General features: G+C 68.9%; 36 protein-coding genes and 3 tRNA genes. 15 read left to right on the forward strand and 24 right to left on the reverse strand.

Going from position 1 to position 48,161, the window contains the following annotated elements; all coding sequences use genetic code 11:
• Positions 1-417: 417 nt before the first annotated feature.
• The 5 genes from G6O54_RS27850 to G6O54_RS27870 all read right to left on the reverse strand — a co-directional run bounded on the left by G6O54_RS27850 (position 418) and on the right by G6O54_RS27870 (position 7,171).
• Positions 418-1,155, reverse strand: coding sequence for a DUF6928 family protein (locus G6O54_RS27850; RefSeq protein ID WP_439650283.1), 738 nt, complete (start codon positions 1,153-1,155; stop codon positions 418-420).
• Positions 1,156-1,226: 71 nt separating this feature from the next.
• Positions 1,227-1,829, reverse strand: a complete 603-nt coding sequence (locus G6O54_RS27855) for a class I SAM-dependent methyltransferase (RefSeq protein ID WP_165230836.1) — start codon at positions 1,827-1,829, stop codon at positions 1,227-1,229.
• Between the two features lie 865 nt (positions 1,830-2,694).
• The gene (locus tag G6O54_RS27860) at positions 2,695-2,862 is read right to left on the reverse strand and encodes a hypothetical protein (RefSeq protein WP_165230839.1); all 168 of its coding nucleotides are present in this window, start codon (positions 2,860-2,862) and stop codon (positions 2,695-2,697) included.
• A gap of 1,198 nt (positions 2,863-4,060) precedes the next feature.
• Complete coding sequence (locus G6O54_RS27865) at positions 4,061-5,914, reverse strand: DUF11 domain-containing protein (RefSeq protein ID WP_165230842.1); 1,854 nt, start codon at positions 5,912-5,914, stop codon at positions 4,061-4,063.
• Positions 5,915-6,148: 234 nt separating this feature from the next.
• The gene (locus G6O54_RS27870) at positions 6,149-7,171 is read right to left on the reverse strand and encodes a hypothetical protein (RefSeq protein ID WP_165230845.1); all 1,023 of its coding nucleotides are present in this window, start codon (positions 7,169-7,171) and stop codon (positions 6,149-6,151) included.
• A 369-nt stretch (positions 7,172-7,540) separates the two neighbouring features.
• On the opposite strand from G6O54_RS27870, the gene G6O54_RS27875 reads away from it, so the two are divergent.
• The 5 genes from G6O54_RS27875 to G6O54_RS27895 all read left to right on the forward strand — a co-directional run bounded on the left by G6O54_RS27875 (position 7,541) and on the right by G6O54_RS27895 (position 12,954).
• A complete protein-coding gene (locus G6O54_RS27875; RefSeq protein ID WP_165230848.1) occupies positions 7,541-8,671 on the forward strand; it encodes a LolA family protein in 1,131 nt (376 codons plus the stop codon).
• Between the two features lie 22 nt (positions 8,672-8,693).
• Positions 8,694-10,481 (forward strand): NADPH-dependent assimilatory sulfite reductase hemoprotein subunit, encoded by a 1,788-nt coding sequence (locus tag G6O54_RS27880; protein WP_165230851.1) that lies wholly within the window; start codon positions 8,694-8,696, stop codon positions 10,479-10,481.
• Positions 10,478-10,915: a cytidine deaminase gene (locus tag G6O54_RS27885; RefSeq protein ID WP_205679066.1), complete on the forward strand. Its 438-nt coding sequence runs from the start codon at positions 10,478-10,480 to the stop codon at positions 10,913-10,915. Before G6O54_RS27880 ends, G6O54_RS27885 begins: the two co-directional genes overlap by 4 nt.
• Before the next feature lie 224 nt (positions 10,916-11,139).
• The gene (locus tag G6O54_RS27890) at positions 11,140-11,997 is read left to right on the forward strand and encodes a ParA family protein (RefSeq protein WP_165230854.1); all 858 of its coding nucleotides are present in this window, start codon (positions 11,140-11,142) and stop codon (positions 11,995-11,997) included.
• Between the two features lie 93 nt (positions 11,998-12,090).
• Positions 12,091-12,954, forward strand: a complete 864-nt coding sequence (locus G6O54_RS27895; protein ID WP_165230857.1) for a hypothetical protein — start codon at positions 12,091-12,093, stop codon at positions 12,952-12,954.
• Between the two features lie 26 nt (positions 12,955-12,980).
• On the opposite strand, the gene G6O54_RS27900 is transcribed toward G6O54_RS27895, so the two are convergent.
• Positions 12,981-14,342, reverse strand: a complete 1,362-nt coding sequence (locus G6O54_RS27900; protein WP_250847128.1) for a nicotinate phosphoribosyltransferase — start codon at positions 14,340-14,342, stop codon at positions 12,981-12,983.
• Positions 14,339-16,072, reverse strand: coding sequence for an ArnT family glycosyltransferase (locus tag G6O54_RS27905; RefSeq protein ID WP_165230860.1), 1,734 nt, complete (start codon positions 16,070-16,072; stop codon positions 14,339-14,341). The genes G6O54_RS27900 and G6O54_RS27905 overlap by 4 nt, the downstream gene beginning before the upstream one ends.
• A gap of 236 nt (positions 16,073-16,308) precedes the next feature.
• On the opposite strand from G6O54_RS27905, the gene G6O54_RS27910 reads away from it, so the two are divergent.
• Positions 16,309-17,259 carry a histone deacetylase family protein gene (locus G6O54_RS27910; RefSeq protein ID WP_165230863.1) on the forward strand — a complete coding sequence of 317 codons (951 nt, stop codon included), beginning with the start codon at positions 16,309-16,311 and terminating at the stop codon, positions 17,257-17,259.
• Positions 17,260-17,315: 56 nt separating this feature from the next.
• Here the strand turns inward: G6O54_RS27910 and G6O54_RS27915 are convergent.
• Positions 17,316-17,390 (reverse strand) — tRNA-Glu (locus G6O54_RS27915).
• A 205-nt stretch (positions 17,391-17,595) separates the two neighbouring features.
• Here G6O54_RS27915 and G6O54_RS27920 point away from each other — a divergent pair.
• Positions 17,596-18,156 carry a DJ-1/PfpI family protein gene (locus G6O54_RS27920; protein ID WP_165230866.1) on the forward strand — a complete coding sequence of 187 codons (561 nt, stop codon included), beginning with the start codon at positions 17,596-17,598 and terminating at the stop codon, positions 18,154-18,156.
• A gap of 88 nt (positions 18,157-18,244) precedes the next feature.
• Here G6O54_RS27920 and csrA read toward each other — a convergent pair whose 3' ends face one another.
• From csrA to G6O54_RS27940, 4 genes are all read right to left on the reverse strand, one after another.
• The gene (csrA, locus tag G6O54_RS27925) at positions 18,245-18,454 is read right to left on the reverse strand and encodes a carbon storage regulator CsrA (RefSeq protein ID WP_165230869.1); all 210 of its coding nucleotides are present in this window, start codon (positions 18,452-18,454) and stop codon (positions 18,245-18,247) included.
• A 227-nt stretch (positions 18,455-18,681) separates the two neighbouring features.
• Positions 18,682-19,392 (reverse strand): RNA polymerase sigma factor, encoded by a 711-nt coding sequence (locus G6O54_RS27930; protein ID WP_165230872.1) that lies wholly within the window; start codon positions 19,390-19,392, stop codon positions 18,682-18,684.
• A 254-nt stretch (positions 19,393-19,646) separates the two neighbouring features.
• Positions 19,647-19,720 (reverse strand) — tRNA-Arg (locus tag G6O54_RS27935).
• Between the two features lie 53 nt (positions 19,721-19,773).
• Positions 19,774-19,847: transfer RNA gene (locus tag G6O54_RS27940), tRNA-Arg, on the reverse strand.
• Positions 19,848-19,949: 102 nt separating this feature from the next.
• Between G6O54_RS27940 and G6O54_RS27945 the strand changes: the two genes are divergently transcribed.
• From G6O54_RS27945 to G6O54_RS27965, 5 genes are all read left to right on the forward strand, one after another.
• Positions 19,950-20,750 (forward strand): 3-ketoacyl-ACP reductase, encoded by an 801-nt coding sequence (locus G6O54_RS27945; protein WP_165230875.1) that lies wholly within the window; start codon positions 19,950-19,952, stop codon positions 20,748-20,750.
• A 258-nt stretch (positions 20,751-21,008) separates the two neighbouring features.
• A complete protein-coding gene (locus G6O54_RS27950) occupies positions 21,009-24,947 on the forward strand; it encodes a serine/threonine-protein kinase (RefSeq protein ID WP_165230878.1) in 3,939 nt (1,312 codons plus the stop codon).
• A gap of 86 nt (positions 24,948-25,033) precedes the next feature.
• Positions 25,034-25,903, forward strand: a complete 870-nt coding sequence (locus G6O54_RS27955; RefSeq protein ID WP_205679067.1) for a tetratricopeptide repeat protein — start codon at positions 25,034-25,036, stop codon at positions 25,901-25,903.
• A 4-nt stretch (positions 25,904-25,907) separates the two neighbouring features.
• Positions 25,908-26,849 carry a nitrilase-related carbon-nitrogen hydrolase gene (locus G6O54_RS27960; protein ID WP_165230881.1) on the forward strand — a complete coding sequence of 314 codons (942 nt, stop codon included), beginning with the start codon at positions 25,908-25,910 and terminating at the stop codon, positions 26,847-26,849.
• 86 nt (positions 26,850-26,935) lie between these two features.
• Positions 26,936-30,733, forward strand: coding sequence for a CRTAC1 family protein (locus G6O54_RS27965; protein WP_165230884.1), 3,798 nt, complete (start codon positions 26,936-26,938; stop codon positions 30,731-30,733).
• A 5-nt stretch (positions 30,734-30,738) separates the two neighbouring features.
• Here the strand turns inward: G6O54_RS27965 and G6O54_RS27970 are convergent, their stop codons facing one another.
• From G6O54_RS27970 to G6O54_RS28010, 9 genes are all read right to left on the reverse strand, one after another.
• Positions 30,739-33,201 carry an O-antigen ligase family protein gene (locus tag G6O54_RS27970; RefSeq protein ID WP_165230887.1) on the reverse strand — a complete coding sequence of 821 codons (2,463 nt, stop codon included), beginning with the start codon at positions 33,199-33,201 and terminating at the stop codon, positions 30,739-30,741.
• A gap of 16 nt (positions 33,202-33,217) precedes the next feature.
• Positions 33,218-34,321 (reverse strand): MraY family glycosyltransferase, encoded by a 1,104-nt coding sequence (locus G6O54_RS27975; RefSeq protein WP_165230890.1) that lies wholly within the window; start codon positions 34,319-34,321, stop codon positions 33,218-33,220.
• An 81-nt stretch (positions 34,322-34,402) separates the two neighbouring features.
• Positions 34,403-34,666: a hypothetical protein gene (locus G6O54_RS27980; RefSeq protein WP_165230893.1), complete on the reverse strand. Its 264-nt coding sequence runs from the start codon at positions 34,664-34,666 to the stop codon at positions 34,403-34,405.
• A complete protein-coding gene (locus G6O54_RS27985) occupies positions 34,663-36,435 on the reverse strand; it encodes a proline--tRNA ligase (protein ID WP_165230895.1) in 1,773 nt (590 codons plus the stop codon). The genes G6O54_RS27980 and G6O54_RS27985 overlap by 4 nt, the downstream gene beginning before the upstream one ends.
• A gap of 169 nt (positions 36,436-36,604) precedes the next feature.
• Positions 36,605-37,084 carry a HugZ family pyridoxamine 5'-phosphate oxidase gene (locus G6O54_RS27990; RefSeq protein ID WP_165230898.1) on the reverse strand — a complete coding sequence of 160 codons (480 nt, stop codon included), beginning with the start codon at positions 37,082-37,084 and terminating at the stop codon, positions 36,605-36,607.
• 80 nt (positions 37,085-37,164) lie between these two features.
• Complete coding sequence (locus tag G6O54_RS27995) at positions 37,165-38,643, reverse strand: PDZ domain-containing protein (RefSeq protein WP_165230901.1); 1,479 nt, start codon at positions 38,641-38,643, stop codon at positions 37,165-37,167.
• Positions 38,644-38,779: 136 nt separating this feature from the next.
• Complete coding sequence (locus G6O54_RS28000; protein ID WP_250847129.1) at positions 38,780-40,528, reverse strand: putative ABC transporter permease subunit; 1,749 nt, start codon at positions 40,526-40,528, stop codon at positions 38,780-38,782.
• A 1-nt stretch (position 40,529) separates the two neighbouring features.
• Positions 40,530-41,297 (reverse strand): ABC transporter ATP-binding protein, encoded by a 768-nt coding sequence (locus tag G6O54_RS28005; RefSeq protein ID WP_165230904.1) that lies wholly within the window; start codon positions 41,295-41,297, stop codon positions 40,530-40,532.
• Positions 41,294-42,151, reverse strand: a complete 858-nt coding sequence (locus G6O54_RS28010; protein ID WP_165230907.1) for a hypothetical protein — start codon at positions 42,149-42,151, stop codon at positions 41,294-41,296. The genes G6O54_RS28005 and G6O54_RS28010 overlap by 4 nt, the downstream gene beginning before the upstream one ends.
• Before the next feature lie 170 nt (positions 42,152-42,321).
• On the opposite strand from G6O54_RS28010, the gene glmS reads away from it, so the two are divergent.
• The gene (glmS, locus tag G6O54_RS28015; protein ID WP_165230910.1) at positions 42,322-44,163 is read left to right on the forward strand and encodes a glutamine--fructose-6-phosphate transaminase (isomerizing); all 1,842 of its coding nucleotides are present in this window, start codon (positions 42,322-42,324) and stop codon (positions 44,161-44,163) included.
• Positions 44,164-44,298: 135 nt separating this feature from the next.
• Complete coding sequence (locus tag G6O54_RS38945; RefSeq protein ID WP_369432160.1) at positions 44,299-44,586, forward strand: DUF4258 domain-containing protein; 288 nt, start codon at positions 44,299-44,301, stop codon at positions 44,584-44,586.
• Here G6O54_RS38945 and G6O54_RS28020 read toward each other — a convergent pair.
• From G6O54_RS28020 to G6O54_RS28030, 3 genes are all read right to left on the reverse strand, one after another.
• The gene (locus G6O54_RS28020; protein ID WP_165230913.1) at positions 44,530-45,159 is read right to left on the reverse strand and encodes a hypothetical protein; all 630 of its coding nucleotides are present in this window, start codon (positions 45,157-45,159) and stop codon (positions 44,530-44,532) included. The two genes, G6O54_RS38945 and G6O54_RS28020, sit on opposite strands and share 57 nt — an antisense overlap.
• Before the next feature lie 118 nt (positions 45,160-45,277).
• Positions 45,278-45,943 (reverse strand): hypothetical protein, encoded by a 666-nt coding sequence (locus G6O54_RS28025; protein ID WP_165230916.1) that lies wholly within the window; start codon positions 45,941-45,943, stop codon positions 45,278-45,280.
• Between the two features lie 198 nt (positions 45,944-46,141).
• Positions 46,142-46,744 (reverse strand): FHA domain-containing protein, encoded by a 603-nt coding sequence (locus G6O54_RS28030; RefSeq protein WP_165230919.1) that lies wholly within the window; start codon positions 46,742-46,744, stop codon positions 46,142-46,144.
• A gap of 217 nt (positions 46,745-46,961) precedes the next feature.
• On the opposite strand from G6O54_RS28030, the gene G6O54_RS28035 reads away from it, so the two are divergent.
• Positions 46,962-47,846 carry a sugar phosphate isomerase/epimerase family protein gene (locus G6O54_RS28035; RefSeq protein WP_165230922.1) on the forward strand — a complete coding sequence of 295 codons (885 nt, stop codon included), beginning with the start codon at positions 46,962-46,964 and terminating at the stop codon, positions 47,844-47,846.
• Positions 47,847-48,161: the final 315 nt, after the last annotated feature.

Genomic DNA, 48,161 nt, shown 5'->3' on the forward strand with positions numbered 1-48,161 from the left:
TCTTCCGCCGGATGAACCTACGATATCCCAAAGACCGAGGGCAGCAGTGGGATACCTCGACGTTGTTTGTTTACACGAATCCGAAGAAGCGGAACCGAGCATCCATCGATAGGGCTATCTGAACAATCGTGCATTCGGGAAGAGCACCGCAACCTGGGAGGGGCCTGAAGGGGGCATTCTGGTCTGCGGGAGGGGCCTGACGGGGTCATCCTGGTCTGCGACCGGTGTCCTGGAATGATGGTGGCTTTTCTGTCGCGGGTGGTCGATGGTTACGGCAGTTGGGCGACGTCGTAATCCTGGGTCATCGACTCGTCCTCGGCATCCTCAATCGGTAGGTGACAGTGACCGGCTTCGGCTGCCAGCATCCCGCACGCTCGGGGTACTCGGCGTGCTGTACCGGCCTCGCTTCCTTCGTCCTCAGCCCGTTGTAAAGGGCCACCACCAACGCTTGACTGTTATCCTCTCGAACGACTCCATCGGCAACTCGATCGGGTCGATCTCATCGCTCGTCCGGTCAGGTCTGCAACCCAGCCACCGCCCCATGATCTCGAAGGTCAGTTCTTCACCGAACGCCGAGGTGTCGAACTCCTCCATCTGCCCGTCGATGTCGGCAAAGAAGAACCGCCGTCCGTCACGGACGACCGACCTCTCGAAGTGGGGCCTCTCCTCGTCCAACAGGTCGCCTTCATCCAGCACCACCCCGTCGTCGGCAGTGCCCCCGAAGGCTCGGACCAGATTCCCCCGCTCGAAGTAGGCGTAGCCCCAGAGGTTGACGACGCTATGCAGACCAACCCGCAACACCGCCGCTTGTGGGAATGCAGCCAAGATCCGTGCCGTCATCGGGTCGGCCCTGGGTTCCAGGCAGGCGTTCACGATGTCGGGGTGACCGATGATCGCAGCGCCCTCGTACGCACCGATGACCAGGGCGTCGGGGTAGACGCCCACGTCGAGGGTCGTCATCTCCCGGCTGCGGCATGGCCCGAGGCCCAGGACGGAGATCAGCCGCCGTGCCCGCTCCGGGTCGTGCGTCGGCATGGCGCTGAGATGGCGAGGGCTCCGCTCGCTGACCAAGATGCAAGACGCCTTCCAACCCATGTGTGAAACTCCCCCGTCCCTGGCTCCTTCAGTTGGCTTACAACCGGAGCCTCTGCCCATTGAGGTGGGCCACGTCCCCAAGTCGTGAAGTTGGTCCAAGACCGCCCATGTTGCGGGCCATCCCGGTCATCCTAGCTGGACCGAGCGAGCCAAACCGTGCGGTGCCCGCACGCCGGGTCTTCGATGACGTGGGATATCACGTCGAATCCGCTTCGGTTCAGCAGAAGTCGATAGTCCGCTTCGCCCAGGCTCCCGTGGTAGAGCGGCTCGCCCATGAACATCCCGATCGACTCACCGTGGGCGGGGCCGCTGGTGAACATCAGGGCTGCCTTCGGGGCGGCATGGCTGCGGAAGACCTCGAACATCCCACGCTGGTCTTCGGGGCCGAGGTGGAAGAAGCTGTCCCAGGCCAGCAGGCCGTCGAACTCGCGGTCCAGGGCCAGGGTCCGCATGTCCGACACGACCCAGGCATGGTCGGGAAACCGTTCCCGGCAGATGCCGATCAGGGCAGGCGACGAGTCGATGCCGGTCACGCCGTGGCCCGCCTCGATGAAGTATCGGTCGATCGGCTCACCGCCGCCGCATCCGATGTCGAGGACGGAAGCGTTCGGCGGGAGCAGGCCCAGGAACCGATCGAGCCACGTTTTCTCACGCAGATCCCGCCCCCGACCCTGGTCCCACTCCTTCGCATGGCGCTGATAGAGCGCTATATTTTCGTCTGCGGGGGATGCCATTCTCTTCTCGCACACGAAGGGAGCGCTGACGAGCTTGCATGAGCCACTGTGAAACCGGCCATCGTCGCTCGCCTCACCCAGGACGCCCGAAGTCCGGGTTCAGCTTGGCCTCCGACCAATCCTTGAGGTTGAGCCAAAGCTCGCCCCGATGGCGCGCCTTCAGGCCAAACGTCTTGCTGCCCTCGTCATCCGTGAGTACGAAGTTCCCGGCCTCCAACTCGTCAGCCACGTCCTTCAGGAAGTGTGCCCAACTCCTCGCCAGGACGTACTTCTGTTCCTGATCCCGACCGAAGTGGATGACCCGTGAGTACGCGCATCATGGCCACGAGTACGCGCATCTTGGCCACGCATCCAAGATAGAGAAGACAGGGGAGCGGGGGAAGGCACAGTCTGAACGGCTCGACGATTCCTCATCCACCTCTGGGTGCCTGGCCACCAACGTCCCCAATGTCCTCCGGGTCATCAATCCCCTCCCAAAATCCTTCAGACTTCCTCCTTTGAGTGCCTGGCCACCAAACCTCCCACCAACACGGCCACCCGCCCGCAGCTCCGTGCCAACTGCCAGGCTCGTCGGACCCTCGAGCTAGCCGTCTCGGGTCGGTGCCCCATCCTTCCACGATTTCCGATTTTGGTGAAACTGGCCGGTGCATTTTCTGGACTGTACTGAATAGGCGATCGCGCGATGCTGCGCGCTCCACTCAGTGCACCCAACGCGAAGGCGGCCGGCGATGAAGACCAGGGTCCGGGCTTCGAGGAAGAGTCGGAATGCGGTGGCGGCGCGGCCGAAGGGCCGGGGCGCCGATCCCCGGGGCATGGAGCGGAGGACGGCGGACTACCTCAGGGACGCCGGCCTCGGCACCAGCGATCACGAGCGATCGCTGCTGGCAAAAGCCGCCGAGCTCTCCTGGAAGATCGAGCAGGCCGAGAAGGCGGAATCCGCCTTCCTGGCGAAAGTTACGGCGAAAGCGAAGGAGCCGAGGAAGCCGACGCCCGCGACGATCGAAGCCAATCGCGATCGGGTCGAGGTCCTCACCAAAAAGCTCCTGGCGTGGACCGGCTGGGTGGACGATCCCCGGGAGCGGGCCGGGGCGATCATCGCCGAGCTTCAGACGACCGAGGCGGGCCGGCTGACGCTCCGCGGCCACTGGCGGACGCTCCGCGACTGGATCCGGCTGGGGGGCGAGATCGGACTCCCCGAGCGGCATCAGTTCGTGCGATTCCTCGGCGGTGACTCCTGGGATGTGACGATCGACCCGCTGATCAATGCCGTCTTCCGGGCCTGCAATGCACTCGATCCCAATGGCATGGCGGGCTGCGAGGCGTACTTCGCCGCCGCGCGTGCGAATGCGAGAAGGGGCGAAGGGCGAGGGGCGAGGGGCGAGGAGGAGCAGACGGAGGGACGGGGAGAGATCATCGGTTGCCAGGCTCGGGACGGAAGCGCGGTGATTGACGGCACGGGCCGATGTCAGCCATTCCCCCCTTCCTCCTCGTCCCTCGCCCCTCGCCCCTCGCCCCTTTCCGAAGCCCCTCGCAGAAGCCCCTTGACAGGATGCCCGGACTTCCTGATCGAGTCGCTCTCCTGGCGCGAGCTGGGGCCGCCGCCGAAGTCGGTGGATGCGGCCCGGACGTTCCTGCTGCGGGTCATCGATGACGAGCTCGGGCGGATCGAGGCCCTGGACGGTCGTGCGGAAGAATCCGGTGGTGACGAGGCCGCGGCGTTCCTCGCCGAAGCCGAGCTCGAGGGGCCGCGGCGGGAAATCGCGGCGATGAGCCGGGAGTTGATGGAGGTCCTCGACGAGCTCTGCCGGCTCCGCAAGGGGAAGGAGGCCGCTTCGGTTGGAGCCGGCTCCGTCCGGCGACCGCTTGAGCCGGAGTCGTCGATCGTCGCCACCGAAAATGGGGAAAACACGACGGTGAACCTCCCGGCTGATTCGGCGAAAGATGCTTGTCGCGAAGGAGATCCGACACGCATTCGGGATACGCCATGCGACGAACGGAGCCAATTCGAGGGCGAGGGCGGCTCGCCGGCGTTGTGTCCGGAGCCGAGGATCTTCCGAGAAGGCCAGGGCGATCGAGGCCCCTCACCCCAACCCTCTCCCGCCGAGCGGGAGAGGGAGAGAGTCTTGCCGGACCGCCGGGGAGGGGATGAGGAGGACCGGCCAGTATCGGCGGCCGGTGTGGCGGAGCGGTTCTTGCTGGGCGGCCGTCCCAAAGCGGCGGCCTGGGTCGGGCTAGCGAACGACGGCCTGGAACGAGACCTCGCCGGAGGCCCCGGGGGCGATCACGCCGGGGAGATCCCACTTGAGCTCGGTCGAGCCGACCTTGTTGTCGCCCGAGGAGAAGCTCGTCCCCTTCGGCCCGCGGGCGGTCCCCTTCACGTACTCGAGACGCGGGAGGAGGCTGTCGACGATCGAGGCCGATCGGATGGGCGTGTTGCCCATGTTCCGATAGGTGATGGTGAAGGTGATGGTGTCGCCGGGCTCGGCCTCGGTGGCGCTGACGCGCTTGATGATGGCCATGCCGGGGCGGGGCGGTGGCGTCTCGATGCCGGTCATGGAATGGGCCTGCCAGGTCATGACGTCCTGCATGGCGCCGACGACCAGGCCCTTCATCACGGCCGACTCCGCGGTCTTGATGCCGTCGAGCCTGAGCCGCTCCTTCATCATTGCGGGCTGGACCCTTGCCAGGGCCTGCGAGGCGGGCTGGTTCTGGGAGCCGACCGTGGCATGCTGGACGTTCAGGTAGCCGTCGAGGGCACGCATCTCGGAGCTCTCGCCGACGTGATTCTTCGCCTCCAGGTCCTGGGCCCGGCGGCGTTCGCGGGCGAGCTCCGCGGCCTGCTTCTGGACCAGGCGGTTGGCGTGCGATCGGCTGTCGGCCTGCTCGAACTTCTCGACCTTGCGGTTGACGTTGGCGCTGTGGATCTCGATGGCCTGGTTGGCGCCGGTGGCCACCTGGATCTCCGCGAATCGCGGGGCGTAGACGCAGACGCGATTGGTGGGGAGGACGCGGTGCTTGGAGCGATCGCCGAGCCCGATGTCGAACTTCATGACGGCGTCGCGGGGATCGATCCCCTGGAGGTTGCCGTCGCCGCCCACGCCCGCCGGGGCACCGCCGTCGCCGCCGTCGCAGAGGTATTCATCGCGGGGAAGCCACGGGCGGCCGGGGGGCGGCGGCGTGCCGCAGACCGGGCCGCAGGGCAACTGGCAGGGATCGCCTGCCGGGGACGAGAACGGGCAGCGGGTCGACCCGACCGCGGCGATGGCATCGAGCCCCGCGTCGCCGGTCGCGCCGGCCTGGATCTCCTCGACCGAGGGCCTCCGGCCGCCGATCCGGACGATCGCCATGACGCGGCCGAGGGCCTGGGCGACCTTGATCGGGTTCTCGGTGGGATTGAGCGTGACGACCGGGATCCGGTCCTTCGGGAGCTTGATCGGGATGGCCTGTTCCGGCTCTTCCAGGTAGATCACCTTGGTCAGGAGCCGGCCGCCGTCGATGACCCCCCAGAGCTCTTCATCCGTGAAGACGACGCGGATCGGGTACCTGGCCGGGTCGATCTCGCGGGGACGATGCAGGTGCCCGACGACCTCGATGACCGGGAAGAGCTCCGCCCCGGGCCGCTCGGTGATGTTGGAGATGCGGAGGCGGTAGCCGGTCCCTCGCTCGAGGCCGACGGTCGCGATCCCCGCGCCGTCGCCGATGGGGACCGGCGTGGCCGTCGGCGCGAGCACCTCGACGGCGAGCCCGGCGGGACCGTCGAAGCGGACGACCTGGGTCGTCGGGCTGAGGGCCTGGGATGCCTCCTCGGGGCCGTGGCCTTCGGGGGTGACGAGCGCGGTGCCCGGAGGATTCGTCGCGGCCGCCGGTGCCGGCGCGAGCGGCACGCCGGGCGTGATGTTCGGGGCGGCCGGTGCCGAGGTCACGACCGGGGCCTGCGGTGGCGTGGGCGTGGGGGGCGTGACGGCGGGATCCTGGGCCGCGGCCCGGTTCGGGCAGAGGGCGGCGACGAGGGAGAGACCCAGGAAGGCGGCCGGGGCGATGCGTCGTCCCGCCTCGGCGCCGCGATATCGACCGTGTCGGCTCATCGTCACTGGTCCTGCTCTCGAACGGGGGGAGGCCGCGCATCCATGCTCGGCCGGGGGGATCGTCGCGAAGGGGACGCGGGCGCGAGACGGCCCGCGGCGAGTGAGGGTCCGCGAAGAAACCCGGCGGAACACGTCACGGACGCGGTCCCGTCGGGTTGCCGGGATGCCGGAGCAAGCTGCTCCGGCATCCGATCGCCTGGTGCCGCGGCGATCAGCCGCGGGGATCACCGTACATCACTTGGGCGCCAGCGCCGGGGCGGGGCTGGGCACTCCGACGGCCGGCGGGGCGGGGGTCGCCGGGGCGGCCGGCGGGGCCAGGCCGGGGGCGGGCGCGGTCGGAGGGGTCACGCCCGGGGCCGGAGCCGCCGGGGTGGCGTGGTCCACCGGGACCGACTCGACGGCGGCCGGCGGGGTCGGCGAGACGCCCGGAGGCAGGCTGCCCGGGGGCACCTCGGTGACCGGCGCGGTGACCGGTCCGGGAGCCGGCTCGCCGACGACGGGGCCGGAGACCGGCACGCCCGAGACCGGACCGTTGACGACCCCGGCCGCGGCCGTGGGCATCTCCAGGTCGATCGCACCGAGCCGGACGATCAGGAGGATGGTCCCGCGCTTGTCGGCCTCGAGGATCGGGTCGACGCCCGGCTCCAGCCGGGTGGAGACCAGGGTCTCCGCGCTCGAGACGGCCAGCTCCTGATACTTGGGATCGGGCAGGTAGATGACCTTGGTGACGAAGTTCCCGCCGTCGACGACCTGGTCGAAGTCCTCGGGCGTGAACTGCACCGGGATGGCGTTGTGGGCGAGGTAGGCGTCGGTCAGCGGCGTGGTCGGCGCGACCTCGACCGTGGGATAGAGGGTCACCCCCTGGCGTCCCGGGATGTTCGAGAGCTTGAGGCGGTAGATGTAGCCCTGGTTGAAGTTGTAGCGGGCCGGGACGACGAGCTGGCTACCCATGTAGGTCCGCTCGCCGCCGGGGCCGGTGCCGTTCTGCCAGCCGATGTTCATCCCGTCGGGGTCGATGAAGTAGACCTGGCTGCGGGTGTTGACGAACCGCCGCCCGTTGGCGCCCATGTCCGCGCCGCCCGGTCCGCCCCCGCCCATGGTCGCGGCGGTGAACGGCGGGGGGCCCGGCGGGCCGGCGTGATCCCCCTGGACGACGTGGGGGCGCAGCCACTTCTTGAGACCGACGCCCGGCTTGGTATATCCGAATCCGTCGCCAGCGGTGGCTGCCGCCAGCAGCAGCACTCCGATCGTTTGCATGGAAATCCTCCCACTCCCTCGACCGAAGCCGGCCGGCCCGGGGCCGATCGCATCCGATCCGCCGATCGGGGAGAACGCGTGTCTTCCTGACATTCACAGCGACCGACTCGGCAACGGTCGAGTCGAGGACCCGCCCGCGGTCGGGCCGCCACGGGCCCGGAGCCGCCCGATCGAGTCGGGATCCGTCATCCGGGACCGGGGCACGGTCCGCAACCCGGTCCGCCATGCTCCGCATGGTTTTTCGGGCCGCGAGCGGCCTCGGAGAGGCACCGCCTGGGGACCGCCTGCCGGACTTGCGTCTTTCGACGCCTGGCGATTATGATCGGGCATTCTCCCTACTTCCTTGAGAAATTGCCGTATATCCAAACCATGCAGCATAAACGGACCGGATTCCGCGTCGCGGCGGCGATCTCCGCGGGTCTCCTCTTCGGCCTCTCGACGCAATGGACGGCCGTCCGGGCCCAGGCTCCGCTGCCCGCGGGGCCAACGCCCGCGGCCCCACCCGGCGCGGCCCCACCCGCGGCCACGGCTGCCATCCCCGGCAAGCCCGCCGAGCCGGCGTCGGAGCCGCCGACGGACGCCGAGCGCGTCATCGACTCCGCCATCAAGCGGCTGGCGGGGATCAAGTCGGTGACGGCGACGATGGTCCAGAACGTCGACATGCTCAAGCAGAAGTTCGCCGTCAAGGGAGAGTATCGCAAGGCGCCCTCCTCGCGCATCTACCTCCGGCTCACCATCGACGGCCTGGCCGACTCGACCGGCACCCAGCTCCAGGTCTGCGACGGGGAGACCCTCTGGGAGTATCAGCAGATCCTCGACGCCCAGTTGTACCGCAAGCGGAGCATCAAGCCGATCCTCGAGCGGCTGAACTCCCCGGACATGGACGCGAAGACCCGCGATCAGGTCATGACCCAGCTCGGCTTCGCCGGCCCCGAGACCCTGCTGCTGGGGCTGCGGAAGGCGGTCAAGTTCAGTCAGAAGGAAGAAGGGACGCTCGACGGCAGGCCCGTGTACATCCTCCGGGGGACGTGGCGGAGTCGCGCCGGGCTCACCGGCCCGGACTCTCGGCCCATCCCCGCGACCGGCCCCCTGCCCCCCATCATCCCCAGCCAGGCCATCCTTTACCTGGGCAAGGACGACGGCTGGCCCTACAAGATCAACCTGGTTGGCACCGTGCCGACGCTCCTCCAGCGGCCGCGTTTCGGTCCCGACGGCCGCCCCTTGCCGAAGAACCTGACCGAGAACATCGAGCCCAGCAAGATGGACCTGGTCTACTCGGACGTCAAGCTCGATGCCTCGATCCCCGCCAGCATGTTCGCCTGGCAGGCCCCGCCCAACGCCAGCGTCGAGGACGATACCGACACCATCCTCAACGTGCTCGACCGCACGATCCAGGCCCAGGCGATGGTGAAGCGAGCCCAGGCGGTCCAGCAGGACGGTCCGGTGCTCAACCAGTCTCTCGAGATTCCCACGCCTCCCTCGGAGCCGACCCCCCGCTAGTCACGAAAGCAGGTTCAGGACGATGAGCACGGACTCCCCCGCGCCCGGCGGCCCTCCCAAGCCGAGCAAGGCGGAAGCTCTGAAGGTCGCCAGCGACTATCTCAGGTCGTTCGTGGCCGACGAGATCCACAACGGTTCCAGCCATCTCTCCGAAGATGCCGGATTGATCCTCAAGTTCCACGGCTCGTATCAGCAGGACGACCGCGACCTCCGCAAGCAGCTCGCCAGGGAGAAGAAGGAGAAGGCCTTCCAGTTCATGGTCCGGGTGCGGGTCGTCGGCGGCGTGATGACCGCCGGCCAGTATCTCGCCTGCCACGAGCTGGCCTCCACGGTCGGGGCCGGGAACCTTCGGATCACCACCCGCCAGGAGCTCCAGCTCCACGGCGTGCTCAAGCAGGATCTCCCGTCCACGATCCGCACGATCAACGAGGTCCTGCTCTCGACCCTGGCCGCCTGCGGCGACGTCGAGCGGAACGTCCTCTGCTGCCCGGCGCCGGTGAAGGATCAGCTCCGCGATCAGCTCCAGGACGATGCCCACCGATGGGCCTCGCATGCCGCCCCCCGGAGCTCCACCTACTGGGACATCTGGCTCGACGGCGAGAAGATCGAGACCCTGCCCCCCGCGGGCCCGTCGCTCGTCCCCACCGCGGGCGACGACCCGGTGGAGCCGATCCTGGGCAAGGCTTACCTGCCGAGGAAGTTCAAGACCGCCTTCGCGTTCCCCGAGGACAACTGCACCGACCTCCTCGCCAACGACCTGGGCTATCTGGCGATCGTGGAGGGGGGCCGGATCGTCGGCTACAACGTCACGGTCGGAGGGGGACTGGGAACCACGCCGAGCGCCCAGAAGACGTTCCCGATGCTCGCCGTCCCGCTCTGCTACGTCCCGAGGGAGGGAGTCCTGGAGATCGGCGAGGCCGTGCTCAAGGTCTTTCGCGATTTCGGGAACCGGTCGGATCGCAAGCGGGCCCGGCTGAAATACGTGATCCACGACTGGGGATTGCCGGCCTTCCGGGCGAAGGTCGAGGAATACCTGGGCCGCCGGCTCGACGACCCGAAGCCCGTCACCGTGACGGACGTCGACGATCACCTGGGCTGGCGCGAGCAGGGAGACGGGAAGCTCTACCTCGGCATCCCGGTCGAGAACGGCCGGATCAAGGATGAGGGCAAGCTTCGACTGTTCAGCGGCCTGAAGGCGTTCTTCGAGAAGTACGGCACCCCGGCGCGGCTGACCTGTCAGCAATCGATCCTGCTGGCCGATATCGAGCCGGCCTGGAGGCCCGAGATCGAGCGCTGGCTCGAGGAGTACGGCATCGCCTCCGTGGATCGGATCTCGACGGTCCGTCGCTGGGCCATGGCCTGCGTCGCCCTGCCGACCTGCGGCCTGGCCGTCACCGAGTCCGAGCGGGCCCTCCCCTCGGTCCTGGACGGCCTGGAGCGCGAGCTCGACCGCCTGGGGCTCGGGGGCGAGCGTCTGACGGTTCGAATGACCGGCTGCCCGAACGGCTGTGCCCGGCCGTATAACGCGGACATCGGCCTGGTCGGTCGATCCGCCCAGGTCGGCCCGGACGGCCGGCCGGGCCCCGGCAAGTACACGGTCTTCCTGGGGGGGCGGACGATCGGCGATCGGCTCAACGTCCCGTTCAAGGACTACGTCCCCTACGACCGCCTCGTGCCAGAGCTGGTCGAGGTCTTCACTCGGTTCAAGGCCGAGAGGCAGCCCGGGGAGAGCTTCGGCGACTACTGCGGTCGGCTCGGGACGAAGGCCCTGGGCGGCGAGGACGCGAAGGAGGAGGCCGACGCTCCATGATCGCCAACGCCGACCGCGCGGCGATGCGCCTGGCCGCCCGTCAGGCCGCGGCCCGGGCGTATGCGCCGTATAGCAAGTTTCGGGTCGGCGCGGCGATCCTGACGGACCGGGGAGTCATCCACGCCGGCTGCAACGTGGAGAACGCGTCCTACGGCCTGACCATCTGCGCGGAGCGGAACGCGGTCTTCCACGCGGCCTGCCAGGCCGAGGGCCCCCTCAAGGTCCGCGCCGTGCTCGTGTACACCCCCACCGATACCCCCACGGCCCCGTGCGGGGCCTGCCGCCAGGTCCTCAACGAGTTCGGCCCGAACGCCCAGGTCTTCTGCGAGTGCGACGGTCCGGACGCGATCGAGACGACCCTGGACCAACTGCTCCCCTTCGCCTTCGGCCCGCACAACCTCGCCGCCGCGAAATCGACCGGGGAGCAGCCCTGATCCGGGTCGCGGCGCCGGGCCGGGCGAAATCCCGCGCCTTCGGAGACGGTTTTCCGCGGATCCCGCGCCGCGAGATCCGATATAGATCACATCATCCCGGGGAGTCTCCGTCGCGATCCTGCGCCAGGAAGGGCGGGGATCGCCTCGACAGCGCCGGACGACGGGCCTTGACGGCTCGTCGCGTCCCGGGCCCCGGTCGCGGACTTCCACGGAGGGAACCAACCATGCGGCGGATCGCGGTGCTGAATCAGAAGGGCGGAGTCGGCAAGACGACCACGACGGTCAACCTGGCCGCGGCGCTGGCGATGGAAGGCCGCAAGACCCTGGTCATCGACCTGGATCCCCAGGCCCATGCCACGCTCCACCTCGGACTCCTGCCGGGGCGGTCCGGCCCGTCGCTCTACGAGGTCCTGACCCAGTCGAAGAGCCTGGCGAGCGTCCGCCGCCAGGTCGCTCCGAATCTCTACGTCTGCGGCAGCCACATCGACCTGGCCGGCGCCGAGCTCGAGCTGCTGGGCACCGTCGGCCGCGAGGTCATCCTCCGCGACCTGCTGGAGGCCGACGTCGATCAGTTCGAGTACGTCCTGATGGATTGCCCGCCGTCGCTGAGCGTCCTGACGCTCAACGCCCTCTGCGCGGCGACCGAGGTGTTCATCCCGCTCCAGGCCCACTTCCTGGCCCTGCACGGTCTCTCGAAACTCCTGGAGACCGTGCACCTGGTCTCCAAGCGAGTGAATCGCGACCTGAAGGTCGGCGGCATCATCCTCTGCCTCTACGACGCGGGGACGCGGCATGGCGGCGAGATCATCGAGGACCTGGAGAGCTTCTTCGTGAACCGCCGCTCCAACGCGGCCCCGTGGGCGAATGCCAAGCTCTTCCACACCCGGATCCGGCGGAACATCCGCCTGGCCGAGTGCCCGAGCTTCGGCCAGTCGATCTTCCAGTATGCCCCGAGCAGCCGGGGAGCCGAGGATTACGCCTCGCTGGCCGCCGAGATCCAGGGCCGCGCCCCGGCCGCCATCTGGGTGGACGACGAGAAGGACCGGGCCGGCTCATCGGGGGCCGATGCCACCGCCGCCTGAGCTAACCCCGTGACGACGGGATCGACGCGGCTCCCGTCGAGAAGCCCCTCGCAGCCGAGGCGGCCCGATGCAAGAGTATGACAAGAGCAGCAAGTGGCTGATCCAGCATCACGGCGATTCGATCCTCCGAATCGCCGGCCTGAGAGGCATCGCACGCTGGCGTCCGCTCCAGGCCGAGCTCGTCCAGCCCAGGCGCTATCCCGACGGCCTGATCGAGGCCTGGCTCGAGGGCCGCCCCGATCCCTGCTCTTCATCCTCGAGCTCGCCACCTATCCCGAGCGGAGGATCTGCGAGCAGGCCGTCCGCGACGCCGCCCTCGTCTACCTCGACCGGGGCAGCCTGCCCGAGGTCCTCGTCCTGGTGCTCCGCCCGAGGGGCTCCCTCGCCGCCGCCGACGCCGCCGACTTGCGGAGCCCGGCCGGCTGGACCCGGTTCCAGGTCACGTGGCGGATCATCGAGCTGTGGAACGTCCCGGCGTCGAGCCTGCTTGAAGCCGGCGACGTGGGACTTCTCCCCTGGGTCCCGCTCAGTCAGTTCGACGGCCCGCCAGAGCCCCTCTTCCGCATCTGCCGCGACCGGATCGACCGCGAAGCCGACGACGCGGAACGAGCAAACCTGTTCGCCGTCTCGCAGGTCCTCGCCGGGCTACGCTATGATGATGAGAGCCTGATTCATCTTCTCGGCGGGAGAAAAGCCATGATCGAGTCGCCGGTGCTCCAGAAGCTGAAGAAGGAATGGACCGAGGAAGCCGCGAGCAAGGCCGCTCACGAGGCTCGTGTTCAGTACATCACCAGGATCTTGAACTCCCGGTTCGGGTCGTGTCCTCGTGCCATCCAATCCAAGCTCAACGCAACCCGAGATGGGAGCCTCCTGGATCGATTCCTGGATATGGCGGTCTCCTGCCCTACCCTGGAGCAATTCCGCGCATTCCTCCGCAAGCAGGGCGGACACGCCTGATCGTTCACGGTGCGTCCGCGGCCACCTCACCCCCCCTGCTCCATCAATCGGCGGGCGTCTTCTTCCAGTAGGTCGCTGTACGTGACAGGGTAATCGGCGGGGCCATCAAGCTGTGTCAGCCCAGGCGGCAAGCTCGCGAGCTGGTCCGCGCAGTGCGTGCGGATCGCTTCCATCCTGGGGAGCGGAGCGACGAGACGGCCGCCGAGGACGACGGGAGAGAGGAGCCGCTCCCCTTCCTGCAATTCGTCAGCCCGGGCGACGAGGTCTCCCGCGAATCGGCCGTCCCGATCGCGGCGGCGAAAGACCTGCTTGGCCATGGGATAGGTCTTCTTCCCCGCGCTCAGCTTGATCCGTCCCTGGCCGTCCGACTCCACGAGCTTGTAGACCATCGAAAGCGCAGGGGCGTCGCGCGAGGTGATCAGCTCGGTCCCCACTCCGAAGGCGTCGATCGGCGCCCCGGAGGCGATCAGGCGCTCGATCTGGTACTCGTCGAGATCCCCCGACGCGACGATCCGGATGTCGGGGCGGCCGGATTCGTCGAGGATCGCGCGGACCCCGCGAGAGAGGGCGTCCAGATCGCCGCTGTCCAGTCGGACGGCCCTGATGCGAGGCTCGATGAGCGCGGCTTTCCGGGCGGCCGCGAGCGTGTCGTACGTGTCGATGAGGAGCGTGGTCGACTCCGGGAAGACGCGAGCATAGGCTTCGAAGGCCGCTTCCTCGGTCGGGAAAGACTGGACCCACGAATGCGCCATGGTCCCGGAGGCCGGGATCTTGAGCCGCCTGGCCGCCTCCACGTGGCTCGTGCCGTGGAATCCGGCCAGGTAGGCCGCACGGGCCGCGAGGAAGCCGGTCTGCGGCCCGTGGCCGCGGCGGGCGCCGAACTCCAGGAGCGTCCGCCCGCGGGCGGCCGTGACGATGCGAGCGGCCTTGGAGGCGACCAGGGTCGTGTACGAGAGTGACGCCAGCAGGAACGTCTCCACCCATTGTGCCTGGGCCAGCGGCGCCGAGACGCGCAGCAGGGTCTCGCCGGGGAAGACCACCGTCCCCTCGCGCACCGACCAGACGTCGCCCTCGAATCGAAGCGAGGCGAGATGCTCGAAGAACTCCGGGGAGACCCCCGCGAAGGCCGGGAAGGCGCGGAGCCCGTCCACCTGATCGGGCGAGAAGCGCAGGTTGAGGAGATCCCCGACCGCCTGCTCCAGCCCGGCGAAGACGAGATACGAGCGCCCCGGGGGCAGCCGCCGGACGAAGACCTCGAAGCTCGCCCGGACGTCCGCCATCCCGAGCGCCCGGTAGCCCGCCATCATGGTGAGCTGATAGAGATCGGTGACCGGCCCCAACGCATGGGGATCGGGCCAGAGCGAGACCGGCGGAATCGGTTCCATCATGAGGATCCTGGACTTCGAGGGCGGAGCAGCCGGAGCGGCACGGAGATCATCGACTCGATTGACTCCCGTCGGGACGCGAGCGGATCACGGTCCAGCAGGGCCGGGAGGCTGAGGGAGCTCGGGAATTCGCGGACGAGCTCCCATCGCTCGAGGAGCGATGCCGCCGCCTTCTTGCGGTCCCCTTCCTGGTCCAACTGCGCCGCGTCCACCAGCGCCCACTCCCCCGTCCGATCGGCCTCGAGCAATCCGGCCAGGCCCGGCTCAACCCGGACGGGCACCTTGCCGGCCAGATAGTAGATGATCGCGGGCCGGGCGAGGACGCGGAGGCCGGGCACGCCCGAGGGGATGACTTCCAGCGATTTCCGGACCGCTCGCTTCAAGGAGTCCGTGGACTCCCATGGGCCCGGGCCGGCCGACCTCGCTGCCGTGATCGGACCACGGACCAGACACGGGGCCAGCAGGACCGTCAGCAGCAGCCAGTGCAATGCGACATCAAGTCGCATCCCCCGCGAGTATCGCGACAGGCTGGCGGCAAGCTCGGGCGCGTGCGACCTGGATCGCGAAAGGACCGCCGCCATCAGGCCCGAGACCTGCACCCAGATCAGGAGCTGCAACGGCAGCCAGAGCCTCGCATACGGATGATAGAACGGCGTCAGGAGCGACAGGATCAGCCAGGCGACTCCAAGAAGGCGTGACGACGGCCGGCCGCCCCATGCGGCCGGGAGCGAGACCGCGGACGCCGCCCACAGGAAACGAGGCAAGAGGACGGCCGGAGGAACAAGCAGGCCGATCCCGAGTGCTTTTCGGGCCTCCGCGCGGGATGACGGCGGCGAGACGAAACAGGCCGAAGCCACCGCCGCAAGGCAGCCCGCGAGCTGCCAGCCCCGGCCGCCGGAGAGGGCGTCGGCCTGCTCGAACTGGATCCCGAGATGGTCCAGCCACGTGCCCGGCCCACCTATGTATGACCGATGATGGGCCAGGAGCGCCCCGTAGCCGCCATGCGCGGCAACGAACCGGAACCAGGGCGCGTAGATCAGGGCCGCCACGACCGCGGCCGCAACTCCATAACCCCAGAGCCGCCCCGCTCGAAGGCGATTCGACCTCGATCGAGGGTCGACCAGCTCGCCGATCGCCACCGCGATCACGGCCGCTCCCAGCAGCCAGCCGTTGTACTTGATGAGCTGCGCGACCCCGACCGCCACCCCGAGCCCGATCGCGCTGATGATCCCGGGATCGTCCAGGAACCGGCCGGCAAGGCCCAGGCCCACGACCCACGCGAGCAGGAAGGACGCATCCGTCAACGCCATCCGGGAGAAAGCGATGTGGAAGCAGGAGAGGGCCACGATCCAGGCGGTCGCCCCCCCTGCCCCGAGGCCATACGTCCGGCGGGCGAGCCAGGCCGCCGCCGGGATCGTGAGCGTCCCCGCCGCAATCGAGACCAGGATCGCCGAGACGTCGCTGGGGCCCAGGGCCAGGTTGCTAGCGCCCACCAGGAATGGGAAGCCGATCGGGGCATACGGGATGACCGAGAGGTCGATCCCGGCCAGTCCAGCCGGTCGGAACGGCCAGAGGCCGGCGATTGCGTAGATCCCCTCGTCGAAGTGGACGAGCCCCAGCCGCGGCAGATTGTAGAGCCGCAGCAGCATGCCCAGGAGCGTTGCTCCCGCGATGACCAGGGCCTCTCGCCGGTTGCCGATCGCCGTCGCTGCGTCTAGGTCTCTTGGGCGCATGGCGATCGATTCTATGAGACGGCGTGACGGGGGCAAAGGGACGCGTGCGAGAGTCGCCGCCGAATCGACGTGCCGTTCCACGTGAAACCGCCCGCCTGGACGTGTCGCGCCTGGCGGACTCTGCTAGAGTGAGAGACGCACCTCGTCCGCGATCCAGAGCCAGTCCGACGAGGTCGGAGCGAAACCCGGACCCATTCCCCTGATCGGCTCCCGCCGAGTCGCGAATCGAGGTGACAATGGCCGTCACGTTGTACACCGATCGCAGGATGATCAACCACCGGGTCCCGTCGCACCATCCGGAACGGCCGGAACGACTCCAGGCGATCCTCCGGCACCTCGAGCGGAAGGGATTCACGGAGACTTGCCCTTCGGGGACCGTCCGGGAGGCCACGGTGGATGAGCTCCTTCGCGTCCACGGCGCGGCCTATCTTCGCGAGGTGGATGCCCTGGAATCTCGCGGCGGGGGCTCGCTCGATCCGGATACGTGGCTCTATGCGGGCACGCCTCTCGCAGCCAGGCTCGCGGCCGGGGCGGCGATCGAGGCCGTCGGCCACGTCATGAAGGACCCGGATCGCCGGGCCCTCTGCCTCGTCCGCCCGCCCGGGCACCACGCCCTGCCCGACGGCGGCATGGGCTTCTGCATCTTCTCCAACGTCGCCCTGGCCGCCATGGAAGCCACCACGACGTTCGACATCCGCAGGGTGCTGATCGTCGACTTCGACGTCCATCACGGCAACGGGACCCAGGACGTCTTCTACGCGTCGGAGCGCGTCGCCTTCCTCTCGATTCACCGATTCCCCTTCTACCCCGGCACCGGCACTCGCTCGGAGACGGGGACCGGACCGGGCCTGGGCCACACGGTCAACGTGCCGATCACCTACGGTACGTCTCGCCGCGATTACCTGTCCGCCTACCGCGCCGCGCTCCACGACCTGGCGGATCGGATCCGTCCGGAGCTCGTGCTCATCAGCGCCGGGTTCGACGCCCACGCCGAGGATCCCGTCGGCGACCTCGGCCTGGACTTCGAGGACTTCGAGATCATGACCGAGGACCTGGTCGAGGTGGCCGAGGCCCACGCCCAGGGGCGGATCGTCAGCGTCCTCGAGGGCGGCTACAACGTGCCGATCCTGGCGGGTTGCGTGGAGACCCACCTCAAGGCACTGGGGGCGGAACCGGGACATCCGTGATCGCGCTGGGAGGATCAGGACGGACGGGCCCCGGGATTGGAAATGCGGCCCGAAAGTGACCCCGACGGGATTCGAACCCGTGTTGCATGCGTGAAAGGCATGTGTCCTGGACCAGGCTAGACGACGGGGCCAACCGTCCCTTGCAAGGGCCACTTTAATCGCCACACGCGAGATGGGTCAAGACGGACGCCCCTGCCCCATGCTCGAAGGAAAGCCCGCGATGGCACGGTGGCCGATCGCCGCGGATTTCAGGAGGCCGTTGCAAGCCACCTGAAGGCTCGCTATCGTATCGCGGATTGGCTCCCAGTGCCCAGCGGACGCATTCGAGGTGAGGCCATGCTGAAGATCCTCCTCCTGACGGGCGATGCCGGCGAGGCGCAGGAGATCTATTACGCCAAGTACCGCCTCGAGGAAGAAGGCTGGAAGGTCGACATCGCCTCCCTGGAGAAGCGGACGTTCCTGTCGGTCGTCCATGACTTCGAACCCGGGTACGACACCTACGTGGAGAGGCCCGGGTATCTGGTCCAGGCCGATGTCGGCGTCAACGACGTGAAGCCCGACGACTACCAGGCGCTCGTCCTGCCCGGCGGCCGTGCGCCCGAATACCTGAGGAATCGGCCCGGGGCCGTGGCGATCGTCCGCCACTTCCTCGACACCGGGAAGCCGATCGCCGCGAACTGCCACGGTCCCCTGCTCCTCCTGACCGCGGGGTCGGTCAAGGGACGACGGATGACGAGCTACCCGGAGCTCGAGCCGGACCTGCGGGCGGCCGGGGCCGAGTTCGTGAATCGGGATGTCGTGGTTGACGGTCCGCTCGTCACCGTCCGCGGTTGGCCCGACAATGGGCCCTGGATGCGAGAATTCGTGAAGATCCTCCGCGCGATCGACTCGCGATGAAGGCTCCGCCCTGGCATACGCAGCGCGCAACCGGGGTCAGGACCGGGACAGCCCGGTCGATTTCAGGAAGGCATCGAGTCGTTGGAACTCAGAGCTCAGGCGTGGAGATCGGCCTTGCGGTATCGAGTGATCGAGCCTGATTCTGAATGGCCTCGTAGACCTCACGACGGTGAACGGCAACGTCCTTCGGCGCCTCGATACCCAGCCGGACCTTGTCGCCCCGAATCTCGATCACCGTCACCGTGATGTTGTCGTTGATGACTATGCACTCATTTTTCTTGCGGGAGAGAACCAGCATCACCGCTCCTCTCTGGTGATCAACAAGCTCAGTTCGTCCGTTGTACAACCTGGAGCTTCGCGGGCTTCCGCAAGGGCCCGAGGGCGTCCCGGACCATCCAGTCCGCGCACCTTGCCCTTATTCGTAACTGTATAGGACGGAATGGGTCGGTCAAGCCTCCGCGCATTTTTTTCACACCGACTTCGCAAAGTCGCTGGATTCCGCACCCCGCCGGGCCCGGAGACTTCCTACCGATCGCGTGGCGGCGTGTAGCGGTGATAGAGATAACCGAGGCCGAGGTCGAAGATCTCCGCCTCGACATCTTCGTTGCTGCTGGAGTGGATCGTGTCCTTGAGCTCCTGGATCAGGAGCTCGACGAACTTGGCGCGGGCACGCTGGAGGTTCTTGCGGAAGGCCTCCGGGGTCATCACAACGCCGGTCACCCTGGCGAGGTGGTCCGCGATCTCATCGATCGAGGCCGTCGGGTAATCGCGGCGGATCTGGAGGACGCTCGCGTAGCGGTTCTTGGGGGTGGACGCCTGGAACGTCTCGAGCCGCGACCAGACACGGCTGAGGACGGCGTCTCGCCAGACCCGATCGAAGTCCTCATCCGGCTGGGACGTATCGAGGAGCTCGCCGGGGGGCAGCGGCTGGAGCTTCCGGTTGCGAAAGTGATCGATGATCAGCCGGTGGAGGACCGTGCGAAGGTAGTCGCGAAACCGCCCCTTGGTGCGATCCGCGCCGGCGAGCTTCCCGGTGAGGAGCTTCGTCCAGAACTCCTGCAAGACCTCGTCGGCGAGATGATCGTCGCGGACCTTGAGGTGGATGTAGCGCGTCACCGCATCGTGGTAACGGCCGACCAGCTCGTTCATCGCCTTCTGACTCTCGGGACCGGGAGCGTGAGCGCTGCTGATGGTCGTCCAGTTGGTCGGAATCTGGGTCAGTCGCTCTTCGCTCATCGCACCCATCCACGGAAAGGTCGAGGACTTCCGGATGTCGCAAGAACGCGGGGCCGTTGCGTTCGAGGGTCGGCGCAGCGGTTCCACGTGAAACCTCCGCGGGTGACTGCTTCATCCTATCATCATAGAGCGCGGCCGACTCAATAGAGTCCAGGAAAGGAGTGGCAAGGCCACCACGAGCGAAGTCCGAAGTCGCGCCGGATACGCGGCCGGCACGCCGCGGGCTGCCCTCCCTCGAGGTGGACCTCATCGAATACGCCCGGCAGGACTCGAACCTGCGACCGACGGTTTAGAAAACCGTTGCTCTATCCGGCTGAGCTACGGGCGCTACACCGGTCGCGTCCACGACGAGGCGAGTTCTCGTCGATCCTGATACCGGGATGCGCTCGGCAGGACTCGAACCTGCGGCCTGCGGTTTAGGAAACCGCCGCTCTATCCGCCTGAGCTACGAGCGCGGGGGGGACGCTTTGCGATTCTCCTCCAACCGCCGGTATGCTGTCAACCGAGCGTCGGCCGGAGCGGATCGATCGAAGTCCAAGCGAGAGGGAGACCTGCTGATGTCGACGGCGGCTCCGCGAGATGACAGGTCCCGGGTGGCCGTGGTCACGGGTGGAGGACGCGGGATCGGTCGTGGGATCGTCGAGGAGCTTGCCGCCGCCCGCTTCTCGCTGGTCGTGAACTATCGGGACGATCTCGAGTCGGCGGCGGCGTGCTGCCGGCAGGCCGAATCGCTCGGCTCGCCGACGGCCATCCCGATCCGGGCGGACGTCTCGGACCTCGTCCAGGGGCGGCGCCTGATCGACGAGACGATCGGGCAGCTCGGGCGGATCGACCTGTGGGTGAACAACGCCGGCGTCGCCCCCCGGGTCCGAAGGGACCTGCTCGAGGTGACTCCCGAGAGCTGGGACCACGTCGTGGGGACCAATCTCCGAGGTCCCTTCTTCCTCACCCAGTCCGTGTCCGGGGCGCTGATCCGGCTCCAGGAGCAGGGCCTGGTCCGCGAGCCGCAGATCGTCTTCATCACGTCCATCTCGAGCACCCATGCCAGTATCAATCGGGCGGAATACTGCGTCGCCAAGGCCGGCCTGAGCATGGTCGCCCAGCTCTTCGCCGTCGCCCTGGCTCCCCGGGGCATCCGCGTCTACGAGGTCCGGCCCGGGATCATCGACACCGACATGACCCGCGCGGTTCATGAGCAGTACTCCGAACGGATCGCCGCCGGCCTCTCGCCGATCCGCCGATGGGGGACCCCCAGGGACGTGGGCCGGGCCGTCGCCGCCATCGCATCCGACTCCCTCCCCTTCTCCACGGGCGAGGTCATTCATGTCGACGGAGGACTTCACCTCCGAACGCTCTGAGGCCCTTCACCGACGCAGCCCCCGCGCCGGCGTCGTGGGAGAACGGCCTGCCACCCGCCGGGCGTCACATCCCCTCTCGTCCGAAGTAAAAGATCGGGGTTTCCCGCGAGCTTCGGGCCGGCCGGCCGCTCCTCCCCTCGGAGATTGGCCCGAAACTGGATTCGCCGCGTACAATTATTGCAGATGGTCCGCCTCAACGCGGCTCTTCCCCGATGCCGTCGACAACACGCCTGGCATCATTGATGGACGCGCGATGCGATGCCCGAAAGCGATCCTCCCAGTTCCGAGCTGACGCGTCACCAGTACGGGAGCTATCGCGTCCTCCATCCGCTGGGCTCGGGCGGGATGAGCTCGGTGTATCGCGCGGTGCACGAGGACACGGGGCACGTCGTGGCCCTGAAGGTCCTGCCTCCGGACCTGGCCCGGAACTCGATCGCCCTCCAGCGGTTCCTCCGAGAGGCCCGCAGCGCAGAGCGTCTTGAGCATCCCGCCATCGTCTCGATCTACGACCGAGGGTTGGATCGAGGCAGGAACTACATCGTCCTCGAATACATCGACGGGTCCGACCTGCACGCCTTCGTCCAGGTCCACGGGCCGCTCGCCGTGCGGGAGGCCGTGAGGACCCTCCGCGTCGTGGCGGAGGGCCTGCAATTCGCCGCGGTCCGGGGTCTCATCCATCGCGACATCAAGCCCTCGAACATCCTCCGCAGCGAGTCCGGCGAGATCAAGATCACGGACCTGGGGCTCGCGCTCCAGGCCGACAAGGAAGACGAGCGGGTGACCCGCGAGGGCACGACCGTCGGGACCGTCGACTACATGGCCCCGGAGCAGGCGCGAGACAGCCGCGCCGCCAGCGAGCGGAGCGACATGTATTCGCTGGGCTGCACCTGCTACTACCTGCTCGCGGGGATCCCCCCGTTCCCGGGGGGCGACATCACCGACAAGCTCACGCGTCACGCCCGGTCCGCGCCGCCGGACGTCCGGGACCTGCGCCCCGACGTGCCGGTCGAGTTCTCGAGATTGATCCAGAAGCTGATGGCCAAGCGTCCCGAGGATCGCTTCGCCACGTTCGAGGACCTGATCGAGGCGCTCGACGGCCTTCCGCTGCCGGCCGAGGACGGAGGCCCGGACGTCTCGCTGGTCCCCATCGGCGAGGACGCGGTAGCCTCGAACGGGGACGGACGTCCGCGGATACCCGTCGTCGCGCTCGGAGAGGCGGATCGGCCCCCCTCCTCGCTCCCCGAGATCTCGCTCGCGAGCCTGCCCGACGACGAGATCGCGAGTCTCGTCCGGCCGATCCGAGGGCTCCCCCTCGGCGGTGGCGGCGCCGGCGTGGCGGCCCTCCCCGCACCGCTGCCGCGATTGCCCGCCCCGATCGAGCCGGCGCCGCTCCCCGGCGAGGAGCGGCGCCCCCTCGCCCTCGGGGCCTGGATCGCACTCTTCACGTCGATCGGGGTGGCCTTCATCCTCGCCGTGATCCTCATCGATCGACTGGTCCGCGTCGCGCCGGAAAGCATCCCGAGCGCCGATCGTCGATTCAACCCGGATGAAGACGCGGCACTGGCGGCGCCGCCGCTCCCGAACCATCCCCTGCCCGGCCCCGAGTCGGTGGCGGCACGCCCCCCGGCGCCGGCACCGCGCGCGGACGTGCGCGCGCCCGTCCGTCCGTCGGTCACCCGCGACGCCTGGGCGGAGCCGGAGGACGTCGAGGTCAGCCCGAGGCGGGAACCGATCCCCGACGAGATCCTGCGCGCCTATCTCCCCGAGTGGGCGCTCTCGCCGGTCCCCAGCCGGCTCGAAGGCCCGGTCACCGTCGTCCGCCGCGTGCCCGGCTCTCGGGATCCGTCCGTCGTCGCCACGCTTCGTGCGGGACTCGAGAAGACCCGGGGGACGACCGAGATCGCCGACGAGGGCCCATTCCTGCTCGTCGCCCCCCTGTCGTCGAGTGAGCATCGGATGCTCCGGGCCCGGCCGGGATACCGGCCGGTAGTCCGCGTGGAGCAGTCCGTGCTGCCGGCCGCCCGTCAGCTCCCGGCACTCCTCTCCATCGAGTCCCGGGGATTGGTCCTCGACTCGCTGGACATCGTGGTCAACCTGCGGGACGCGCCACCGCCGCAGGTCGCCCTCTTCCGCTGCACCGATGCCAGCCTGACCATCCGCAATTGCACGATCACGCTGTTCAACCCCAGGAACGTCCCATTCACGCTCTTCGCGGCGGATGGCGACCCGTCGAAGGGGACTCGGATCCGGATCGAGGGCTCCCTGTTTCGGGGCCCTTATACATCCGCCTTCACGCTCGGCAAGGGCTCGATCGACGTCGCTGTCCGGGACTCGATGCTGATCGGCGCCCAGGGGCCGTTGATCCGCGATCTCGACCGCTCCGCGGGCCATCGCGTCTCGATCGTGGCGAGCGTCCTGGGAAGCCGCGGACCTTCCGCCGCGATCGAGGGGGAGCTGCCCGCGGGCGGCGGACGGCCCCTGTCGATCCGGGCCTACCGGACGGTGTTCGGGCGATTCCAGGGGGCCGGGATCGCCAGCGTGATCGCCGCCGGGAGCCCGATGGGTGCGACCCAGGCCGTCGCCTGGACGGGCGATCGCAACCTGTACGTCGGCTGGAAGGGCTTCTTCGCCCAGGGCGCCGAGGCCACGGTGATCGTGAACGGCCTCGAGGGAGTTCGTTCCACGTGGAACGGGGCCGGTCGCGAGAGCCGTGAGATCCTCGCCGCGTGGCCGGATCTGGAGTCGCCGACGTCGGCCGTCCCGTCGAACCTGAGCCCGTTCGTCCCGGGCTTCGAAACCCTGCTCGACGGTCCGGCGATCGCCCGCCCCTACCTGGAGGCCAAGACGCTCTCCACGTTCGCCGAGCCGCTGATCCCGATGCCGGCCGTGGTGGCCCGCGAGGTCGCCATCCCGCCCGGCGGGGCGCCCCGGCAGGGAAGCTCCGGCAAGCTTCCACTCCTTCAGCGCCAGCCCGATGCGGTCCAGGATCTGGCGGGCATCGGGGCCCCGGCCGGCGACGGGGACGACCTGCACCTCGACGCGGCCGACCCCCGCTGGCACGGGGACCTCGGCCTGTTCCTCCGGGAGTCGATCGGTCCGGAGCGGAAGCGGGCACGGGTCCGGGTCACCGGATCGGGCCTTGTCCGTTGCTCGCCCGTGGTCCTTCCCGACGGCGTCCGGCTCGAGATCAGGGTCGACGCGCCGGCCAGCCCCGACGCCCCCTGGCTCGCCTGGCAGCCCGACCCCGCGACCCACGGCAAGGCACTCATCGAGCTCAAAGGCGGGGCACTCGTCCTCAGCCAGCTCCGCTTCCAGACCGAGCCGGCGGCGTCGCTCGAGTCGATCATCCACGTCGAGGACGGGCACCTGATCCTCCATCGCTGCCAGGTCGTGACGCCGCCGAGGGCGGACGCCGGGGTGCGCCGGCTCGTCACCTTCCGAGCGGCGACGACGCGACCCGGGGTCGGCCCCTCCGCAACCGGCCTCTTCGTCCAGGAACCCGACCGCCCCACCTGCGTCATCGCCGACAGCACGCTGATCAGCGGCTCCTCGGCGATCCGGCTGGAGCTGGGCCGCGGACAGGTCGCCATCGCGGGGACGGCCATCGCGGCGGCCACCGACGCGATCGAGCTCAACCCGTCGCGAGTCGCCCGCGACCGATTCGCGGCCGACCTCGTCCTGGATCGCTGCACGATCAGCTCCGAGTCGAACATCGTCCGACTCGGTGCCTGGCCGGGGAGCAACCCCGGGCCGGATCGCCCATGGCTCATCACGTCCCATTTCAACGCCTTCCTGGGGAGCTACGACCGTCGCGTGTCGGACACATCCCTGCTCCGGGCGGACGAGGTCGCCATGGCCGGCGGGGCCCTCTTCTGGCAGGCCCGCGGCGACGCCCTCGACGTGGACTGCTTCACCGCGGCCGGCACGGAGACGCCGTCGCTCGGGATCCGGGACGTCGGATTCCAGTGGGTCTCGCTCTGGGGCGGCAACCACATCGCGCAGGTGACGGGCCCCAGGGCCGGATCGAACCGGCCGAGCTCGCGGCTCCTCGAGCGCCTCAAGCCGGGGCGAGTCGACCCCGCCGGCCTGATCCTGGACGCCAGCTACCACCCCGACCGGCTCCACTTCGACTTCGGGGCCGATCTCGGCCGCCAGGGGATCCATGCCAGGCCCGCCGGGACGGCCCGGCGTTACTGACGGCCCGGAACACTCATTTACGGGCGGCGATCGGGACGCGATAATTCAGCGGAGGATCAAGGGGCCGCGGAGAGGAGGATCCGGTCGTGAACGTACCCCGGCGGAAGCTCGGATCGGGTGCCTGTTTCGTCATCCTTGCCGCGATCGGGCCGATCCCGGCCCGGGCCGGCGAGGACGTGCCGCGGACGGTTGCCCCGGTCGAGGCGAAATCGAGCGGAGAGGCGAAGCCCGGCGGAGCCGCCGGCGTCGCGGCCGGCGGCTACCGAGGCTACTGGATCCCCTATTATGCCGTCGGCTGGCCCAATGGCGAGGTGAGCTACTACACGCCGCCGTTCGTGCTCTACACGCCGGCCGGGCCGATCGTGACGCCGAGCCCGATGCTGCACCCCATCCCGGTCTCCATCCGCCGCGGTCCGCTGACGTCGGCCCCGCCGGCACCCGCCCCGGCCGCGGACCCGATCCGGCCGCCGGCCCGTCCGAACCCGAGGAGAGATTCGGCCCGCGCGGCCCAGCTCGTGGTCCTGGGGGACCGGCACTTTCGCGCCGACAACCTCAAGCGCGCCGAGGAGCGGTACGCGCAGGCCGAGAAGCTCGACCCCAGCTCGGCCGCCATCCAGCTCCGAATGGCGCAGATCGCGCTCGTCCGACTGAGATACACGGAGGCGGCGCACCGGCTGCGCGATGCCGAGATCGCCCAGCCCGGCTGGATCCTCGCCGCTCCGGACATCCAGTCCCTCTACGGAGAGCCGGCGGATTTCGCCCGCCACCTGAATCGGCTCGAGTCGCACCTCCAGGCCCATCCCGACGACCAGGACGCGTGGCTCGTGCTCGGGGCGCAATGCTACCTCTCCGGTCGGACGGCCCGTGCGGCCGATGTCTTCGCCCGGCTCCATGACCCCCATCGCAAGCCGGACATCGCCCTCGCGGCGTTCCTCGAGGCCACGAACCAGCGCTGAGGCCATGCCCCGAATCGAACGCTACTACGCCGCCGCCTGCCAGACCGACCTGCCGTGCCCCCGCCATCGGGATGAAATCCCCGCGCGCGTCGGCCAGCTCCTGACGATGGTGGATCGCGCCGTCGTCGGCTATGAGCCCTTCTTCGACGTCCGGCTCGTGGTCTTCCCGGAGTTCGCCCACGCCGCCCCCATCTACGAGACGGTCGAGGAGCTCGCCGAGAAGCTCGCCGTGCCGATCCCGAACGAGCAGACCGACCGCTACGCCGCCAAGGCCCGCGAGCGCGGGGTCTACATCCAGACCGGGACCTTCCTGGAAGTCGACCGCAGGTGGCCCGGGGCCGTCTTCAACACGACCTGCCTGATCGGACCCGACGGGCTCCTGAGCCGCTACCGGAAGGTCAATCCGTGGATCCCCTGGGAGGTCCACACCAGTCCCCACGACCTGCCCGGCTACGAGGATCCCCTGTTCCCGGTGGTGGAGACCGAGATCGGACGCCTCGGTGCCGCGATCTGCTACGACTGGCTCTTCCCGGAGGCGATCCGGGCGCTCGCCCTGGCGGGGGCGGAGGTCCTGATCCGCGTCTCCGCCTACATGGATCCGTGGGGAGCGACGCCGCCCCTGGACTGGTGGACGCTCTTCAATCGGGCCCGGGCCGCGGAGAACTTCGCCTTCGTGGTCGCCGCCAACCAGGGGGCGAGCGCGTCCAACTATCCGCCCTTCTCCTGGCCCGGGGGGAGCATGATCGTGGACTACGACGGCCGGATCCTCTCCCAGGCGGACCCCGGCCCCGGCGAGAAGATCGTCGTCGGCCCGATCGACCTCGCGTCGCTGCGGGCCGAGCGAGCCAGGCGGCGCGGCCATCATCTGCTTTCCCATCTCCGGACCGAGTCCTATACTGGCCTCTACGCCCGGCCGATCCATCGATCGACTCGCCGTTTCCCGTGAAACCTCGCGGGCTCCGGTCCTGGGATCCGGCCGACCGAGGCTTCGCCTCATCGCCCTTCGATCATCGTCCCCGTGCGAGGCCCTTGATGCGCCCTCTCCCGCGACCGGTTCGTTGTTTCTGGCTCTCGATCGTCGGCTGCCTCTTCGCTTCGGGCCCGGGATGCCATTCCCGCACGGACTCTCAGCCGGGTGCTCCCCCCCCGGTCACGAAGAACGAAGAGCCCGCCGTCGCCCCCCTCAGGGATGAGATCCCGCCCGCGGAGCTTGATGCCGTCCTGGCGGCCAATTTCCTCGGCGCCGGACTCATGGAGCAGTACGAGTACGCCAAGGCCGCGAAGGCGTTTCGCGAGGTTCGACAGCGAGTCCCGGGCTGGATCCCCGGCTCGATCAACCTGGCCATCGCGCTCCTGAACATGTCGGGCGAGGAGGCTGAGGCCGCCAAGGCGCCGGGCGGTGGCTCGAAGGGGAATTTCGACGAGGCCCTGGAGCTGCTGAAGGAGGTCCTGGATCGGGTCCCCGATCACCCCCACGCGCACTTCTGCTCGGGGATCATCCTGCAGCAGGAGGGGAGCCTCCTCGAGGCCCACCGGCACTTCCTCAGGGTGACCGAGATCGACCCGCTGGATCCCGCGGCCTGGTACTGGGCCGCGAGCACGCTCACGGACCCGGCGAATCCCCAGGCGTCGGCGAGCCCGGCACTCGCGAAGGAGCAGGCGGTCTTCTACAAGAAGGCCCTGGAGCTCGATCCCTATCTCACCCCGGCCATCTACAAGCTCTCGGTCGTCTCGCGGCTTGCCGGCGAGCCGGGCCGGCAGAAGGCCCTGCTGGACCTGTGGGGCCAGATCAACCCGGACCGCTCTCAGCCGGTGCCGGGCCCGGGCAATTCGGCCGCCAAGGTCTACGGCGAGATGGGGAAGTACGCGACCGTGATCGGGCCGCCCCGGCCGGATCGCCGTGACCGGCCGACTCCCGTGCCGCCGAAATTCGACCCCGCCCGGCCGCTGGCCGTGAAGCTCGCGGAGGGCGACCGGTGGGCGAAGCCCGAGGACTTCCGCGGCAAGGACGCGGTGATCGGCCGGGCCCGGGCCCGGTTCGGGGCGGCGGTGGCGGCGCTCGACGCCGATGGTGACGGCAAGACCGATCTTTACCTGACGGCCGCCGTGGTCGGGCCGAAGGGCCTTCGAGACGTCCTCCTGCTGAACCGCGGTGAGGGGAACTTCGAGGATGCCACGGCCCGCTTCGGGCTCCCGATGGACCGGGCCAGCCTGGGCATCGCCGCGGCCGACTTCGATGCCGACCGCCGGGTCGACCTGTTCCTCACGGGGGTCGGCAAGAACCTCCTGTTGCGGAACCTTGACGGCAAGGCGTTCGAGGATCGGAGCGCCCTCCTGAAGCCCTCCGCGACGCCGGCGTTGGCCCTCCAGGCCCGCTGGCTCGACCTCGATCAGGACGGGGATCTCGACCTCTTCGTCGTGAATCACTGCGCGGCCGACCAGGCGGAGAAGGCCCTCGTGCCCGGGCAGAAGTCCCCGCCGGGGCTGGCCTGCCTCGCGTATCGAAATGACGGCACGCCGGAGTCCATCCCCGGCACCCCGCCGCCCGCTCACGCTCCGCTCGCGACCGCCTGGGACACGTCGCGGGTCAAGTCGGGGCTCAAGCTGGCGTTGTCGCCCTGGCCGGACGCGCCGGCGCTCGCCGCGGGTTCCGCGCCCCATACCGGCGTCGCCGCGCTGGACGTGGATGGGGACCGCGACCTGGATCTCATCATCGCGGCGGACGACGGCGGGACGGTCGCACTCCTGAACGATCGGCTCGGCAGGTTTCACCAGTCCCCGATCGATTGGCCCACGACGCACGAGCCGGGCTCGGGGCTGCTCGTGATCGACCTCGATCAGGATGGACGCTCGGACCTCGTTTCGATCTCCGCCGCCGGGCCGGTCCATGGCCTGAGGAATTCGACCGAGCGCAAGGCCCAGGGCGACGCCCTTGTCCGATTCGAGAAGTTCGCCGCCAACGCCCGGTCCTGGAACGCCGCGGCGACCGCCGATCTCGACCTCGACGGCCTTCCGGATGTGGTCGGGCTGTTTGTCGGCCCGGAGAAGCCAGGCCACGCGCCCTCGCCCGCCTGGGCGCGGAACGACGGGGACCGCCTCACGAACATGGAGTGGCCCGTCGCCCAGGAGACGCCCGGGGCCGCGGGCCTGCTGCTGGCGGACCTGGCCGGCGATCCGCTGCCCGACCTGATCCTCGCCCGCCACGGAGAGCCCCCCGCGGTCGCCGCCAACATGGGAAACGGACACCACTGGCTGGCCCTCGATCTGGCCGGCCACTGGCGGGTGAAGCCGGAGCTGATGCGGACCAACTCCCACGGGCTCGGCACGCGCATCCTCGTCGAGGGGCAGGGGGTCCACGTCGCCCATGAGCACACGACGCCGGACACCGGGCTCGCCCAGTCGATCGGCCCCGTCGTGCTCGGGATCGGCAAGCGGGATGCCGCCGAGCTGCTCCACCTCCGATGGCCCGACGGCGTGATGCAATGCGAGCTGAACGTCGCCGCCGACCAGAAGCGCGCGATCGGCGAGAACAATCGCAAGACCGGATCCTGCCCGGTCCTTTTCACGTGGAACGGCGAGCGGTTCGTCTGCCTCGGCGACTTCCTCGGCGGCGGCGGGCTCGGCTACCTCGTCGCTCCTGGAGTGTACGGCCAGCCGGATCGCGACGAGTCGGTGGCCATCGAGTCCTCGCAGCTTCAGGCGGAGCAGGGGAGCTTCCGACTCTCGATTACCGAGCCCATGGACGAGATCGCCTACGTCGATCACGTCCGCCTCGACGTCGTCGACCGGCCCCCCGGCGTCTCCACCGCACTCGACGAGCGATTCGCGCCGACCGGAAAACGTCCGTCCGGCGAGGTCATCGCCTGGCGGCGGTCGATCGAACCCGTCCTGGCGACGGACCTGGCCGGTCGGGATCTCACCGCGACCCTGAGCCACTTCGACCGCTCCACCGCGGATTCGTTCCGCAAGCTTGATGGCTGGGTCGGCTACGCCGAGGAGCACGGGATCATCCTCGAGTTCGGCGACCGGCTCGCCGGCTTCGGCCCCGCCGACTCACTGGTCCTCTGCCTGGCGGGCTGGGTCGAGTATCCCTACTCGCAGACCAACTACGCCGCGGCGACCGCCGGCGTGAGCCTGATGCCACCGACCGTCGAGAAGCGACGCGCCGACGGGACCTGGGAGACGATCGAGCCGGACGCCGGCTACCCGGCCGGCCTTCCGCGGATGACCACGCTCGACCTGAGGGGCAAGCTCTCGGGCCCCGACTGCGTGCTTCGGATCCGGACCAACATGGAATGCTACTACGATCAGGCCTTCATCGCCGTGCGGGATCGTGATGCCGAGAAGGCCCTGCGCGTCACGCCGCTGGAGGTTGCTCGCGCGGATCTCTCCCACCGGGGATACACCCGCGAGGTCTCTCCGCACGGCCGGTTGCCCCTGCTCTACGACTATCAGTATGTCGACCCCGCGCCCCTGGCGCGGCTCTCCGGCAAGCTGACGCGGCATGGTGACGTCGTGCCGCTGCTGCGGGCCGACGACGACCTGCTGTGCGTGATCGGCCCGGGGGATGAGGCCCGGCTCGAGTTCCCCGCCGACGGGTTGCCGCCGCTGCCCGCGGGCTGGTCGCGGTCGTACGTCCTGCGCACCTATGGCTACTGCAAGGACGCCGATCCGTTCACCGCGGGGAGCGATTCCGTCGAGCCGCTGCCGTGGAAGGGGATGCCCGCGTTTCCGTTCGCGGGCGATGTCAGGCGGTCTTCATCCCCGGCCTTCGAGAGCTATCTCCGCGACTATCAGACTCGGCCTGCGGGAGGAGACGCGGGGCGGTGAGGTATTCAGGGGGCGGAAGGTCCGGGCGTCGTTCCGATCGGAAGCTCCGCGGCCTTCTTCTCCCATTCCGCGAGCCTGGACTTCAGGTCGTTGCGGAGGGCCGCGGGGAGCTGCTTGCCGGGCTGGACCGTCAGGATCTCGTCGAGCCGCAGGGCCTCCTTCGCCTCGTCCGCCGCGTCCTGGAACATCTGGATCGTGGCGCTGGCCTGGGCGAGCTCCGCGTGGAGCACCGGGTTGGTCGGGTAGAGACGAGAGGCCGTTCGCAGGGCCTCGACGATGCTCCCCTCCAGGACGATGATCTCGCGCGGTGACAGGCTGCCGCCGACCATGCCGAGCAGATCCCTCGTCGTCCTGGCGCGCTCGTGGTGGAGGGACCAGTTCGCCGGGTTCCTCGGGGGCGTGGCCGCCTTGAGGAGCAGGGCCGGGACCTTCCGCCAGCGCTGATCCTCGGGCCGACCGCCTCGCGATTTCCAGATGAGGAACTGGAGATAGGCATCTCCCAGCCACGGGCGAGGGCTGTACATGTCCGCGAGCCTGGCGGACTCATACGCGGCCTCGGCCCGCTCGAGCTGCGGCGGCATGCGGGCGAGGGCGTCATCGGCCGCGGCGACGGCCGCCTCGGACCGCCAGTACGGGAGCACCGCGCCGGCGAAGATGCCGACGAGGGCCGACCAGCCGAGCGCCAGCGCCAGGCCCGGTATCCGGGTCTCGGCTTCCCTCAACCTGCCGCAGCCCAGGTCCTCGCGGAGGTTGAGCCCGAGTGCCAGGAAGAGCCAGAGCTGGAGCGAGACGCTCGCGAATCCGATCCCGCCGGCGGCCAGCAGGTTGACCACCATCCCCAGGACCGCCGCGCCGCACGCGAAGGCGGGCAGGGGGGTGCGACCCCAAAGCAGTCGGACCGACCAGGCGGCGAGGAGCCACGCGGCCAGGAGGACCAGCCATCGAGCCAGCATGTCGCTCAGGAAGAGGTTGAAATGGCCCACCAGGAAGACCGCGAGCAATCCCCCCGCGCCGGCCCATGCGATCCACGCCTGGGACGACGGCGATCCGCCTCGTCCTCCCGCGGCCATCGCCTTCGTCGTCGCGATCGCCGAATCGGCCGGGGTTTCCCGTGAAACGGGTCCGTCTTGGCGAGCCGGGCGGAGCAGATTCCAGAGGCCGAGGCCGAGCGCCACGACCAGCGCGAGCAGCGCCCATACGCCGGCCGTCGCCCAGGCTTCCAGGAACAGGTTGTGGGGATCCTGGATCTCTTCGCTGGACCACGGCAACTTGTGGAGGAGGTAGCTGTGCCCGAAGTTGGCCGGGCCGACGCCCGACCAGAACGTCGGAGCGGCCAGGGCCCGGCCGATCGACGACGCCCCCTCGGTGATCACGCCCCAGGTCCCGCGCCAGTACTCGGTCCGATAGCGCATCGAGAGGCTCGACTGCGTCAGGACCTGGATGTCGAGGCGCGCGGTCGCCAGCCCGAACGCGAAGAGGCCCGCCAGGACCAAGACACCGGCGACGCAGGCACCCACAAGTCGCCGGCCGGGCACGCGTCCGCGGATTCCCCAGGCCAGCACGGCGACCGCCGCGGCCGTGCCGATCCAGGCGCTGCGGCTCTTGGTGAGCATCAGGCAGATCAGCAGGCCCAGCACCGGGATCGCGGCCATCCCCAGGGCCGACCATCGCGAGCCGACTGACTTGCGATCGAGCAGGTTCGCCAGGACCATCGCCAGCGACAGGGCGACCGGCCCGATCAGGTAGCCGGCGAGCGAGTTCGCCAGTCCGAACGTCGAGAAGACCTCGTTCGAGCCGAGGAGGCGATTCTCGAAGGCCTCGACCGCCCGGGGATCGTTCTCGGAGACGTTCGCCTCACGAAGGTACGGCGCCCGGTCCTTCTGGTAGGCCCTGCGGAGTGCGGGCATCTCCACGGCCGTTTGGTAGAGCCCGTAGGCGGAGACCGCGACGGCCGAGACCACGAGCACGCCGAGGATCGCCCTCGTTTCTCCGGCGGACCGCGGCAGGTTGCGAGCGAGCAGATAGGCCATCGCCACGCCGCCCCATTCCCAGGCCATGTTGATCGCGGGCCGGTGATCGAGCCCGCGCGACGCGCTCAGCCCCACGAGCGCCGCGAGGGCCACCACCGCGGCATCGACGAGGGACCAGCGGTAGCGGAATCGCCCGCCGATGAGGGTCGCCGCGATCGCCAGCCCGACGGCCACGAGCATCGCCAGGACCCAGGCGAGACCGGCTCCGGCTCCTCGACTCAGGTCCGGCTCGCTCGGCCAGTAGGCCCGGCAGGAGGCGAGCGCGACGAACAGGCCGAGCGCCCCGCGGCGGAGCCGCTCGCCAAGGACCTCGGCCGATGTGGTGTCGTCGTGCGTGCCGGCGATCGGGCCCCGTCGAGTCGCCTCGCCGGATGGGCGCCCGCCGGAGGGCACGCTGGGCTGACGTGAGCCGGACGGATTCGGTCCGCGCCGAGGCATCTGGGTTCCTTTCGAATCAGCCAGGGTCCGTCCGGCCCTGGGCCACTTCCAGGATCGCCACGACGCCGAGCAGGCAGGCCGTCTGGGCGACGACCACGCACGCCCCCTGGCCGTCCAGGCGATGGAGCAGCAGGGCCCCGAGTCCGCAGGCCAGGGTGATCAGGTCAATGGTCCAGACCGCCTGCGGCCGCGTCAAGCCTCGGTCCACGAGGCGATGCGAGAGGTGCCTCTGGTCGCCCTCGAAGGGACTCCGACCCTCGTGGAGCCGGATCAGGATGACGGACGTCGTGTCGTAGAGCGGCACCGCCATCACCAGCAGGGGGGCGAGCACGCTGAACGGCGAGTCGAAGCCCGAGATGTGGTAGGTGCCGACGACGGTCATCGCCCCCAGCAGGAAGCCGAGGAAGTTGCTCCCGGCGTCCCCCATGTAGAGCCTCGCCGGGGCCAGATTGTGGACCAGGAAGCCTCCGAGCGCGCCGACCACGATCAGCAGCACGGCCGGGGCGAACAGGCTGCCGACCGCCGCCTGGGCCGCACCGAAGAGCAACGCGGCGATCAGCCCGACGCTGGCGGCCAGGCCGTCCATGTTGTCGAGCATGTTGAACGAGTTCGTCAGGCCGACGATCCAGAGGACGGTGACCGCGCCGCCGAGGATCGGATGGGTGAACGGCCAGAAGAGCGTCACGCGGATTCCGGAGGCGACCAGGAGCGTGGCGCAGAGGATCTGGATCCCGAGCCGAATCGGCCACTTCAGGTTCACCCGGTCGTCGATCAGGCCCATGATCATGATGACCGTCGCCAGCGCGAGGATCCGGAGCAGCTCCCACGACGTGGCCAGGGCCCCCCCGGCATGCCTCGCCAGGGCGGAGGGCAGGGCATCGCGGGCGGCGAATGTGCAGAGCCCGCACACGCCGAGGGTCAGCATGATCGAGAGCCAGATCGCCACGCCCCCGCCCAGCGGCACCGGAGCCTTGTGCCCCTTGTGCCCCCCCGGCCGGTCGAGGAAGCCGAGCCGCAGGGCGTATCGGCGGGCGAGATGCCCGAAGAGCCACGAGAGCACGAACGCCATGACGACAAGCCCAAGCCCGGCCGCCACCAGTGTCCCCGTTTGATTCGCCATCGGGTTCGCGGCCGGTCGGGCCGAGCCTCTCAGTCGCGTCGTCGCGGATGCCACTCGATCGAGGCCGAAGGATGCGTCCCGTCAGTCGCTCGGCCGTTCCGCCGGAATGTTCCCGGAGACCGGCCGATACCAGGCCCGGATGCTCACGCACGCGGTGAAGAAGGCCAGGAAGAGCGCGAGGACCGCCCCGATCACGACCCATTCCACGGGGCGATCCGGCGGCCAGTTCGCACTCTCCCCGCCTCGGACCGCCAGCAGGATGGCGAACGGGCCGGCGAACGAGACGACCGTCATCCCGATCAGGAGCAGGTACGGCAGCCAGGGGAGCGGCGCGGTCGTCTTCATGAGGGCTTCGCCCCGGCCCTGGCGGCGATCCGCTCCCGGCACGCAGCGTCGTGGCGGGACCGGGCGTCCTTCAGCTCGGCGAGGACGCCCTCCGCCGCATTGGCGAGCGGGATATTCCGCGAGGCCGACTCGCTCCGCCACTTGATCTCGATCGAACCTTCCTTCACCCCGCGGTCGCCGATCACCACCCGCAGCGGCACGCCGATCAGGTCCACGTCCTTGAACTTGACCCCCGGGCGGAGGTCGCGGTCGTCCACCAGGACGTCCACCCCGGCGGCCTCGAGCGCCCGCTCCAGCTCCGAGGTGGCCTGCATGACGGCCTCGCTGGTGACCTGGAGCGGGGCGATCACGACCGTGTACGGCGCGATCGCCGTCGGCCAGACGATGCCGTTGGCGTCGTGGCTCGCCTCGACGGCCGCCGCCATGATCCGGTTGATGCCGATGCCGTAGCAACCCATGATCAGCGGGACCTCGGCGCCCTTCTCGTCCAGGTAGGTCGCGCCCATGGCCTTGGAGTACTTCGTCCCGAGCTTGAAGACGTGGCCGATCTCGAGCCCGGCGCGGTTCTCCATGCCGGCCCCGCAGCGCGGGCACGGGTCGCCGGCGTCGGCGTTGCGGAGGTCGTGGACCTTCTGGAGCGGGAAATCCCGCCCGGGGACGACCCCCTTCAGGTGCACGTCGGCCTCGTTGCCGCCGACCACGACGGTCGGCATCGCGGCCACCGCCCGGTCGATGATCATCGGGATCTTGATGTTCACCGGGCCGAGGAACCCCATCGGGGCGCCGGTCGCCTTCTGGATGGTCTCGGCGTCGGCCGGCACGAGCGTGGAGACGCCGAACGCGCGGCGGACCTTGGGCTCGTTGGCCTCGTGGTCGCCGCGGATCAGGGCGGCCACGGGCTTGCCGTCGCCCAGGAAGACGAGCAGCTTGGCGGAGCCGGATTCCTCCACCTTGAGGAACTCGCAGACCTCGCGGATCGTCCGCTTGTTCGGCGTCTCCACCTTCTCGTAGGCGGGAGCCGAATGGTCCTGAGTCGCGGAGGCCTCCGCGGCGCCGATCTCGGCGCGTTCCTGGTTCGCGGCGTAGCCGCACTTCGGGCACTGGATCACGCGGTCCTCGCCGGTGGAGCAGGGGACCATGAACTCGTGGGACGCGTCGCCGCCGATCGGGCCGCTCTCGGCCTCGACGATGACGTAGGGCAGGCCGCAGCGGTCGAAGACCCGGCAATAGGCCTCGTACATGGCGTCGTAGCTCTTGTTGAGCTGGGCGACGTCGGCGTCGAAGCTGTAGGCATCCTTCATCAGGAACTCGCGGGTCCGGACGATGCCGAACCGCGGTCGGGGCTCGTCGCGGAACTTGGTCTGGATCTGGTAGAGCGTGATCGGCAACTGCTTGTAGGAGTTCAGCAGGTCGCGGACCAGGTCGGTGATGACCTCCTCGTGCGTCGGGCCCAGGCACATCGACTGCCCGCCGCTGATGGTCAGCTTCATCAGCAGGTCGCCGAACGTCTCGAACCGGCCGGACTCCTTCCAGAGCTCGATCGGCTGGAGCGCGGGCATCAAGAGCTCGATCGCCCCGGCGGCGTCCATCTCCTCGCGGACGATCTGCGCGGCCTTGTGGATGACCCGCAGGCCCAGGGGGAGATACGTGTACGTCCCCGCGCCAAGCTGGCGGATCATGCCCGCCCGGACCAGGAGGACATGGCTGGGAGCCACGGCGTCCGCCGGAGTCTCCTTGAGCGTCGGTATCAGGGCATTCGACCAGCGCACGGATCAATCCTCCCCGCTATCAATCGGACCGGAGACAGGCTTCTGGCGGATCCTCGGGCCGGCGGCCTCGCCGGCCAGGGGACGCGCAGTCTACCAGATCGACCGACTCCGGAGCAGGGAGGTTCGACCCGCGATCCGTCGCGACGGCCGCGGGGATCTTTCAGGCGGGTTATTCCCGGGGGTCCCAGATCGAATCGAGATCGTCCGCCGCGAGATCGAAGATCCGGCCGAAGCCGGCCACGAACCGCGAGGACTCGGGCGTGATCCGAACGAGGAGGAAGTCGCCCAGGTCGAAGTTCATCGCGGCGCTCGGGAACTTCCCCAGGTAGGCCGCCCGGGCTTCCCGGTACCCGGAGTCTCCCGGCGAGAGGATGACGGCCTCTCCCTGGAGCGAGAGCCGCGGGATCGCCTGGGGATTGCGGGTCTCCCGGTCGGGCTCGGCGATGAGGAGTCCGACCCGCGAGGAGGCGAGGAGGCCCTGGGTGTGCTGGGCCAGCCGGCTGACGTGGATGTCGAAGGTCGTCGGCGCCGGGGTGGGGGAGTACGGCACCATCGTCACGAGCGGCACGCCCTGGAAGAGCGTCCCCAGGGAGGCCACGCGCTGGGATCGGACGAGATGAGCAAGGGCCTCGCGAGCTTGATGGTCCATGGCGGTCTCGGATCGAACGCGAGAGGGTGATGGCCCGCCCGCCGATCGCACCGACGCGGCGCGATCGGCGGGCGACAGGCTCACGGGATGTTGACCTTCACCGGCGTCTTCTTGCCGGTCTTCACGTCCATGACATTGAGGACGAACGAGTTGCCGACGGACCGGAGGGCCTGATCGAGGAGGTCGGGCGCGAAGACGACCTTGTCGTTGACCCCCACGATCGAATCGCCGGGCTCGATGCCGGACTTCTCCGCCGGGCTGCCCGGGACGACCTGGACGACCTTGACGACCGGCAGCAGGTCGGCCGTACCGGCCTCGACCACCAGTCCGACGGACCGCAAGGAGGTGCCACCCCCCGCCGGAGCCGGCTGAGGGGCCGGATTGCCGGTCGGGGCGGGAGCGGGCTGCGGTGCGGCGGCCGTCGCTTCCAGCTCCACCTTGACGGGGACTTCGCGGCGGGTCCGCGTGTCCAGGACGTTGAGCGTCAGGACCGGGCCGCTTTTCTGGACGGCGGCCTCGAGATGGGCCGAATCCGGGGTCTTCTCGCCGTCGGCCGAGACGATCACGTCGCCCGGCTCGATGCCGGCCTTGGCGGCGGGGCTCCCTTCGGCCACCTCGGTCACGCGGAGGGCCGTGGCGAAGATGCCGGCGCGGACCTGCTGGGTCTTCACGCCCAGCGTCTTGCGGGCGGGAGCGGACGGGGTCGGCTCGGGGCTCGGCTCGGCCTTCGGCGCCGCGGCGTTGGCGGCGATGATCTCGCTGACGTCCACCTTCACGGGCGTCGTCTGACCGTTGCGGACGTTCAGGGCCGTGAGGGTCGCGGTGTCGCCCCCCTTGGCGATCGCCGAGGCCAGATGGTCCAGGTCCGTGATGAATCCCCCGTTCACGCCGATGATCGCGTCGCCCTTCTCGAAGCCCGCCCGGCCGGCCGGGCTTTCGGGGAGGACGTCGAGGATCTTCAGGACCAGCCGGCCACTCACCTTGACCTGCTCCGCCCGGATGCCCAACTGCTGGAGGATCCCGCCCTTCGTCGGGTCGGCGGTCGTGGTGGTGGTTGGCGCTGGGGCCGGCGACGGAGTGGGCACGGGGGCGGTCGTCGGGGCAGGGGGCTCGGGGTCATTCTGGCCCCGGCCGGCCGTGGCCGGGCCGACCTGGTCGTACCAGTCCGGGAAGGCCCCCACCCAGCCGGCCTCCGACCGCGGATAGAGGTAGGCGCGGATGGTGCTCCGCTCCTCCGGGATGGCGTTGTAGCCGCCCCCCTGATTGCCGATGGTCTGGTAGAGGTGGACGTAGACCTGATCGCCAGGCGCGGGGGCGAGCACCCGCCGCTTGTCGGCCGGGTTGCGGCCATACTCCGCCCGGGCGACCTCGAGCAGGACGATGTAGTCGACCCGCGACTGCCGCGAGCTGCGGAAGACCTCGCGGACGGCCCCTTCGACGACGATGGAAGCGCCTTCCTTGGTCTGGACCTGCTGCGATCGGGCCGTCGTGGCCATCGCGAGCGCGATCGTCGCGCCCAGCGCGAGCCTCGTAAGGAGGCCCCCAGTCGTCTCTCTCATGCCTGGATCCTCAACGGGAATGGATGGTCACGCGACGGCACGGCGATTCCGGCCGTCGGGGATGTGTCAAGTAGATACTATGCCTCGCCCGGTGGGCGTTCCAGCCCGCAAAGGCCGGAGAGTCCGATTGATCCGATCAGAACTCCATCCGCTGGAAGGCGCGGATGCCGATCCTGAGCGGGACCACCGTCCCGATCAGCCCCACGACTAGGCTCCCCGCGATGGCGACGGTCAGCCAGCGCCTGAGTCCCGCGTGGGAGAGGACGAACGAGGTCGTGTCCGGCCGCTCCTGGCCGGCGTAGTAGAGGTGGCAGGGCAGGGCGAGGGACGTGACGATCGCGAAGATGAAGACCAGGCTCACCAGCAGGTTGAGCGTCCCGCCGAAGCCCGCCGCGATCCGCGATGGGTCGGACTCGCGAAGGTTCGGCAGCCGTGCCCCCAGGCCCACGCTGATACCCGAGAGCCCCAGGCAGAGGACGGCGATCATCCCGACGTGGAGCACGATCATCCACGGGGTGATCCGCAGCATCAGGTCGCTGAGGACGATCAGGAGCTCGGTCGCCGGCAGCGAGATGCTCGCCGAGAAGACGAACTTGCCCCAGAGGATCTCCGCCCGCCGGAGCGGCAACAGCCCCAGCACCCAGAAGTTTCGCCCCTCCAGCGAGAGCAGCGGGAAGATGAACCGGCTCGTGAACGTGGAGAGGATCAGCGCGGTGACCGAGAGGTTGAGGAAGCTGACGAGGTTCCTCCAGTACGGCGTCTGCACGGCGTATCCCAGTCGCGGGATGTTGAGGAAGTAGAACGCCAGCAGCCCGAAGAAGATCAGGAACTGCGACCACTGGGCCGGGTCGCGGAGGAACGTCCGCAGGTCCTTGAGGATCAGCAGCCGGATCGGCCGGGGCAGGAAGAAGAAGGTCCGGTGGAGGATCGCGTCGAGGAACCCGAGGTCGCGCCTCCGCCGGGACGACCGCCCCCCCTGCACCCGGCTGTAGCCCCTCCGGTAGAGGTCCCGCGCCACGACCGCCGCGATCAGGTATCCGAGCCCCGCGTTCGCGGAGAGATACATCAGCTCGTAGCCGGCCCGGCCCCATTCTCCCCGCGCCGAGGCGAGCAGGCCGGCGGACATCCAGCGGCTCGGCAGCAGCGGGTTCTGGCAGAAGGCCAGGCGGTTCAACACGACGCCCAGCCAGTCCGGGGAGAGCGGCGTGCTGCTCGTGTGCCAGACGCGGTATGCCTGCCAGCCGGCGACGGCGATGAGGCCGCCGGCCGCCATCGTGAGGATCGTCTTCTGCCGCCGCGGGAAGACGTTCGCCACCACGATCGCCGCCACGGCCCCGAGGCTCCCCGGGATCAGCACGAACGAGAGGAGGAACGGGATGAACATCAGGTAGAAGCCCGCGGGCGCCTTCACCGTCAGCCCGTAGGCCACCAGGAGCGGACTCCCAAGCAGGAAGAAGGCCCAGCTCGAGAACGCGATCGCCTCCACGAACTTGTACGCGAAGACCCGGTCGGCGGAGGCCGGCGTGGTCAGCAGGTAGGCCGCCTCCCGGGAATGGAAGAGGGCCGTGTAGACGATGATCCCGTTGGAGAACAGGAGCATCACCAGCAGCGACAGGAAGAAGAGGCTGAAGAGGTACTCGATGATCGTGTTCACCAGGTCCACGTACATCCCGATGAACTCGAAGCCCCCCAGGAATAGCCCGAAGAGGCCGGCCCAGAAGATGGCGGAGCAGAGGAGGATCATCCCGATCCTGAGCCGCGACCCGTGCGCGAGGCCGCGCAGGATGTTGCGGAGCTGCCAGCCGCGGAGATGCCTCAGGGCGGAATCAGGGTCGCCGGAGCGAGCCTCGTGGAGCGACATCGGGTCGGGGATCGCCAGGCTCATCTCAGGACTCCCGGATACCGGCGGGATTGCCGCCCTGAGGGACCGGCGCCAGGCCGTCGTTGCCGGTCAGCTTCAGGAAGAGGTCCTCGAGCGACCCGTCGTGCTGGGCCCGTTCGCGGAGCTCCCTGAGCGTGCCGACCGTGAGCATCCGGCCGTGGTCCACGATCCCGATCGTGTCCGCCAGCTCCTCCGCGATCGCCAGCAGGTGGATCGACATCAGGACCGCCGCGCCTCCCCGCGCCTGGGACACGAACATGTTCTTGACGATCCGGGCGCTCCTGGGGTCGAGGCCGACGAGGGGCTCATCCACCACCAGGACCCGGGGGGAATGCACTAGGGCCGAGGCGAAGACCACCCGCTGCTTCATCCCCTGCGAGTAGTTCTCGCAGAGCTCGTCGACGAAATCCCCCATCTCGAAGGTCTCGATCAGCTCGCCGATCCGCCGGCTCGCCTCGGCCCGGCCGATCCCGTACATCTCGACGACGAACCGGAGGAACTCACGCCCCGTCAGTTTGTCGTAGAGGAACGGCTGGTCCGGGACGTAGCCGAGCAGGCCGCGGGCCTCCGGCGACGAGGCCGGGTGGCCGCCCACCCGCACCGTGCCGGCGGTCGGCTTGAGGAGCCCGCAGATCATCTTGATCGTCGTGGTCTTGCCCGCCCCGTTGGGCCCCAGGAAGGCATACAGCTCGCCGGGACGGACGGTCAGGTCCAGGCCGTCCACGGCCCGCTTGGTCCCGAACAGTTTGGTGACGCCGGACAGCTCGATCATCGCGGCTTCCCCCCGGCCTGGGCCGAATCGGTCTCGTCCGGCTCGCGCTCCAGGACCAGGCGGACGAGAGGGAAGGGGACCTCCTGGCGGACGATCACGCCGTCGGTCCGCACCCAGGTCCTGGCGGTCATCGAGCCGGTCCGTTGGGTGACCTCGAATACCGTGACCGGCCCTCCGCCCCAGTGGATGAGCGTCCGCTTCTGGACCTCCACCCGGAGCGACTCGACCTGCCCGGAGAACGGGTTGAGCACCCGAGAATCCCACCGCTGGCCGACGTGCAATCCCGGCAGCCGATCGAGCGGGCCGAGGGCGTCCTGGACCACGCTCCGGGGCTCGTAGGGGAAGTGCAGCGTCTGGTTGAGCACGGGAACCGGGCCCTTGGCGACGACCTCCATTTCCTCCCCCTTCAATCGCCCGGTCACCGTGAACAGATCCTCGCGGATGTCCTTCGGATTCACCTTGATGTCGAACGACTTGAGGTTCCCCGAGGGATCGACCCGGTAGGTGCTGAGGACCTCGACCCGGAAGTTGGCACGTCCTCCGAACGGGGTCGCCTTCATGACGTTCCCCGCATCGATCTCCACCTGGCTCTCGAGCTCGAACCAGCCGTCCTGGAGCCGCCGCGACGAGGTCACCGCCTTGCCCACCGTCCGATACTGCTCCGGCGTCTTCGGGTCGTCCACCGCGCCGATCTTCCAGCGCACCGGCCGGTCGTCCCCGCTCGCCGCCGCGATCGCCCTCAGGTCAGGCGGATAACCCAGGCTCAGCTCCGGGAGGATCTCCCAGGTCAGGAGGCAGAACGCCGCCACGCACCAGTAGACCAGGAGCAGCAACGACAGCAACCGCGACGGCATCGAGAGCCTCCCCGAGCGATGACCTGCAACGGATATGCTAGGCGATGCCGGTGCGGGGTGGCAATGGCCCCATGTCGCTTCTCCGGGGACTGTACGAGGGCGAACTGCTTCGGCTACTCTGGGCACGAGCCAGGGAAGCGATTCGGCCCGTCGGAGCGGAGGGAGCCAACATGTGCGGGATCGTCGGTTACACGGGTCAACACGAGGCCTCCCCGATCCTGGTGTCGGGCCTGCGACGCCTCGAATATCGCGGCTACGACAGCGCCGGACTGGCGGGCGTGGACGACGGCCGGATCGAGATCCGTAAGCGAGCCGGGAGGGTCCGCTCGCTCGAGGAGCTGCTCGACGAGAGGCCGATGCGAGCCCGATGCGGGATCAGCCATACCCGCTGGGCGACCCACGGGCCGGCGACCGATCGCAACGCCCATCCCCACCTCGGCGGCCGGGGGGGCAGGATGACCGTCGCGCTGGTCCACAACGGAGTGATCGAGAATTACGCCGCGCTGCGAAAGGAGCTCGAGTCCGAGGGCTTCCAATTCCAGAGCCAGACCGACACCGAGGTGATCGCCCACCTGGTGGCCCGGGAGCTCGAGACGGTCGACGAGCCGTTCCTGGCCGTCCGCCGGGCCCTGCCGCGGCTGGAGGGGACCTACGGCCTGGGTGTCGTCTGCGCCGGCCATCCGGACGTGGTCGTCGGCGCCCGCTTCGGCAGCCCGCTGGTGGTGGGCGTGGGGGACGACGAGCACCTCCTGGCGAGCGACGCCGTGGCGATCGCACCGCACACCGCGCGCGTCGCCTACCTCCAGGACGGCGAGGTCGTCCGCCTGACGCCGCTGGATTTCCAGATCCAACATCTGGAAAAGGGGCCGATCACGCCGCGGATCGACCGCATCGACTGGAAGCCGGACGCCGTCGAGCTCGGCGGACATGCCCACTACATGCTCAAGGAGATCCGCGAGCAGCCGGAGACCGTGACCGACGCCTGCCGCGGCCGGCTCGTCCGGTCGGAGGCAACCGCGCACTTCGGCGGCCTGAACCTCACGGCCCGGCAGCTCCGCCGGGTGCGCCGGATCGTCTTCGCGGCCTGCGGCACGAGCTGGCACGCCGCGCTCGTCGGCGAGTACCTCATTGAGCGGCTGGCCGACCTGCCCGTCGAGGTCGAGTACGCCAGCGAGTTCCGCTATCGCAACGCCCCGCTCGACGATCGCACGCTCGTCTTCGTCCTGAGCCAGTCCGGCGAGACCGCCGACACCCTGGGGGCGCTCCGCGAGGCGCGTCGGCGGGGCCATCCCACGCTGGCGATCGTCAACACGGTGGGGAGCACGATCGCCCGCGAGGCCGACGGCGGCATCTACCTCCACGCCGGCCCCGAGGTCGGCGTGGCCAGCACCAAGGCGTTCTCCGCCCAGGTCGCCGTCCTGACGATGCTGGCGCTCCACCTCGCCAGGCTCCGTCACCTCTCCTTCGCGGACGGCACCGCGATCCTGGAGGCGATCCAGTCGGTCCCGGACCTGATCGGCGAGGTGCTGCGGACCGAGCCCCGGATCGACGAGGCCGCGGCCCTGATGACCGAGGCGAGGAACGCCCTCTACCTGGGCCGCGATATCCACTTCCCCGTTGCCCTGGAAGGGGCCCTCAAGCTCAAGGAGATCAGCTACCTCCACGCCGAGGGCTATCCGACGGCGGAGATGAAGCACGGCCCGATCGCGCTCGTCGATCGCGAGACCCCGTGCGTCTTCGTCGCCCCGAAGGGCTCCCTGCATGCCAAGACGCTGAGCAATGTGGAGGAGGTCAAGGCCCGCCACGGGGTGATCGTCAGCGTGGGGACGGCCGGCGACGAGGCCCTCGCCGCGCTCTCGGACGTCTTCCTGCCGATCCCCGAGGCGCCCGAGGTCATCCAACCGCTGCTGGCCGTCGTCCCCTTGCAGCTCCTGGCCTACCACGTCGCCCGCCGCCGCGGCTGCGACATCGACAAGCCCCGGAACTTGGCCAAGAGCGTGACGGTGGAATGAGGGTGGGGCAGGGGGATGAGCTACGATCCTTCAAGGCACTGGCGGTGGCGATCCTGTTGCCGAGTTTCCGCCTTCCAAGTTAGGATGACCCCTGTACATACAGACTGGTTCTCGAATGATACGAGTGCCTAACCAATGGGCCAACTCTTCGACCTTCTCCGCGAGCTTGTCGATGACGGCAAGTATCTTGTTGGCAGCCACGCCGCGGAACGACTCGAGGAGCGAGGCATTCTCGAATGGCAGGCTGTCGCGGGGCTTGAGGATGGAATCCTGATCGTCGAGCGACCGGAGGCGACTCCCAATCCCGCAGTCGAAGTCCGCGAAACCCTGCCCGACGGCACAGAGTTCAAGGCCGTCTGGTCCATCCTACCGCAATCGGGCGTCGCGAAGCTGGTGACGGTCCACTTCTTTGATCGGAGGTGAACAATGCGAATCCCTGGCGAGCGTGTCAAGGTCACGCGTCTGGTGCGCGGCGGTCGCTATGTCGTGGCGCTCGACCTCGAGATGGTCATCCCGATCGACGACCCGAGCGAGCCTTGCTACGAATCCGAGACCGTCCAGTTGATCCGAGAAGCCGCAGAACACGCCGAACGAGGCGATGCGGCGTGGCTCGAGCAGCATGGCCAGGTCTATGAACTGATCGCTTAGGGGTTCTGTTCGACCTCCGTGGACCTTCTCGTGTCGTGCCCCAACGGCTTCTAAAACAAGGTCTTCGAAGAATTCGCCGCCGTCGAGAAGGTCTATCCCGAGATTATCCCTGTCCTCCGGGGATCGGTCCCGAGCAAGATCCGTGGCGACGTCGCCCAAAGGTTGAGAGAAGCCTCCCGGCCCGAATTCCGATGGCATCCGTTTTACATCGGCGGCATGGCCGAGGAGGAGCAGCGCCGCAACGCCGATGTCCGAACCGCGCGAATTCGGGCCTGGGTGCTGCACTTTGTCGAGTTCCTCGACAACGAGAGCCGCCCCGACTGACGCCGTCGATTCGTCAGTCTCCACGCTCAAACCGTGACGCCTTGAGGGATCGCCGAGGAAATGAAGCGGGGCGACCGGGAAGAGAATTCCCGACCGCCCCAGGTGATATGGCGAAGAACTCGCGAACCGAAGGCGGCCGGCCTCAGCGGCCCGGGCCGCCCGGGCGGCCTTCCATCTTGAGCTCGAACGGGGCGCCGGTCAGCTCCTTCCAGGTTGCCTTCTGGGCGTCGGTCAGCTTGGCCTCGACCTTGGCGAGCGTCTCCTTGCGGAGCTCGTTGATCTTGGTCCGCGCGGCCTGGCGATCGCCCTGCGACTCCTGGAAGATCTCGCGCATCTTCGAGCCGGCTTCCTCCGAGATCGACTTGACTTCGTCCTTCTGGGCGTCGGTCAGCTCGAGCTTCTTGGCGACTTCCTCATTGGCGAAGGCCAGGTACCCGAGGGTCTGATTGCGGATCTGGTGCAGGCGGGTGATCTGCTCGGGCTTCAGGACGTCCTTGATCGCGGCCTTGGCGTCGTCCTCCAGCTCCTTGGAAATCTCTCGCACCTTGGCGAACCGCTCCTGGCCCTCCAGGCCCTCGGTCGCCTTCTCGATCTTCTCGCGGGTCTTGTCGGCCAGTTCCTTGACCTTCTCGACCTGGTCGCCGGCGAGCTTCAGCTCCTCCTGCACGCTCTTGTTGGAGAGGAGCATGCCCAGGCCGCCGCCGCCGGGGCCCCCGAAGCCGAAGCCGCGGCCGCCGCCGGGCGGCTGGGCCATCGCCGGGACGGCCAGGAAGGCGACCAGGCCGAACGCCACGAGTGTCTTGCTCAAGGTTGTCATCTCGTCGATCCCCAGGTGCGAGCCCGAGCTCCGTCCCGCGCCGGGGGAGGTCCAGGCCGCACGAGCCGGGACCGCCTTCCCCGCGGTCGAGATACGGGACGAGCCATCGAAGGCGCGATATCGAACTAGGCGACAGCCGACCCAGGGGCGTCCGAGCTTTCGCGCGCCGCCCGAGGAAAAGCCGCCGCATCATTCGGGCTTCTTGACTTCTTCCTCGATCAGCTTGAGGAAGTCGTCCTCCTCTTCCTTCTTCCTGACCTTGGGCTTGGCGGGGGCCTTGAAATGCTCCGGCACGACGTCGTCGAATTCGGCCTCGTCCGCGGATGCCCGCTCGATGAGCGTGGGGGCCTTCTTGGGGCGCGGCGCCCGGACCGCGGCGACGCCGTCGGTGTCGAGCCCGGCCAGCTCCATGAGCGAATGACGCTTGCGGTCCTCCTGGACATCCTCATCCAGCACCTTGTGCGTGGCGATGAAGGCCTCCGGGCCGCTCGGCACGTAGTCGATGGTGAAGAGGTGATCGGCGATCGCGAGCTCATCCTCGGGCATCAGGGCGTGGGAGCTGTTCAGCCTCGCGCCGTTGACGCTCGTGCCGTTGGTCGAGCCCATGTCGCGGACGGTCCAGACCCCGTTGACCAGCAGCAAGGTGCAGTGCTTGCCCGAGACGTTCTCGAAATCGAGGCGGATGTCGCATCCCGGCCTCCGACCGATGAGGAGCTCGGGCTTCTTGAGCGGGATCGGATCCCCCCCGCCCACCGGCATCATGGTCCCCAGCAGATTGGGCTCTTGCGGCATGCTCGACTCCTCGCTCGCGGGCGACTCTCGACCCCCATCCACGACGCGATTCGACCGGGTCGATCCTATCAGAACCCGTTCGGGCCGCTCAAGAACCGAGGCGGAATCGAGGAGCGCGGCCGCCGCGAGCCCGGCAGTCCCTGGATCGGGCCCCTCCGCTGGGTTAGCCTGACGGCGTTCGAGGTTGCTCGAGATCCAGGCAACAAGGAGACACGACATGCCGTCCGGAAATCAACGGGGATGGACCCGTCGCCAGGTGCTGGGAGCCGGGGCCGCGGCCGCCGCCTCGGGAGTGTTTGCCGTCGGGACATCCCGCCTGATGGCGGCCCCTCGCCGCGAGGGGGATGCCGACTACGGGCCGTTCAAGGTCGGCCTCCAGAGCTACTCGCTGCGAGGGTACGAGACCGGCGGGAAGGCCGATCGGGCCAAGGCCCTGGCGGTCACCCGGGAGCTCGGGCTGCACCACTGGGAGGCCTTCCCCGCCCATGTCCCCCTGACCCAGGACGAGACGGTCATCAAGACCATGAAGTCGGAGTTCGAGGCGGCCGGCATCCACCTCGGCGGCTACGGCGTGGTCCCCCTGGGCAAGGACGAGGCGGCCGACCGCAAGATCTTCGAGTTCGCCAGGGCCCTGGGGATCAGCTACATCTCCGCCGACCCGGATCCCGACGGCTTCGCGCTCGTGGACAAGCTGGTGGACGAGTACAACATCCCCGTCGGAATCCACAACCACGGCCCGGGGCATCGCTTCGCCCTCATCGACACGATCGCCAAGGCGATCAAGGACCACAGCCCGAAGATCGGCTGCTGCATCGACACCGGCCACTTCCTCCGATCGAAGGAAGATCCGGTCCGCGCGGTGGAGGTCTTCGGCGATCGGATCTACGGCGTCCACCTGAAGGACGTCAAGGACGCCGAGACGTTCACGATCCTGGGCCGGGGCGACCTCCGCACCGACGCCCTCCTCAAGGCCCTGGCCGATCGCAAGTACGCCTTCAACCTGGCCCTCGAATACGAGGAGAAGCCCGAGGATCCGGTCGAGGACATCAAGGCGTGCCTGGCGGCCCTGAAGAAGAGCGCGGCCACCCTGGCCACCGCCTGATCCCCGCCCACGCGAGCGACCCGGCGCTCGTGGTTCGTCGGACCTCAATCCTCGGGCTGGATGAAGGACGGGCGAGGATCCCCGTCCCCCCGAATCTCCCTCTCGCCGCCGGGTGCGGCATCGGGGGCAGACGAGACCGTCTGCCCTCCAGCCCGAATCCTCCGGGTTGCCGAGGCGTTATTACCCCGGCAAGGAAGTTGATCAAGCTCACGGATATCGAACGGCCTCCTGAATCCCCCCACGCTCGGGGACGCGAAATCCGGCTCTCCCCCTTACGAAGGGGGAGTTGGAGGGGGTGCTTTGTGCCGGCCAGGG

Origin of the sequence: Aquisphaera insulae (assembly GCF_011064615.1) — a bacterium.
In the GTDB taxonomy this organism is placed as follows: Bacteria; Planctomycetota; Planctomycetia; order Isosphaerales; family Isosphaeraceae; genus Aquisphaera; species Aquisphaera insulae.

Bases quoted from the DNA above. Each gene is read 5' to 3' on its own strand.
- G6O54_RS27850 (WP_439650283.1), bottom strand. From the start codon at position 1,155: ATGGGCAGAGGCTCCGGTTGTAAGCCAACTGAAGGAGCCAGGGACGGG.
- G6O54_RS27855 (WP_165230836.1), bottom strand. From the start codon at position 1,829: ATGGCATCCCCCGCAGACGAAAATATAGCGCTCTATCAGCGCCATGCG.
- G6O54_RS27865 (WP_165230842.1), bottom strand. From the start codon at position 5,914: ATGAGCCGACACGGTCGATATCGCGGCGCCGAGGCGGGACGACGCATC.
- G6O54_RS27870 (WP_165230845.1), bottom strand. From the start codon at position 7,171: ATGCAAACGATCGGAGTGCTGCTGCTGGCGGCAGCCACCGCTGGCGAC.
- G6O54_RS27875 (WP_165230848.1), top strand. From the start codon at position 7,541: ATGCAGCATAAACGGACCGGATTCCGCGTCGCGGCGGCGATCTCCGCG.
- G6O54_RS27880 (WP_165230851.1), top strand. From the start codon at position 8,694: ATGAGCACGGACTCCCCCGCGCCCGGCGGCCCTCCCAAGCCGAGCAAG.
- G6O54_RS27885 (WP_205679066.1), top strand. From the start codon at position 10,478: ATGATCGCCAACGCCGACCGCGCGGCGATGCGCCTGGCCGCCCGTCAG.
- G6O54_RS27890 (WP_165230854.1), top strand. From the start codon at position 11,140: ATGCGGCGGATCGCGGTGCTGAATCAGAAGGGCGGAGTCGGCAAGACG.
- G6O54_RS27900 (WP_250847128.1), bottom strand. From the start codon at position 14,342: ATGATGGAACCGATTCCGCCGGTCTCGCTCTGGCCCGATCCCCATGCG.
- G6O54_RS27905 (WP_165230860.1), bottom strand. From the start codon at position 16,072: ATGCGCCCAAGAGACCTAGACGCAGCGACGGCGATCGGCAACCGGCGA.
- G6O54_RS27910 (WP_165230863.1), top strand. From the start codon at position 16,309: ATGGCCGTCACGTTGTACACCGATCGCAGGATGATCAACCACCGGGTC.
- G6O54_RS27920 (WP_165230866.1), top strand. From the start codon at position 17,596: ATGCTGAAGATCCTCCTCCTGACGGGCGATGCCGGCGAGGCGCAGGAG.
- csrA (WP_165230869.1), bottom strand. From the start codon at position 18,454: ATGCTGGTTCTCTCCCGCAAGAAAAATGAGTGCATAGTCATCAACGAC.
- G6O54_RS27930 (WP_165230872.1), bottom strand. From the start codon at position 19,392: ATGAGCGAAGAGCGACTGACCCAGATTCCGACCAACTGGACGACCATC.
- G6O54_RS27945 (WP_165230875.1), top strand. From the start codon at position 19,950: ATGTCGACGGCGGCTCCGCGAGATGACAGGTCCCGGGTGGCCGTGGTC.
- G6O54_RS27950 (WP_165230878.1), top strand. From the start codon at position 21,009: ATGCCCGAAAGCGATCCTCCCAGTTCCGAGCTGACGCGTCACCAGTAC.
- G6O54_RS27960 (WP_165230881.1), top strand. From the start codon at position 25,908: ATGCCCCGAATCGAACGCTACTACGCCGCCGCCTGCCAGACCGACCTG.
- G6O54_RS27965 (WP_165230884.1), top strand. From the start codon at position 26,936: ATGCGCCCTCTCCCGCGACCGGTTCGTTGTTTCTGGCTCTCGATCGTC.
- G6O54_RS27970 (WP_165230887.1), bottom strand. From the start codon at position 33,201: ATGCCTCGGCGCGGACCGAATCCGTCCGGCTCACGTCAGCCCAGCGTG.
- G6O54_RS27975 (WP_165230890.1), bottom strand. From the start codon at position 34,321: ATGGCGAATCAAACGGGGACACTGGTGGCGGCCGGGCTTGGGCTTGTC.
- G6O54_RS27980 (WP_165230893.1), bottom strand. From the start codon at position 34,666: ATGAAGACGACCGCGCCGCTCCCCTGGCTGCCGTACCTGCTCCTGATC.
- G6O54_RS27990 (WP_165230898.1), bottom strand. From the start codon at position 37,084: ATGGACCATCAAGCTCGCGAGGCCCTTGCTCATCTCGTCCGATCCCAG.
- G6O54_RS27995 (WP_165230901.1), bottom strand. From the start codon at position 38,643: ATGAGAGAGACGACTGGGGGCCTCCTTACGAGGCTCGCGCTGGGCGCG.
- G6O54_RS28000 (WP_250847129.1), bottom strand. From the start codon at position 40,528: ATGAGCCTGGCGATCCCCGACCCGATGTCGCTCCACGAGGCTCGCTCC.
- G6O54_RS28005 (WP_165230904.1), bottom strand. From the start codon at position 41,297: ATGATCGAGCTGTCCGGCGTCACCAAACTGTTCGGGACCAAGCGGGCC.
- G6O54_RS28010 (WP_165230907.1), bottom strand. From the start codon at position 42,151: ATGCCGTCGCGGTTGCTGTCGTTGCTGCTCCTGGTCTACTGGTGCGTG.
- glmS (WP_165230910.1), top strand. From the start codon at position 42,322: ATGTGCGGGATCGTCGGTTACACGGGTCAACACGAGGCCTCCCCGATC.
- G6O54_RS38945 (WP_369432160.1), top strand. From the start codon at position 44,299: ATGGGCCAACTCTTCGACCTTCTCCGCGAGCTTGTCGATGACGGCAAG.
- G6O54_RS28030 (WP_165230919.1), bottom strand. From the start codon at position 46,744: ATGCCGCAAGAGCCCAATCTGCTGGGGACCATGATGCCGGTGGGCGGG.
- G6O54_RS28035 (WP_165230922.1), top strand. From the start codon at position 46,962: ATGCCGTCCGGAAATCAACGGGGATGGACCCGTCGCCAGGTGCTGGGA.